We start from the raw sequence: 54,398 nt of genomic DNA on the forward strand, positions 1-54,398 counted from the left end.
GGCATTTATGAAGCGATGGAAGACTAACCGCCGAGTTAGCTCGCTGAAAGCGGACATTTAACCCCAGCGCAGCATCCGTCGATTTGGGCTCTGTCCGGCCATTCGCCGCGCGTTGCATCAACGACTGCTATGCGGACGTAGCCGCCATTCGCATTTTTACTACCGAGGAACGCATTCAGCCCAAACCATTCATTCATCGCTGATCATAAACACTCCAAGTTGCGGATATAGCGACCCTTGGCAGGAGCGGTGATTGACGGGTTAAACTCAAATTTTCATAACAATCCGGCCATCAATTGAGTTGGAACGCATTCGATCAAAAATGGAGTTAATATTCTCAAGGGGCTCGGTTGTGTATTCCACTGAGATTTTTCCTTCACCTGCAAATTGCAAGCATTCAGCGAGGTCTTGCCGCGTACCAACGATGGAGCCGCGTATGGTTTTTCGCGAAAGAACCGTATCGAAGATATCCAAGTCAAAAGTTCCCGGAGGCAGACCTACGAGAGACATCGTGCCCCGACGTCCCAGCATCCCGATACCTTGTGAAAATGCTTTCGGCGAAACGGCTGTGATCAAAGCACCCTCTGCACCACCGCAAAGTTTTTGAACTTCATCAGCGGGGTCTATCTCGACTGCATTGATTGTTGCGTCTGCCCCGAGCTTTTCCGCCAGTGCAAGTTTGTCAGGTGCGATGTCCACCGCAATAACATGCAATCCCATTGCCTTGGCATATTGAACGGCCAGATGTCCCAATCCACCAATGCCAGAGATAACGACCGTATCACCCGGTTTGGTGTCGGTTTCCTTTAGACCCTTGTACACGGTTACCCCGGCGCAAAGTATTGGAGCGGCTGGTTCGAACTCCAGGGTGTTTGGCAAACGGCCGACGTAATTTGGATCGGCCAAGACATATTCGGCGTAACCACCGTTTACACTGTAGCCAGTATTCTGTTGCTCTGTGCAAAGCGTTTCCCAGCTCGTCAGGCAGTGCTTGCAGTGACCGCACGCAGAGTGAAGCCAAGGAACACCAACGCGATCACCCTCTTTGACGGTTGTTACACCTGCTCCGACCTCGGCCACATGCCCCACACCTTCATGACCTGGGATAAATGGCGGCTGGGGTTTAACAGGCCAGTCCCCTTCTGCCGCATGGAGATCGGTATGGCATACGCCGCTCGCTTCAATTTTAACCAAGACCTGACCCGGACCAACATTCGGTACAGGAACTTCGTCTATCGTAAGAGGCGCACCTAAACTCCGCACAATTGCCGCTTTCATCGTCTTGGTCATAACCATCTCCATCTCAGCACATAGTTAGAAAACAAATTCGAAACAAAGCTACGCCTACTAAGAAGCGTTATCTGAACCCCGAACAAGGCGACTTGGGCCCCGGACGGTCTATGACGATTTGCAGAGCTTTTTCCCACATTCTTTGGCCGGAAACCTAGCTCTGTAAGTTCCCGCCCAATCAACTTTGAATGGTTTCCTGTTAACCGAATAAATACACGGTCTCAGCCCATACACTCAACAGTTAAGTGACCTCCCAGTGACGCCACTCACCTTCGTCACCGGGAGGCAGCCAGAAAGGTCTGGCAGATGCGAGAGCAATATAAGAAACACATATTCCTCACGCATTTGAATTCTTGAATCTAAAATGCAACATTTCAACATTTTTGCGCGTGTAAAGGGAAATATTATCGCGTGGTCGGAAGCTGTTGAAGTATTTGAGTCGGTAGGGTGCCTCGAAGGCCAGAGCAGTGTTGCTCAAATAGATCGTTGTGTTTCGAGGTCGGTGTTGTTGATCGTGCTCATACCAATCTCGCCAACAACGCGCACCTAAACGTACTTTGCAGTTAGTCTGGCCAGTCCCATGACCAGACTATGGCCCGCGTTGTCTGTCATCCCAGAAAAGATGGCGCGGGCATTTTATTACCCTTCGAGGTTAGCCTTGTTTTGCACGCGCATTACTTCGGGTTCGGTCCAATAGTTCGCCATATTTTGTGCGCTGTCCGCTCTGCGGGCAATCTGGACTCGCAAAGTTTTTGGAATTTGTAAAAGTAGTTTATGCTTTCAAAATGTTGGGACACTAGGCGCATTTGCCGTTGTTGATCGGTTCGTTCCCAATTTTTTGGGGGGGTACAATTGATGCAAAAACTATTGATGGCTGTTTTAGCTATTTCTTTTCCGCTTACCGCTGCAGCCGAGCCAGGTTTGGAACGTGGTGAATACCTTGTCCGAGGGCCTGCAGCTTGCGGGAACTGCCATACACCACAAGGGCCGAACGGACCAGATATGTCCAACGAATTGGGCGGTATGATGGTTGAAAAGAACGACATGATGGAGGCTTGGGCAGTCAACATAACGCCGGGTAGCCGGATTGCGGATTGGAGCGATGAGGAACTTGCCCGCGCAATACGTGAAGGTATCCGCCCAGATGGCACAGTCATTGGACCGCCAATGCCTATCGGCTTGTATCGGGGGCTAAGTGATGACGATCTCATGTCGATGGTTATGTTTCTTCGGACCGTACCGGCAAGTAGCAATGAGACGCCTGTTTCTACTTACAACTTTCCCCTTCCTCCTGCTTATGGTCCACCCGTTGAGACAGTTTCAGCTCCACCAGAAGGTGTGACGACAGAATATGGCGCATATCTCGCAGGGCCAGTTGCACATTGTACAGAGTGTCACACGACATTCGGCTCCAAAGGGCCGATGTTTGACACTCATCTTGGTGCAGGAGGGTTCGAGTTCCATGGACCGTGGGGGATATCAGTAGCACCCAACATCACTACCCATGACGATGGGTTGGCTGGGTATACCGACGACGAATTGAAAACTATGATCGTTTCGGGCAAGCGGCCTGGCGGAACACAAATGCTGCCGCCGATGGGATATTCGTACTATGCGACGATGTATCCGGAAGACCTTGAGGCCATTGTGATGTACCTACGCACCATTCCGCCTTTACCGGACCCTTAGTTTTCAAGTGATCCACCGATTGTCTGAAGCTGCGGAGTTCAGCTTTACAATGGGCGTGTAACGCCGCTGAGCCAGATTATTATTTGGCGTCAGCGATGGGCTCGAGGCGGTCGTTGGCGGCAGCGTGTCAGAATGGCGGTTTTGGACCGTACGTACAAGGAAGAGTGGTGCGGGGGAATGGATTTTAACCGCGGCTCTGGACTTAGTAGGAAACGCAAGGACCGTGCCAACGGATCGAAGGCAAATTTTCTAATCGCATGACATCCTTCACGCCTGTCCTAAGCGGCGCTAGTCTTCCGTCATAGCAACGCTGAAAGGAGCCGCCCAATGTCCCTCTTATCTAAACTTTTCGGTGGCGGTGAAAAGTCGGAGCCGGAGCCGGTCTCTTACAGAGGGTTCGAAATCTTTCCGGACCTGATGCCCGAAGGTGGCAAATACCGCCTTTTAGCCCGTATCGAAAAGACCATCGACGGAGATCGCAAGACCCATACAGTGATCCGGGCGGATGTATTTGAAACCCGGGATCAGGGCGAAAGCTTCAGCATCGCAAAGGCGAAACAGGTGATTGACGAGCAGGGCGAACGCATTTTCGATTAAGTAAACAGACAGCCTAATGTATTCGATGCAATCGACGGATGTCCCGCAAAGTAGACATCTCCTCGATTTGGCGAGCGAACGCTAAGCAGGCCAAGCAGTCATTGGAAGTCTCAGATATCCGATACATGCAGCTGCAATCTGGGTCCAAATTTCGTCTATTTTGCAGCCTGTGCTACCCTGTTGCATTTATAGTATGCAATTGGGGGCTGAAGATATGTGGAACATGGAACAGTTTGTAGCGGACTGCCGGACCGCAGTAGATCAGGACGAGTCTCACAAATCGGTGGCTGAGGTGGTGGACCGGGCGATGCGCGATCCCGCGGGCGTGACCCAAGCCTTGGGAGAGCCGACCGAAAGCGGTATTTTTCCCATTTACAAGTCAGGTGATCTGACAATCGTCAATGTCGTATGGAAGCCAGGAATGACCATAATGCCCCACAATCACGAAATGTGGGCCGTGATCGGTATTTATGGTGGCCGAGAAGATAACATTTTTTGGAGGCGCGTAGCAGATGACCCTAACGGACGCATTGAAGCGGCGGGGGCTCGGGCATTGTCGACGGGTGAATATGCTCCGCTTGGTAAGGACCTCATTCACTCGGTTACAAACCCTATCCCTAAGTTGACCGGAGCAATCCACGTATACGGCGGGGATTTTTTTGAAGCTGAGCGAAGCGAATGGGATCCTGAAAACCTGACGGAACATGCGTATGACATGTCGAAGGTTCGCGCATTATTCGAGGACTAGTTTGCAGTTTGACAATCTGCGCTGACAATGCCTGAGGCATTTTACGTACACGGCAGGCTTCGCTGATTGTTGGTTACTATCTCGTTGAATTGACACGAGGTAATGATCTCGGATTATGGACAGATGAGCAAATTACAACGCCCCCCGAAGCCTCGGCCGCGCCCATTTCTTCCCAATCCGGACCGCTACGAGCAAATGGTCTATCGCCGTTGTGGGCGGTCTGGCATAAAGCTACCCGCGATAAGCCTTGGGCTATGGCACAACTTTGGTGGGGATACCCCGCACCAGACAAAGCGCGATCTCTGCCGCACTGCTTTTGACTTGGGTATAACGCACTTTGATTTAGCAAATAACTATGGCCCGCCGCCGGGATCGGCGGAAGAAGCATTCGGCGAAATTCTAAAAACTGATTTCGCAGGCTATCGGGACGAACTCATCATATCTACCAAGGCCGGGTATGATATGTGGCCCGGCCCCTATGGGGAGTGGGGATCACGAAAGTATCTTGTGGCCTCTTGTGATCAGTCGCTCAAGCGGATGGGGTTAGAATACGCAGATATCTTTTATTCCCACCGTTACGATCCAGATACCCCTCTGGAAGAAACTATGGGAGCCTTAGACTATATCGTGCGCTCTGGGCGCGCACTTTACGTCGGAATTTCAAGCTACAACTCGCAACGAACGCGCGAAGCGCTGGCCATCTTGAAAGACCTTGGCACGCCGTGCCTGATTCATCAGCCGTCGTATAACCTACTAAACCGTTGGGTTGAGCGGGACGGGCTGTTGGATACGCTTGACGAATTGAACGTGGGATCGATTGCGTTCACGCCACTTGCTCAGGGTATTTTGACATCGAAGTATCTGAACGGCATTCCCGAAGACAGTCGTGCAACCCAAGGCAAGTCTCTATTGGACGGCATGATCAACGAACGTTCATTGACGAGTGTCAGGGCTCTAAACGACATAGCGGCGTCACGCGGTCAATCATTAGCTCAGATGGCGCTTGCTTGGGTGCTGCGAGGGGACCGGATTACGACAGCCCTTATTGGCGCTTCGCGACCTGAGCAGATCGTGGATTGCGTAGGTGCGGTCCGGAATTTGGAATTTACCGAAGCGGAACTCGCTAAGATTGACGAGGTCAGCTCGGAAGAGGAAGTCAATCTCTGGGCTCGATCCTCGGAAATTGAGTAAGATTGTTGACCACTGACTTTTGGTGCGAGCAGGTTTTTCTACGTAATCCCATGGCGTTTCTGCTTTGGGCTCAGAGCGGTCAACTGATCCTTTCCGTTAAATGTCCGCAAAGCCACGGTTTCCAATGATACGGTGAACCCAATTCAGCGGATTCAGCGAGGAGAGCCAATTCTTCTCGCGCTTGAGACAAATCGACATTGATTGGCTGAGGAGCGTCCTCTAGCTGTATCTTGCTGGCTCGCTCTCCAGTATCGAGTTCCTCTGCCAGGGTTTTCCTTCGTTTCATGGCATTCCACTCAGTTGGTGGCCAACAGTTCTTTGATCTGATTCCTGCGCATGCTCGACGGGCAATAATGAAAATGTGAGATCCGGGTCACTACGATGGCAACGGGCTTACACTCTGTCGGCAGGCGAATTTTCGATCAAAGAAGTTATATAAAACAGACGTCTAGAAGATTTCACTGATCACTGCGTCACAAAACCCGTCTGACAATCGTCACTAGGGCATAGGATAGACAAACAAAGGAATGTGACGATGAGTACCTCAACTTCGACTAAGTACGAACGGACGATCCCAGACGTACTCCAGACGATGGCCAGCGTTCACCAGGCACTCGACAACTATGGGCTTGATTTAAAAATCCGCCACCTTGTTCAACTCCGTGCATCTCAGATTAATCGCTGTGGTTTCTGCATCAAAATGCACACGAAAGAGGCTCGGCAAAATGGCGAGACCAGCGAACGATTGGACAGGGTGATTGCATGGGACCAGGTAAGCGATTTCACCGATGCTGAGAAAGCGGCGCTGGAATGGACCGAGGCACTCACAGGTCTACACTTGAAAGTAGATCTTGCAGCCATTCGCGCACGTTTGAGTCGGCAATTTTCCGATGCTGAAATCGGCGCGCTGACTGCCGAAATCGCCATGATCAACCTGTGGAACCGGATCAATGTATCAAAGCACTGAACTCACAATACAAGGCTGACCGAACCGAGCCCTTTTCAGACTTTGGGTCAGGCGCAGCATCCGTTTCGAAGGCGGGTATCAGCTATTCGCTTCATCTGAATAAGCAATACTCTTACCGGCTTTCACTTCGCTAAAATAAAGTAATCGGCTTCACTGATGCGACATAATACGCATGCTAAAATCCTACGCAGAGAATGTTGGTTCATGAGAGGTGCGCGGTTTTTTTGCGCACGGTGAAGGATTTGAAACATGGAGCTTCTGGCGTTGAAACCACTGGCCTTGGCCGTCTTGGCGGCAGTGGGGTATGGCGTTGCAACCATCGGAATGAAACTGGCCTCAGCCGAATGGACGGCGGTGGCGCTCGCTCTGATCATTCTGGGTTTTCTTGCCGCCACCCAGTCCGAGGTGGTGCTGATGCGCACAGTTCCACTTTCCGAGCTGTATCTAATAATAATTGCGCTCGAGACGCTGATCGTACTGACCTACGCCTACAGTATCGGCGAAGGGCTAGAGCCGCGCGATTGGACAGGCGGCGCGCTCATATTTGCGGGGCTCGCGATCGTCTCGCACTGACCGGACATGGGGTGGCCGGCGCGATACGCTACGCTCGGGCCAACGATGACTTGTTTGCCCAATGGGGCCGGGAGCAATTTCTAAGTGTTCTGACGGCAACGGCGGGTATGTCCGCAAAGTAGGCTTTAAAGTTAGTTGCAGCAAACGACCGCATTGTGCCCAACTTCAGCCTCCAGCTTCTCGGTACTCTTTGGCGTGCGCTAAACGCAGTTCTCTGTACCTGATCTTGCAGATCGCTTCGCTTAGCACGGGCAAAGGTACGTTGCCGTCGCCATAGCGCCCTGCCATACCGGGCAGCTTATGACCCAAGAGGATGTCATTTATGTCAGGTTGCACACCAGCATGACGGCACGCATCTTTGAAGTTATGGCGGAATGAGTGGAAGGAGGTCTTGGCAGTCTTCACACCAATTCTGTCGATGTAGCGGTTAAAGTCTTTGCTGGCCTGATCTGAGTAATAACCTGTCGCTCCCAGCTTTAGTTCTGGGAACATCCGCTTGTGCCCTGCCTGTCTCTGAGCCTGTACGAAGCGGAGGAAGCCAAGCCGAACTAACTCCGGGTGTATGGGAACAAGTCTGCTTTTGCCGAACTTGACGCGTTGGTCTTCGTCGCTCTCTTGGACCCGAATTAGGTGTATACCCTCTTCATGGTCAATGTCTTCAACGTTCAACTGGCATAACTCGTTCAGACGTGCGCCGGTCCATAGGCCGAGCAGTGGAAGCCAATACCAACTGGTATTGCTCAAGTCTGTATCTCCCGGCACTGTGCGGAACCGCCTTGATTTGCACCCTGTGTACAGGGGGCTGTTGAAGATGGCTTGCAGTTGCTCTTTGCTGAACGGGTCGTGTTGGTTTCTGGCGTTGTTGTTGTCAGCTATCTTCATCGGCCCAAAGATGTCTGCAACCTCTTCGTCCAACTGTTTGTCAGCCCACTTCCATATCCCCTGCAGCCTTCCCAAGGCCTTGTTGACTGTACTTACGGACAGCGTTGGCAGGCCGTGGTCTTTAGCTGCTTGCACGGCTTCTCTAGGTGTTAAGCCAATCGTTTGCGGTAGTTTATTCCTGTTGCTTGGAAGCTCAATCAGGACGTTCTTAAAGTCTCGTGCGTCCGTTTTTCTATATTCCAGAACCGGACGGTCGCCTTGCAATTCTATGAAGAGGTCTGTCCAAGCCTGATAGTCGTTCAGCAGCTTGGCTGACCATTGGCCTGTCTGTTCCGCCTCAGCTTTTCTTTCAGCGAACAGGGCGGACAGAACCGGGCTGGAGAGCCCCTCTGGAGGCTTCTTTTCAACTTTGGCGGCGTTACAGCCGGAAGTAGTCTCTGGGCCCTCGGGGACGCTCACGGGCGCGCTGGGCGGCGCGCTGAAATCGTATGTCTCGAAGGACTTGTTATGCTCCAGCATCGCTTCATGAAAGCCAATCCAAGCCTTCCGAATTCCATCAAGAATGGCCCATTTGGTTTGGATTGGTTGCTTCTGGGGAATGCCGGATGCGTTACAAAAGGACTGGTACTGCTGAGTGGCATAGTCCTTCTTCATTATGTCCCAGAAGTCTTCGTTGTCCGCCTCATGAAGTCGGATGGTGTCAGCGATGCGTTCTTTCTCTAGTTCGGTATAGGGACCGAGTTCATCTCTACGTGCCTTTGCCTTCTTAAGTACTTCCGTGAAGTGCTCATGTACCTTTGTGCGCAGTTCGCGGTGGTTCATGCCCGATACTTCTATGTGCTTTGTTATTGTGTCGCCGCACACTGCAAGACGCCGTGCCAGAGTACCAGCCTCTTTAGGGCATCTTGTACGCAAAGACACCCGAAGGGTCCTACGTGTGGTGCATGGTCTAGTCTGGGGTTTTGGTCTTGTGTCGGGCAGTGGCCAACGGAAGTAGTAGATGCCATGTCGGGACAGTGAGAGATACGCATGCAGCTTCATTTTGTGTCACACCTGTGTGTCACACCGCTCTAATGCTTGCTATCTAGTTGTATTGTTAGGTTTTGGTGGAGCCTAGGGGAGTCGAACCCCTGACCTCTTGCATGCCATGCAAGCGCTCTCCCAACTGAGCTAAGGCCCCATCTAGGGACTGCCGAAGCAGTGGACGGACGTTTATGAGACGGCGGCGGCGAGTGCAAGTCCAAAAATGGAAAACGCCAAAAACTTTCCGCCTTGCATCCGGGGTGGACATGAGGCGGCGGGGGCCGCCTCTGACCGGTCTTAGTTTTCGTCTTCCGAAGACATGTCGGTGATGTCGTCTAGCGAAACGTTATCATCGCTTTCGTCATCATCATCCAGCAGATCGTCATCCAGATCGACGTCGACATTGTCGTCATCATCCAGAACCAGATCTTCATCCGACGCGTTCTCACGCGCTTTGGCCGAGGCGGCATCTTCCGCATCCGCGGCGATCATCCGGCTTTTGCCGGTTTCAAGCTCCACAATCTCGCCAGTGTAGGGGCTAACGATCGGGTCCTTGTTCAGGTCATAAAACCGCTTACCAGTGGTCGGGCAAACGCGCTTTACGCCCCATTCTTCCTTGGGCATGTCAAATCCCCTTGATATCAGGTGAGTCGTAACAACGATTCAGGTCACGTGCCACATGCAGCAGGCACTGTCAAAGCCTTTGAGCAGGAGAAACAGGCATATGGGAGATCACGCGCTACCCGGCAAGCCTCCGGTGCCGCTGACGCTACGCAAATCGGCGCGTGCCCGGCGGATCAGCTTGCGAATTTCCCAGCTTGATGGGCGGGTTACGTTGACATACCCGCAGGGTGTTCCAGAAGCTGAAGCATTGAGTTTTGCCCACACGAAAGAGCATTGGATTCGGCAGCATCTACAAGATCGTCCGAACCCGGCCGTTGTTCAATTCGGTCAGATCATACCGATCGAGGGCGTTGAGCGGCGAATCGTTCCCGCATCTGGTCGCCGGGTCCAACTCATGCGTGATGAGATCGCGGTGCCGCAAGGCGCCGAGGCTAAACGGCTTGCGCGTTTCCTCAAGGAATTGGCGCGGGATCGCCTAACAGGGGCCTGCGATGACTACGCCGCGATGCTGGGCAGATCGTACTCCAGCCTCACAATCCGCGACACCCGGTCCCGATGGGGGTCATGCAGTTCCGCCGGCGGGTTGATGTTTTCCTGGCGATTGATCCTCGCCCCATCTGAAATCCTGCATTACGTTGCAGCTCATGAAGTGGCCCATCTGGTCGAGATGAACCACTCAGCCGCGTTTTGGTCCCAGGTCGAGCGGATTTTCGGGGATTTCCGCGATCAGCGACGCTGGCTGCGTGAAAACGGCGCGCATCTTCATCAGTATAGATTCGACCCAGCAGTGAGTTGACCCTGCTGCGATTTGTGATCACATGGGGGCATGTTGACCGTACGTCCCTCTGAATCGCAGACCGCTACACATGACAAAGTTTACCGCGCCCTACGCGCGCGCATCATGCATGGTGAGATGGCTCCGGGGCAGGCGCTGACCCTGCGGGGAATTGGTAAGGAATTCGGTGTCTCGATGACCCCAGCGCGCGAGGCCGTGCGGCGTTTAGCGGCTGAGGGGGCATTGTTTCTGTCTACGTCGGGGCGAGTGTCGACCCCAGAGTTAACCAATGACCGGATCGAAGAGCTGGCGGCCTTGCGAGCTTTGCTTGAAGTCGAATTGGCCAGCCGCGCCCTGCCACGGGCACATATGGCGCTGATCGATCGTTTGCAGAGCATCAACATGAACGTAGCCGAGATGGTCACCAAGCGCGATGCAGTCGGATATATCCGTACTAATCTTGAGTTTCACAGAACCTTGTATCTGCGGGCGCAAGCTCCTGCGATGCTGGCGATTGCCGAAACTGTTTGGCTGCAACTTGGGCCAACCATGCGAGCGCTATATGGTCGTTTACGGCGGACCGATCCACCGCATAACCACAAGTTGATCATTGCTGCGTTGCAGGCTGGGGACGAGCCTGGATTGCGATTGGCGGTGCGCTCAGACGTGACGCAAGGTCTGCGGTTATTGGTCAGCTAGGCGGCTTGTTGCCGAAGCATTGCAATTGTGCCTCTGAACCACCGTCGTTCTGGTTTGGAGATTGGGTCTGGGCTACTCTGGACCAAATCACAACAAGAGCAGATTTCAGCCATGATCAATCGACGTAATTTTTCATTGGGGCTCGGGGCGACCATTCTGGCCGCGTGTTCCACAGGTTCACCTTCCAACGCGCCTGCCTCGCGGATGCGAGCAGTTCCCAATGCAGGATGGGACGCTTGGGTTGCCGGATTCAAAGGCCGGGCCGCATCGCAGGGGATATCGCAAACCACCCTGAATCGCGCCTTTCAAGGGGCCGGGTATTTGCCAGACGTGATCGAACGGGATCGCAATCAGGTGGAATTCAAGCGCTCGCTTGAGGATTACCTGGCAATCGCCGCGTCGGATGAACGGATCGATACAGGTAAGCAGATGTTGGTGCGCCATGCGGGCACTCTTTCGCAGATTGAAGCCAAATATGGCGTCGACAAAGAAGTTATTGTTGCGGTCTGGGGCTTGGAAAGTCGGTACGGCGCACGGCGAGGAGACGTACCGGTTGTCTCAGCAACATCTACGCTGGCCTATGACGGAAGACGCGGTGCCTTTTTCGAAAAGCAATTGGTGGCGGCCCTGAAAATCATTCAGGAAGGCGACACAACCCCGGACAAAATGACCGGTAGTTGGGCTGGGGCAATGGGGCATACGCAGTTCATTCCAACATCGTATCTGGCCTATGCTGTGGATTTCACGGGTGACGGACGTCGTGACATTTGGTCCGAGGACCCCACAGATTCACTCGCTTCGACGGCGGCTTATCTGGCGCGCGCGGGCTGGGTTCGTGGTCAGCCTTGGGGTGGCGAGGCCGGTACGGTTTCCGGTGCCCCCGTTGCGGTGTTACAGCCGCAAAAACCGGGGCCACGCATTGCAGTGTTCAGAAACTTCCAAGTGATCAAGCGCTACAATAACTCGGACAGCTACGCGATTGGTGTGGGGCACCTGTCTGATCGAATTGCAGGCGGTGCGCCGTTTCAGGCTTCATTCGGGCCGGATTCAACCGGTCTGACACTGGAGGACCGCAAGGAACTTCAGCGCCGTCTCACTTCGGCGGGCTATGACACGCAGGGCGCGGACGGGGTTATTGGCAACAACACCAAGTCCGCCATCAGTGGCTATCAACGTGCCAATGGGCTTCCTGCGACCGGAGAGCCGTCGGTTGCTCTGTTGCAGAGACTGGGGGGCTGACGGTTACGCTGCCAACCCTTTTGATCCGATATCAAGGAATTTCTGCCGGCGATCCCTGATCAGGGCCGCCGCATCTTTGCCGTCCAGATCTTTTAGCATAGCGGCGATTGCCTTGCGGACCGACTCGATGGTTGCGTCAGGATCCCGATGTGCACCGCCTTTGGGTTCGGTGATGATCCGGTCACAAACGCCCAGGTTATGCAGGTCCTGCGCGGTCAAGCGCAGGGCCTCGGCTGCTTCGCGCATCTTTTCGGCGTCCTTCCAAAGGATTGAGGCGCAGCCTTCGGGCGAGATGACCGAATAGACCGAGTGTTCCAGCATTGCGACGCGGTTTGCGGTGGCGAACGCAACCGCCCCGCCGGACCCACCTTCACCGATGATGACCGAAACCAGCGGCACACCGATTTTCAGGCACATCTCGGTCGAGCGCGCGATAGCCTCGGATTGGCCGCGCTCTTCCGCGCCTTTGCCGGGGTAGGCACCGGCGGTGTCGATCAGGGTGATCACCGGCAGGCCAAAGCGTCCGGCCATTTCCATCAGGCGCACGGCTTTGCGGTATCCTTCAGGGCGGGCCATGCCGAAATTCCGTTCGATCCGCGATTTGGTGTCCGACCCCTTTTCGTGGCCGATTACCATAACCGGCTGGTCGTTAAATCGTGCAAGGCCACCAATCACGGCAAGATCGTCGGCAAAGTTCCGGTCGCCAGCCAGCGGGGTGAACTCGGTAAACAAAGCCCCAACATAGTCCTGACAATGGGGCCGTTCGGGGTGACGTGCCACCTGACATTTCCGCCAAGGGGTCAGATCGCCATAGAGCTCATCCAGCAGCTTGGCAGCCTTGGCATCCAGCGCGGCAGCTTCTTCGGCCACATCCATCTCTTCGTTAGCGCGGGCCAGTGCACGCAGTTCCTCTGCCTTGCCTTCAATCTCGGCCAGCGGTTTTTCGAAATCCAGATACTGGGTCATGACGCCTCTCAACGCGGAAGTTCTCTGCTATATGACCTGAGGTCGTCCGGGATGCAACTCAGCAAGATTTGTGGATGCGGAATATGCAACCTCAGAAGGGTGAAAAGGAAGGAAGGGATGCCGATGGCAACCAGCTACGAAGATCGCATTCTGCGTGTGTTGGCCTATATCCACGACCACCCCGCTGGGGATTTGTCTTTGGATGCGTTGGCAGACGTGGCGGCGATGTCTAGGTTTCATTGGCATCGGGTGTTTCGTGCGCTGACCGGTGAGACATGCGCGCAAGCTGTACGCCGGATTCGGCTGCACCTTGCCGCAGTTGGCCTGGTGCAATCCGATCGACCAGTAGCGCAGATCGCGTCCGATGTGGGCTATCCCAACCTGAACTCTTTCGCGCGGGCCTTTTCCGAGGCCTATGGCAGCAGTCCCGCTGCATTTCGCAATGCTGGACAGTTTCTGCCAGCCCATCCACAGTTCAAAACCGGAGAGTATCCAATGTATCCCGTAACCACCCGTACTGAACCCGTCCGCCGTGTTGTCGCCTTGCCGCACAAAGGTGCCTATGCCGAGATTGGCAAGAGCTTTGAGGCCTTCGGAGCCTTGTGCGAATCTCGCCAACTTTGGCCGCAGTTCGGCCCAGTGATCGGCGTTTATATGGACAGTCCTGACACGGTTCCTGAGGAAGAGCTGCGCAGCTATGCCGGGGCCGAGTTTCGCGGCGCAGAGACTCCGGATGGGATGGAAGCCGTGCAAATACCGGGTGGTAAAACAGCCATTCTGACGTTCAAGGGCCCATATTCGGGACTTGCGGCAGCTTACCATAGTCTGTTCGGCAATTGGCTGCCGGAATCTGGTGAAGAACCCGCAGACCAGCCGTGCTATGAAATCTACCTGAACGATCCACGCGAGACTGCACCCGAAGAGTTGCTGACCGAAATCTGCCTGCCTCTAAAGTAGCTCAGTTCGGCCACAGGACCGGGTAAAGCGAAGCAACCAGCAGCGCTGCCATAGTCCAGTTAAAAACCACCAACCGGCGCGGGTTCGTTAGGACTCGCGCCATTTGTTGCCCCAAGACGGTCCACGTGCTGACCGAGGGTAGGTTCACTGCCCCAAAAATCAGGGCCACGATCACGATCGCATGCAGCGTATGGTCAGGTGTGTAGGCTGTGGTTGCAGTTAATGCCATTGCCCAGGCTTTGGGGTTCACCCATTGAAAGGCTGCGGCTTGGAGGAAGGTCATGGGATCACCTTCGGCGGTGCCGCCCCTGGTTGGGGCCGCATGCGCGATTTTCCACGCCAGAAAAAGCAGATAGGCGACAGACACAAGTTTCAGCACAGTATAGCTGACTGGATATCGGTCAAAAATCTGCACCAACCCGGCGCCGACCAACAAAACCATGACAGTGAATCCCAGCCCGATTCCCAACATATGAGGGATGGTTCGACGAAATCCAAAATTGGCACCAGATGCCATCAACATCAGGTTGTTCGGTCCTGGTGTGATTGATGAAACAAAAGCAAAGGCGATCAGGGCAAGAAGGATATCATAGGTCATGCGCGGATAATCGGTGCCAAAACGGCAAATGAAATTGCGTTCTTTTGCGTTTTTAGGGTATTTTCGCAACAAATGACGAAAATAGATCACATAAACCAACATATATTGCGTGAGCTGACGCGCGACGGACGTGTCAGCAATCTGGAACTGGCAGATCGTGTCGGCCTTTCCCCTTCGGCTTGCCTGCGTCGAGTGCAGGAGCTTGAGCGTGCGGGCGTAATCTCGGGCTACCGTGCGGTTTTGAACCCTGCCGCGCTGGGCGTGGGCTTTGTGGCATATATCGGTGTGGGCCTTGGAGAGCATACCAAGGCCGCACAGGAGGGGTTTGAGCGCGCCTTGCAACTGGCGCCAGAAGTGGTGGAATGCCACAACATCACAGGCACAATTGAATATCTTTTGCGTGTGGAATGCGCCGATCTTCCTGCTTACAAGACGTTCCACACAGAGGTGCTGGGAACGCTGCCACACGTGACCTCAATCACGTCATATGTGGTGATGGGGTCTCCTAAAGATATGCGCGCTTGACGGTCGAGAAGGTGATTTTTTAACCGTCTTGCCCGCTGAATATTCAGGTCTTACTGTTACGCCAAAGGTCCAAAAAATGGAGATCAACTTCAGCGGGGCCAAATTCAGGGAGATGACCATGACATTCATCCGGACCGGTGCGCTTGCCGCAGCCTTGGCGCTGATCGCCGGGGCATCCATTTCTGCACCACTGAAACTTCAACCTGCCAATCCGCAACCCAGTCCGCAGGCCGGGCTGAATGTGAAATACTTTGGCACTGGCAATCAACACAAGAAGATCCGAGATCTGAACCAAGCCAAAAGCCTGTTGTCTCAGGCGCAGCCCGGAAAACCGTTGCGGGGGTTGGACTATCGAGACACCAGCAAGGGCGATGACGTTATGACGTTCGACGGTGCATACAATGTTGCTGCCGAGGTAACCGGGTATATGCGATTCGATTCACCAGGGATCTACGAGTTGGAAACGTGGTCGAATGACGGGATCGAGGCCTGGGTTGGCGGTCAACAGATTGGCCTCTCCCCATTCACCAGCCAAGGCTGCGAAGCCAATCAGCGCACCGAGGTCGAAGTGCCTGAGGCGGGCTGGTACCCGCTGAAAATCGCCTATTTCCAAAAACTCGGAACATCCTGTCTGATGATGAAGTCGGGCAAACAGGGTGAGCAGTTTACCTGGACGCCCAACGACGTCTTTGGTCGGTAAGACAAAGGCGCTCTGAAGAGCGCCTTTTCTTTTTAGTTAACCGTTGGCAGCGATCAGTTCTGCCTGTGCCACGATCACTTCGGCTTGCTTGATGGATGCGATATCGACCAGACGCCCTTTGTAGACTGTGGCCCCTTCGCCATTGGCCTTGGCCTGCTCCATTGCGGCTAGAATCTCGCGCGCCTCAGAGACCGCTTCGTCTGATGGGGTGAATACCTGATTAGCCAAAGCAATCTGCTTGGGGTGAATTGCCCATTTGCCAACCATGCCCAGCGTGGCCGAGCGTTTGGCCTGTGCGATATAGCCCTCATCATCCGAAAAATCGCCAAAAGGCCCGTCCACAGGCAGTACCCCATGGGTGCGGCAGGCGGCGACGATGGCAGCTTGTGCCCAGTGCCATGGGTCGGACCAGTGCTTTTCGCCTTCGCGCAGCATATAGTAATTTTCTTGAGTGCCGCCGATGCCAGTGGTCTGCATGCCCATCGAGGCTGCGAAATCAGCCGCGCCTAAACTCATCGCCTGCATCCGGGGGGACGAGGCGGCGATTTCTTCCACGTGCGCGATACCAGCGGCGGATTCGATGATGACTTCGAAGCTGATGGGCTTGGTGCGGCCCTTGGCGCGTTCGATAGCTGTGACTAGTGCATCCACCGCGTAGACGTCCGCTGCGCAGCCGACTTTGGGGATCATGATCTGATCCAACCGGTCCCCCGCCCGTTCCATCAGATCCACCACGTCGCGATACCAGTATGGCGTGTCCAGGCCGTTAATCCGCACTGACATGTACTTGCTGCCCCAGTCCAAGGTGTTCAGAGTTTCGATCACATTGGCGCGGGCAGCATCCTTGTCTGAAGGCGCTACCGAGTCCTCGAGGTCAAGGTTGATCACATCCGCTGCTGAAGCGGCCATTTTCGGGAATAGCTTGGTGTTCGATCCCGGCCCAAACAACTGACATCGGTTTGGGCGGGCAGGGGCGGCAGGTTGAAGGCGAAAGCTCATCTGGACCTCGTGTGGGTAATGAAATTACAATTTTTCTGCGTATTGAGGTATTAAATTGCGTGGCTGTGCGCAAGCATCTTTGTGCAGCTGCGGCAATGCATTCGCAGCATTTTCCGTGCGAAGTGCTTTAGGTAGTGATTAAAGAATAATCACTCTGAAAACTTGAAAGAAAGTTGCGAGTATTCGCGAAGTCACGCGAAATTTTCCTGTTGATCCATGAGATGTCAGACAAAAACGCGAAACACTCGTCAGTCTGGTCCCATAGGCTGCGCCAGAATCAAAGGAGTAAACCGCAATGATCGAGACACCGTACCTGCTGTTTTTGGGCGATGCGCCCGACCAATTGGCGGCCAAAGTAGCCATCGGCATTCGGGACTGGCGCCCTGAGAACGCCGTGGGTCAGTTTCGTATGGAAGGCTGCAAGGCCGATTTGGGCATGACCGATATGACCCTAGCCGAGGCCAAAGAGGCCGGTGCCAAGACGCTGGTCATTGGCGTGGCCAACCGTGGCGGTGTGATCAGCCAGGCTTGGAAAGAGGTTCTGATTGCCGCGCTCGAGATGGGTTTTGACCTGGCTTCGGGCTTGCATAATCTGCTGCGGGACGAGGGCGATCTGGTGGCTGCGGCGCAGACCCACGGTTGTACTTTGCATGACGTTCGCGTGCCGACCGTTGGCTACCCGATAGCAAATGGTAAAAAGCGCTCGGGTAAACGGTGTCTGGCCGTTGGCACCGATTGCTCAGCCGGTAAGATGTACACCGCGATGTCCATGGATGCCGAAATGCGTAACCGTGGTATGAAATCAACCTTCCGTGCAACAGGTCAGACCGGCATTTTGATCACTGGTCAAGGCGTTCCGCTGGACGCGGTTGTCGCAGATTTCATGGCCGGTTCGGTGGAATACCTGACGCCTGAAAACGACGAGGATCACTGGGATCACATCGAAGGGCAGGGGTCGCTTTTCCACGTCTCGTATTCCGGTGTCACCATGGCTTTGGTCCACGGCGGCCAGCCGGACGCGCTGATCCTGTGCCACGAACCCACCCGCACGCACATGCGCGGTTTGCCCGAATACTCGCTGCCAACTCTGGCACAACTGCGTGACACTGCACTGCCTATGGCGCGTGTTGCTAACCCCGATTGTCAGGTTGCTGGTATTTCAATTAACACCCAGCACCTGAGTGAAGATGATGCGCGTGCCTATATCGAACAAGTTGAAGCCGAGATGGGTCTGCCCGCCACTGACCCCTATCGCTTTGGCGCCGGTAAACTGGTCGACGCGCTGGCCGCGATGTGATCAAAAGAGCCCGCCGGGGATGCCTCCGGCGGGAATATTTTGAAAAAATGAAGGAGCGGGCGCGTGCAGATTGAAGTCTCTCGTGATGTATTCCGGCTGGCGCAGGTCTTTACAATTTCGCGTGGATCGCGAACTGAAGCCAAAGTCCTGACAGTGCGCGTATCGGATGGGGTGCATCAAGGCTGGGGCGAATGTGTTCCCTATGCGCGCTACGACGAAACGCTAGAGTCGGTCGAGGGTGAGATTGCCGGTTTGCCCGAGATGTTTGACCGCACCTCTCTGATGGACCTGTTGCCTGCAGGCGCTGCTCGCAACGCGGTGGATTGTGCACTGTGGGATCTTGAGTCCAAGCGCGCTGGAAAACGCGCTTGGGAATTGGCCGGACTACCGGTGCCTGGCCCCGAGATCACAGCTTATACCCTTTCGCTGGATACACCCGAGAAGATGCAAGCACAGGCGGCCGAAAATGCACATCGGCCGCTGTTGAAGATCAAGCTCGGTACGCCCGACGACATGCCTCGGCTGGAGGCCGTGCGCGCCGGTGCACCGACCTCAAAAATCATCATTGATGCCAACGAAGGTTGGTCGGCCGAGGTATACGCCGATCTTGCGCCGCATTTGGTTCGGCTGGGCGTAGAGCTGGTCGAACAACCGCTGCCTGCCGGGGAAGATGACGCTCTGATCGGGATGGAACGCCCGGTGCCCGTATGTGCTGATGAATCCTGCCACGATCGCGCCAGCTTGCCCGGCCTGAAGGGCAAGTATGACGTGGTCAATATCAAGCTCGATAAAACCGGTGGCCTGACCGAGGCCTTGGCCCTGCGCGACCAGGCGCTGGCCGAGGGGTATCGCGTGATGGTCGGTTGCATGGTCGGCAGCTCATTGGCTATGGCCCCTGCAACACTGCTGGCGCAGGGCGCGATGGTAACAGACCTTGACGGCCCGCTTCTGTTGGCCGAAGACCGCGATAACCCTTTGAAATTTGATGACGCCGGAGTGCACCCGCCTGTGGCGGCACTTTGGGGCTGAGGAGAGAAACATGACCCGAACCGTTTATGTGAATGGCGAATACCTGCCCGAGACCGAGGCCAAGGTATCCATCTTTGACCGCGGCTTTCTGTTCGCAGACGCGGTTTACGAAGTAACCAGTGTTCTGGATGGCAAGCTGATTGATTTCGAGGGCCACGCTGTGCGCTTGAAGCGGTCTCTGGACGAGTTGGAGATGGCAGAGCCCTGTACCAAGGAAGAATTGCTGGAAATTCACCGCAAGCTGGTCGAGCTGAACGGCATCGAAGAGGGATTGATCTATCTCCAGGTCTCGCGTGGCAGCGATGGAGACCGGGATTTCGTGTTTCCGCCGGCGGATACCAAGCCAAGCCTCGTGCTGTTCACCCAGAACAAGCCGGGTCTGGCCGACAGCCCTGCGTCGAAAAAAGGCGCCAAGATCATTTCGATTGAGGATATCCGCTGGGGCCGTCGCGACATCAAAACTGTCCAACTGTTGTACCCGTCGATGGGTAAGATGATGGCCAAGAAAGCGGGCTGCGATGATGCGTGGATGATCGAGGATGGCTTTGTTACCGAAGGTACCAGTAACAACGCCTATTTCGTCAAGAACGGCAAGATTGTCACGCGTCCGCTATCCAATGACATTCTTCACGGCATCACCCGTAAGGCGGTGCTGCGTATGGCAGCCGAGGCGCAGATGGAAGTCGAAGAACGCCTGTTCACCATTGATGAGGCGAAAGAGGCGGACGAAGCCTTTACCACATCGGCCAGTGCTTTTGTCATGCCGGTGGTTGAGATTGACGGCGTGACCTTGGGTGACGGAACTCCGGGTCCGATTGCCAAGCGACTACGCGAAATCTACCTGGACGAAAGCCGTAAGGCCGCAATCTAAGAACAAGGCCCGCTGATCTGGCGGGCCTTTCCATTTCAGGGCGTCAGTCCTGTTTGCCGACGTTTTCTTCAAACGCGACGTTAAAGGCGGCCTGTTTTTCAGGGCTGGCATCGGTCTGAAAATTGGCCTTCCACTCATCCATAGTCATGCCATAGAAAATCTGACGGGCTTCGTCCTTGCCCATCTCAATACCTTTTTCATTGGCGGCTTCTTGATACCAGCGCGACAAGCAGTTGCGACAGAACCCTGCCAGATTCATCATATCGATATTCTGGACGTCGGTGCGATCTTCCATCAGGTGCTTTTGCAACCGGCGAAACGCGGCAGCCTGTAGTTCGATCTCGGTTTGCTTGTCCATGGTCTGGCTCCGATTGATTTCCTGGTCTCTAGTGCCTGACCTAACAATCCAATTGCAGTCTTACAACAAACACGAAGGGCCATTAGGCCCTTCGCAGCTTTGGATGTTAGTTTTATGCCAGTTTGAGCGCCAACCAAGGCATTAGGCAGAACACAATGGTCAGGATCTTGTAGTTGGCAAGGTACCTGAAATAGGCCCTTTTTACGTCGGCCCGCTCCATTTGGAACATTCTGCCGTGGATGCCCGCAATCCAGTCCTGCAAGGCTAGCATCATCAACGTGGTAAAGCCCAAAAGGGCGATGTTTAGGACCGTCATCCAGCCGAAGACGGTCGTCAGGAATTCCTGAGTCATGGTCGTCTCCTTTCCCCTAATATATGGGGTTCAAGAGATTCCCTCACAATAACGTGAGACCCTGAATCGACCTTGGATGACCCAACGTCACAGGCCACTGTCACCCAATGCGTCCTGCAAGATCACAGCAAGGCGTTCGGCCCATGCGCGTTGTCCTGCGTGATCGGCGATCAGGTCGTTTCGCAATTCGATCAAGGCGTTGGGGCGCCCATGGGCGGTGCAGTGCTGATCGATTGCGTCTCCGGGGAGAACGCCGGTGTAGGGCTCGTTGACTCCGACGCACAGGTCACTTTCAGCCTCAAGCCGGTCGATGAGCGGGCGCGAAAACCGCTCATCCGGTGTGTGCAGAACACCGACATGCCACGGGCGCGGGTCGCGGCCTCGTAATTGGCGCGTAAATGAGTGCATGGACACGATCACCGCGTGGGGAAGGCCTGCCAAACGCTCCAATGCATCGTGGTAGGGGCGGTAACACATGTTTAGACGACGCTCACGCTCGGCAGCATCGGCGTGGCGGTTGCCGGGGATGATCGAGCCGTCATAAAGCTTCATCAGCAGGGTCGGGTCATCCTCACCCCGGTTGGGGTCAATAACCAGGCGCGAGAAATTGGCCGCTAGGACCGGTGCGTTCAGAATTTCCCCTAGATGTTTGGATACTTCATACGCGCCCACGTCATATGCAATGTGACGCTCCATATCCTCACGCGGGAGCCCGAGGTCGCCACCATTAATTTCTGGCGGTACAGTATTGGTGGCGTGGTCGCATGTGATCAGCCAGCGCGAGGGGCGATCAGCGCCATGGATAAAGAATGGGGAATACGTCATAAGCCTGTCATCTAGTTTGTCGCAGGTGTAGGGCAGTTGCTTTGGAAAGGGAATTGCGCAATAAGCGCCCCTAAGCAATGTTTGCGGTAACATTTCACGAAACCCAAGGAAGACATCAGGAGAACGGCACCAATGCGACGCCTGAGAAATGTAAAGATCGTGGCGACGCTGGGACCAGCGTCAAATGACTATGACACCATCCGCGCGCTGCACGAGGCCGGTGCAGATGTGTTTCGCTTGAATATGAGCCACGGCAGCCATGATGAGATTCGTGAGCGGCATAGGATCATTCGGCAGGTGGAAAAGGACTTGGACAGCCCGATCGCAATATTGGCTGACCTTCAAGGGCCAAAACTGCGTGTAGGCGTGTTCGCAAATGATGCCGAAGAATTAGAGGAAGGGGCGGTATTCCGGTTGGACCTGGATCCTGCGCCCGGTGACGCAGGGCGCGTTTGCTTGCCCCATCCCGAAATTTTCGCCGCGTTGGAGCCGGGTGCCCGGCTGTTGGTCAATGACGGAAAAATACGCCTGATCGTTCAGGATTGCGGACAGGATTTCGCAAGTTGCACGGTCGAGGTTGGCGGTACGATCTCAAACCGCAAAGGGGTAAATGTGCCTGATGTGGTGCTGCCGTTGGCGGCCCTATCGGCCAAGGATCGCGATGATCTGGAATTTGTCTGCCAACTGGGTGTCGATTGGCTGGCGTTGAGCTTTGTGCAGCGCGCCAAGGACGTATTCGAAGCCCGCGCTTTGGCTGATGGCCGGGCCTCGATCCTGTCCAAAATTGAAAAGCCTGCAGCAGTTGAGGCGTTTGACGATATTCTGGATGCATCAGACGGGATCATGGTTGCGCGAGGCGATCTGGGCGTGGAGCTTCCTGTCTCTGCTGTTCCTCCGATCCAAAAGCGGTTGGTCCGGAAATGCCGGGGTGCTGCAAAGCCAGTGATTGTTGCGACCCAAATGTTGGAAAGCATGATCGAAAGCCCGATGCCAACGCGGGCCGAGGTTTCCGATGTTGCCACGGCAATTTACGAAGGCACTGATGCCATCATGCTCAGCGCTGAATCGGCGGCGGGTTCGTATCCCATTGAAGCTGTGCAAACTATGAACAAGGTCGCCATCGAAGTGGAGGCTGACCCGACATATATGCAAATTATCTCGGCTTCTCGTACCGCAAAGGGCACGACGATTGCCGATGGTATCGTCGCAGCCGCCCGCGAGATTGCAGAGAAAACCGACATTAAAGCCATCTGCTGCTTTACTCAGAGCGGCACCACAGCGCTGCTGACGGCACGAGAACGTCCCGGTGTTCCGATCATAGCCATGACGCCGGCCACAGGAACAGCACGACGCTTGTGCCTCAGCTGGGGTTGCCACTGCGTAATGACGCCCGAGCTTGAGAGGTTCAAGGGTGCCGTTGTAAACGCGGCCCGCGCCGTGCGTGCAGCTGGTTTCGCATCCGAGACGGATCAGATCGTGGTAACCGCCGGAGTGCCCTTCAACGTACCGGGAACCACCAATATTCTACGTATTGCACCCTGCGATGAGCGTTTGATCTACAACACCGACCCGGGTTGATAAGGGCGCTTGGGTGCCCTCGCACAGCTCTGCTTCAAGAGTTCCGCCTAATTTTTAGGCGACTAAAATGCAATAAAATCAATAAAAAGCCGGACTCAAGGTTGAATCCGGCAAATACTTCTCTGTTTTTCGGTGTTTTTCCCGGATACTCGCCCTCATGGGCGGTCAAATAAATAAGTTCCAAGTTCCGGCTGCCCTGCCGGGGGCACGGGCCCCGGCTAAATCAACGATAACGGAGGAACGTCATGACAACGAAAATTGTCATTGGACTGGACGGGACAGAAACCGGGGAACGTGCGATCGCCTTTGCCAAGGATTTGGCTGGGCGCATCGGTTCATGCGAGTTGCTTGTGGTTTATGTAATCGAATGGTCCCCATTCACTTTCCAAACACCGGAAGAAAACGCCCTTCGGCATAAGCGGCGCGAGGAAGAGGTCGAATTGGCCACGACTCGGATCGTAACGCCGGCTGTGGATGCTTTGAACGCGGCCGGTTTTGCGGCGCATGGCATCGTTCGCCATGGCGACGTAGCCGAAACGCTTAACGCGATCACGGTTGAAAACGGCGGAACACAGATCATCGTCGGGCGCGCCTCGGCGGATGGGTTCAAGAAGCGGCTCTTTGGCAGCTCGACCCAAAATCTGGTTATGCACGCCGACGTGCCGGTCACTGTGGTGAACTGAGTGGAGGGACAAGAATGAATATTCGACAAAAAATAGGACTGGCCACCGCGGCTGCTCTGTTCGCCGGCCCCGCAATGGCGCAAGATGCCCCGGGTCTGGACGAAAAAATCAATCAGGCATTCGCCGATTTCACTGGGCCTTTTGTTAGCTTTATCTTCGCACCGTTCCCGGGAACAGGTTTCCCTTGGATCGTGGGTTGGCTGGTCGTCGCGGCGACGGTGTTTACGCTTTATTTTGCCTTTGTGCAGTTGCGGTTCTTTAGCCACGCAATAAGCCTTGTGAAAGGTGATTACTCCGACCCGAACGACGCGGGTGAGGTCAGCCATTTCCAGGCCCTGGCAACGGCGTTGTCGGGCACCGTAGGCTTGGGGAACATCGCCGGTGTTGCTGTGGCTGTCGGTATCGGTGGTCCCGGTGCGACCTTCTGGATGATTGTCGCGGGCCTGCTGGGCATGGCGTCAAAATTCACCGAATGTACGCTGGGCGTTAAGTATCGCAACGAATATGAGGATGGCACCGTTTCGGGTGGCCCGATGTACTATATGTCGAAGGGCTTCAGCGAGTTGGGCTTGCCAGGCGGTAAGATTCTGGCCGTACTGTTCTCGATCTTCTGTATCCTTGGTGCGCTGGGCGGGGGCAATATGTTCCAGGCCAACCAAGCACACCAGCAGATTGCGGGCATCACCGGAGACTACCCCGGCTGGATCACGGGCCTGGTCTTTGCAGGCATCGTTTTCGCGGTGATCGTGGGTGGTCTTAAATCCATCGCACGCGTGACCGAAAAGGTCGTGCCCTTTATGGGTATAATGTATGTGGCGGCTGCGCTGGTTATCATCCTGATGCATGCCGACCAGATCGGCTGGGCCTTCGGCCAGATTTTCGCAGGTGCCTTCACCGGCCTGGGCGTAGCTGGCGGCATGGTCGGAGCGTTAATTCAGGGCTTCCGTCGTGCGGCGTTTTCGAACGAAGCGGGCGTTGGTTCTGCTGCGATTGCGCACTCGGCTGTCAGGACCAAAGAGCCGATCACTGAAGGGTTCGTGTCGCTGCTTGAGCCGTTCATCGACACGGTCGTTATCTGTACAATGACCGCGCTGGTGATCATCATCACCCAACAGCTGATCGTTGATCCGGAAACCGGCAACTACATGCTGAACGAAGCTGGCAACGCAATTGCCACGGTCGACGGAAACTCGGGCGTCAGCTTGACCTCAGCGGCCTTTGCAAGCGCCTTCGGTTGGTTCCCCTACGTGCTGGCGATTGCGGTTGTGCTGTTTGCTTTCTCGACCATGATCAGCTGGTCCTACTATGGCCTGAAGGCCTGGACATATCTGTTTGGCGAGGGTCAAACCACAGAGCTGATCTTTAAGGTCATCTTCTGCATCTTCGTTGTGATCGGTGCGGCGGCCAACCTCGGCCCTGTTATCGACTTCTCGGATGCGGCGATCTTTGCGATGGCGGTTGTGAACGTCTTTGCGCTCTACTTCCTGATGAAAGTTGTGCGCGAAGAGCTGGCCAGCTACTCGGCCCGACTGAAAAGCGGTGAGATCCGCAAATTCGAACACTAAATCATTCCACCGGGGCGGCGTGTGTCGCCCCGGTGCCTGACCACCCTGCCAAAAGCGCAGATTCTGGTCGAAACCCCCTTGCCAGTATGACGGAACTTGCGTAAACGGCGCTTCTGATCGCGTGACCGGCCGAGATGGCATGCCGAGTCGCGTTTTGTACCGAACCCTGAAAGGAGACGGAAATGCCTAAGATGAAGACAAAGTCGAGCGCCAAGAAGCGCTTTAAGGTGACTGCGACCGGTAAGGTCCTTGCTGGTCAGGCCGGCAAACGGCACGGCATGATCAAGCGGACCAAGAAGTTCATCCGCGATGCGCGTGGCAACACCACCCTGTCCGCCCCCGACGCCAAGATCGTCAAGGGCTACATGCCCTACGACCGCTAAGAGGAGATTAAGAGATGTCCCGCGTTAAAGGTGGAACCGTAACTCACGCCCGTCACAAGAAGATCATCAAAGCCGCCAAAGGTTATTATGGTCGCCGCAAGAGCAACTTTAAAGTTGCCACGCAAGCCGTCGACAAGGCCAATCAGTACGCAACCCGCGACCGCAAGAACCGCAAGCGCAACTTCCGCGCGCTGTGGATCCAGCGCATCAACGCAGCTGTGCGTAGCCACGACGAGGCTCTGACATATTCCCGCTTCATCAACGGCCTGAACCTGGCCGGCATCGAAGTGGACCGCAAAGTTCTGGCCGACTTGGCCGTACACGAACCGGAAGCGTTCGGTGCGATCGTCGCCAAAGCACAGGCTGCCTTGGCTGCCTGATCCTCTTTCGAGAGACAGTGAAAGAAAGGCCGTCCCGCTTGGGGCGGCTTTTTTGTGTGCTTGTCGTTGCCTTCGTTCCCCTGCTAATTGCCCAAGTGTCCGAGCGACGATCACTGCATCGATGTGAAGGTTGGCTAAATGGTCAGAACATTAAGCAGAATTAATTGAAACGCAGTATTCGAAGCTAAAAACCGTCAACACATGAAGGTTTCATAACCGGAGTGAGTTAGATGAAACATAGTGTTGTGTTGAGCTTCGTTGCCTTGAGCCTGGCCTTTACAAGCGTCCCCGCGTCCGCGTCCTGCCACTTCGGCCTCGATGCGGTGACCGGTATGGAGACAATCATCTGTGATACGGATGGCAGCTTTTCCAGCTGGGGAACCATGATTGCAGAAGCCTGAAACCCTGTGAAAGTGTCTGGGTTTCGCCTGAGAAGGAAATAGCGATGTATATGAAAGTACTTGCAGCTGCCGCACTCGTGGCCTTTTCCGGGCCTGCGCTTTCAGCAGAGTTCTATCCCGCCGACAGCATCGATACAGTCGCACTGATTGGTCCCCCGGCTGAACCCGGGTCGGCAGAATTTGAAAAAGAAATGTTTACTGTAATGTGGTTGCAGGAAAGCCGAACGCCTGAACAAATTGAATTTGTCAAAAAATCAGTCGACCTCGAACGTTTTGCGCCCATCGTTGCGACAGGGCTTCTGGATATCGACACGCAGGTTTTGGCAGAGACGCTGGATCAGATTATCGATGAAGTCCGCGATGACTATAATATGGTTAAGGCGAACTATGATATTCCCCGCCCATTCGTGATTAATGACGCTGTCGAATCTGTGGCGACTGCGTTCCCTGTCACGTCATACCCAAGCGGTCACACCATCCGCGCCATAGTCTATACATCAGTCCTTTCGGATATCTTCCCCGAGCATTCCGACGAGCTTGAGGCGTTGGGGCGTGAAATCGGCTATGGTCGGGTAATAGGGGGCGTGCACTATCCTATGGACGTCGTTTCCGGGCAAGTGCTGGGCAATGCCTACATGGATGTGATCCGCGATCAGCCTGCTTATCAAGCTGCGCTAGATGCCATCCAGGGCGGTACAGACGAAGCAAACGAACCGGTTACGCAATAGGTATCCGTGGATTAGCGGTTATTGATTGCTTTCCTTCTTCACCAGCTGCGCGGCAAACGCGACGCCTGTGCCCGGACCGGCGTAGGTCACCATGATTACGTCATCCAGATAAACGCCGTTAAAAATACCTGCTGCGATGTCATCCCCTGATATCCCGGCCTCGGCCAGAACAAATCGGGTGGGGTCGTCCAGGCTGAAGGTGCCCATTGCCTCTTCCACGATCCACTCAGTGTCGCCGATCCGGCGCCAGCGGTTTGTCGCGGTGATCAGATTGCCGTCGAGCTTTGTGATCTCAAGCTCCATCTCGGTTTTCAGCAGACCTTTCTCGTGGTTCGGATTCGACTTTGCAAAACCGACCAGATACGTGCCATGCCATGTGCCAACGATTTGCGGGAAGCCGCTGCCGGTTTCAGCAATAGCTGGATTTGCGATAGCTAGTAAAATGGCTGCAGCCAAACTGCGGAAAAGGTTGAGTATCATAAAACAATCTCCTGCATAGGGTGAAATCAGGCTACCCGAGATCAGGAAATTGGCAAGTTATCACTCTGAAACAAAAAAACCGGCGCGTTCAGCGCCGGTTTTCACAGGTTAATTTAGGTGACTTAGCCGAACACACGACCCAGCGCGCCGTCAACGGCGTCGGTGATCTGGTCGATGTCATCCGCCGTCGCGATCAGCGCAGGCGAGAAGCACAGCGTGTTGTTGCGGCTGGGGATCGAGCGGTTGGTTGCGCCGATGATCACACCCTGCGCCATGCAGTCGGCCACGACCGCCTGAACGCGTTTCTCATCCATTGGCTCTTTGGTGTCTCGGTCTGCAACCAGTTCAGCACCCAGGAACAGACCTTTGCCGCGTACATCGCCGATGACTTTGTGCTTTTCCATCAGCGCATGCAGGTTGCCGGTCATTCGGTCGCCCATATCAACGCAGTTCTGCAGAAGGTTTTCGTCCTGAATGATGCGCATATTCTCGATGGCTGCGGCGGGACCTGCGGTACAACCGCCAAAGGTCGAGATATCGCGGAAATAGCTCATCGGATCAGCTGCGTCGTCTTTGAACATGTCAAAGACTTCCTCGGTGGTGACCATGCAGGCGATTGCCGCATAGCCCGAGGCCACGCCCTTGGCCATGGTCACGAAGTCGGGCTTGATGCCGTATTGCTGATAACCAAACCAGGTACCGGTACGACCAACGCCGCAGACAACCTCGTCGATGTGCAGCAGTACATCGTACTTCTTGCAGATTTCCTGTACGCGCTGCCAGTACCCTTCGGGCGCTTCAATCACACCGCCGCCTGCTGTCACCGGTTCAAGGCACAACGCGCCTACGGTGTCGGGGCCTTCGCGCAGGATGACCTCTTCGATCTGATCCGCAGCCCACTCGCCAAAGTTCTCTTCTGGCGCGCCGTCCAGCTCGTGCTTGCGGTACTCCATGCAGTGCGGCACGCGCACGAAATCCGGCGCGAAGGGGCCGTATTGCGCGGTGCGCTCGTCCTGACCGCCGGCCGACATGGTTGCAAGGGTCGAGCCGTGATAGTCGCGATCACGGTAAAGGATCTTCGTCTTCTTGCCACCGTATTTCTTATGGGCGATCTGACGGACCATCTTGAAGGCCTTCTCGTTGGCCTCAGAGCCCGAGTTGGTGTAGTAGACGCGGCTCATGCCAGGCATTTTGTCGATCAGCATCTCGGCAAAGATCGAACCGGGGATTGAGCCTGCAGTATTGGCAAAATAGCACAGTTTCATCAGCTGGTCGTAAACCGCCTTACAGATCGATTCGCGGCCATAGCCGACGTTGACGGTCCAAACGCCACCGGAAACAGCATCCAGATGTTCTTTGCCGTTCTGATCCCAGACGCGCATGCCTTTGCCCTCGACAATGATGCGGGGATCATTGGTTTCAAAGGGTTTATGCTGGATCAGGTGGTGCCAGATATGGGCGCGGTCGGCTTCGACTACGCGGGAAAGATCGTTTTCGTTGAACGTGCCGTCCATGACATGTCCTTTCAGTAAGGTGCGGTGCGCGGAGTGTGGGATCAAGCCCGATCCGGCAGGTGTTTGCGATGGCTCAGATCACCGCGAATGGCCTGTCGGAGATAGGGCCAGATTGCATCATCCCGTATCGCCAGTCCATCCCGTCGCCGTATTTTTACGGGTTTGTCACACGCCAATCTTTGTGTTCAATTTACGCTGAACGCGGATTGGGAGGATCAGCGGATGGGAGCCGCACAGATTTACGAGTGTAATTTGGGTAAATGCAGGGCGAATTACACGCCTCTATCTCCCTTGAGTTTCATTGAGCGCACTGCGCAAGTCTATCCCGACTACCCGTCGGTTGTGTATGGCGCGCGTCGGTACAGTTGGGCCGAGACCTATGCGCGATGTCGCCGTCTGGCCGGAGCGCTGGCAGGGCGCGGCATCGGGCAGGGCGACACAGTCTCGGTCATAGCCGCCAATATACCCGAGATGTATGAAGCGCATTTTGGCGTGCCCATGGCCGGAGCCGTTCTGAATGCAATAAACACGCGTTTGGACGCGCCGATTATTGCCTTCATCCTGAACCACGCGGAATCCAAGGTCTTGTTTGTCGATCCCGAGTTTTCGGGTGTGGTGAAAGAGGCACTGAACGAGGTGGATCATGATCTTCTGGTGATCGACATCGAAGACCCAAGCTTTGACCAAGGCGAAAAGCTGGGCAGTCTGACCTATGATGCGCTGCTGGCCGAAGGCGATCCGGAATATGATTGGTCCTTGCCGCCAGATGAGTGGGACGCGATCACGCTGAGTTATACTTCGGGCACCACTGGTAACCCAAAGGGCGTTGTTTACCATCACCGTGGTGCGGCGCTGAACGCGCAATCGGATCTATTGGATTGGGACATGCCCAAACATTCCACGTATTTGTGGACCCTGCCGATGTTCCACTGTAACGGCTGGTGTTTCCCTTGGGCAATGGCGGCAAATGCGGGTGTGTCGGTCTGCCTGCGTGCGGTGCGGGCTGAGCCGATCTATGCTGCGTTCCGCGAGGAAAAGGTCACTCATTTCTGCGGTGCGCCCATTGTGCTGAACATGCTGGCCCATGCCCCGGATGAGTTGAAAGACTTCGACCATCAGATCAAGGTAATGACCGCCGGCGCCCCACCTCCCGCCGCCGTAATCGAAGCGATGGAGGCTATGGGCGTTGAGGTGACTCATGTCTATGGGTTGACCGAGACTTATGGCCCTTCGGTGGTCTGCGCCTGGAAGGACGAATGGAACGTTAAGGATGCCCAGACACGCGCCGCGCTGAAGGTTCGGCAGGGCGTGCGCTATTCAGCGCTGTCTGGTCTGATGGTGGCGGACCCTGAGACGATGGAACCCGTGCCTGCCGATGGCGAAACCATGGGTGAGATTTTCATGCAGGGTAACGTTGTTATGAAAGGGTATCTCAAGAACTCGGACGCGACGGACAAGGCCTTTAATGGCGGCTGGTTTGCCTCAGGTGATTTGGGGGTGATGCACCCCGATGGCTATATCGCGCTTAAAGACCGCTCCAAGGACATTATTATCTCGGGAGGTGAGAATATCTCATCCGTCGAAGTCGAGGGCATTCTGTATAAACACCCGGCGGTGATGGAGGCGGCTGTTGTTGCTCGACCAGATGAAAAGTGGGGTGAAACCCCCTGCGCCTTTGTCGAGCTGAAGGCCGGCGCAACAGCGACCGAGTCCGAACTGATTGCCTTTTGTCGGGACAACATGGCCCATTTCAAGGCTCCGAAGACCGTGGTGTTCGGTTCGCTGCCCAAGACATCAACCGGCAAGGTCCAAAAATTCGTGTTGCGAGATCAGGCACGGGCGCTGGATTAGGTTTTCATCCCGTCGAAAATGGACAGGTTCAACTCCAGCAACTCGCCCATCCAGACGGCCCGGTCCCGGTGATCTTCGAGATGCTGACCGGTTTCAGGGTGGGTGAAGACAGTGAGGCCCTGCCGGTTCAGCATCAGCCAAGGGATCACCTGATCGAAGGCGTCCGGGGCAAAAGCCAATTGGCAACTCCAACGGGGATGGGGGCCGACGTTCTTAGCGTGCATCCGTCCCATTTCGACGGCAAACAGGCGCGCGGCCTCTTCGCAAACCTGCAGCGCAGTGTCCTGCGTATCTGCACCGAAATAGACATGGGCGTGATAACCGACGATCTCTGGCATGGGAACCTCATTGATTTCCTTCAGACAGCCTAAACGATTTGGTCGGCAATCCTAGCTTCGCGCGCACACAGACCCTGTGCGCGAGGTAAAGAACGCTGATCAGGCAGATTTCAAAGCCGCCGCTTCAAGGGCTTTTTTCAACACATTGGCGTCTCCGATATGGTTGGCCAGCACCAGAACCAGCCTGGCATTCAAAGCATCGCTGTCAGGTTTGCTTAGCCCTTCATGGGCGGCTAGCAGCCCGGCGTAAAAATCGTCGGCATTGTCGAGATTGGGGGTGAGTATCAGATCGGCCATCGTGCTTACTCCTTACCGGTGGCCCGGCGGATCGCCTGCCTGAATGCGTTCTCTTCGAAGTTGTCGCGCCGCGCAGCCACGTGTTGGTCAGGACGGATCAGATAAACTGCGCTGGTCGCATCACCCAGATAACGGCGTTTCAGCTCTAGCGTCGGGTCGTCCTTGACCGACAAAGCCAACCGTGTGGCTTCTGTCCCGCCCTCCTCGATCCGCTCAGGCGCGTCCGCGTCGATGGTCAGCAGGGTGAACTTACCACCCAGTTTCGGCAGCAGGAATTCGTCACCCAAGGGCGCGTCAGGACATGCCGAACCGGGTCGGGTAACTTCGGGCCCGTTCAACGCATCTGCCGAGTTGAGAGAAGACCCCTCATAAGTACACGGCGTGCTTAGTCGTCCGGAGTTGACTAGAGGACGCGCGAATTCATGCACTTCGCTAAGATCCAGCACCGCGTCCCGCAGAAGGCGCGACATTTCGGACTTTGGCGTAATGAAATCGGTCGAGCGGCTGGATTTAGTGATGTTCTCGTCCGCCGCCTGGGTCCGTTCACGGCTATAGCTGTCCAACAGCAATTCGGGCGCTTTGCCGTCAATCACCAGTTTCAACTTCCAGCACAGATTGTCTGCATCCTGTATCCCGGCATTGGCCCCAAGGGCCCCGAACGGGCTGACCTGATGGGCACTGTCACCAGCAAATAGGACGCGACCGTAGCGGAACCGATCCATCCGACGGCACTGGAAGGTGTAGATCGAGACCCACTCCAGTTCGAACTCTACGTTCTCGCCCAGCATGGCCTTTAGGCGAGGAATGACATTTTCGGGCCTTTTCTCGCGTTCTTTGTCGATGTCCCAACCGAGCTGCAGGTCAATACGCCAGACATTGTCGGGTTGCTTATGCAACAATGCCGATTGCTCACGATTGAATGGCGGGTCAAACCAGAACCAGCGTTCCGAGGGAAAATCGGCCTCCATGACAACATCGGCAATCAGGAAATTGTCCTCGAACACGCGGCCGTCAAAATCCAGCCCCAGCATTCGACGGGTCGGAGAGCTTGCCCCGTCACAGGCAATCAGCCAGTCGGCCTCTACATTGTAAGGGCCTTCGGGGGTTTCGACTTCAAGAGCGACGTGGGAGGCGTGGGTACCGATGGCTTCAACCTTGTTGCGTCCGCGAATTTCTATGGGCGCTCCTTCAGCTTGCAATTGACGTACGCGGTCGACCAGAGCGTTTTCAAAGTAGTATTGCTGCAGGTTGATGAAGGCAGGGTTTGCATCACCGGCATCTGGCTGCAGTTTGAACTCATAGACTTGACGGTTATCGAAAAAGACTTTGCCTGTATCCCACTGTACGCCTTTGTCGACCAATGCAGGCCCGGTGCCTAGCCGGTCTGCGATGTTCAGCGTCCTTTGTGAAAAACAAATCGCCCGACTGCCGAAACTGACCTTGTCATTGTCGTCCAGTACCACGACCTCGATATCTTGCTGTACAAGATCAATCGCGGTGGCCAGCCCGATGGGGCCTGCGCCGATCACGATCACCTTGTGCCGGATCGGGGTAGCCGCATCCTGATCCGGGCTGCGCTGATACGCGTAAAGTGGGACTTCGAAAATCTTGTTCATAGGCTCTCCCCCGATGTTTTGGTGCTGACGGCACGCAAAAGCCGGTTCTCCGGGAATGTCTGACCAGAGATTTAAGTCAATGGTTTCACTGAAAACGCCTTAGCAAAACGATCTGGATCAAATGCGACGGAATGTCCCTATCCGTGTAATTCCGCCCACATTTCCAGATCGCGCTGAGCGGTCCAAATGCGCGGCGTGTCAATGCCATTGGCTTCGTCATAGGCGCGGGAGACATTGAAAGGCAGGCAATGTTCGTAAATTGCGTAATCATGGAATTTCGGGTCACACGCGGTGCGCACGGCGTCCCATGCCTCTTTCAGAGTGCCACCACGCGCTGCAACCTGTGCTGCTGGGCGAAAAGTGCTGTCTACAAAGTCGCGGGTGTTTTCGATGGCTGCGTTCACCATCTCTTGTCCTATCAAAGCATCACCTCGACCTGGGGCAATGGCGTCTACGCCGAACGCCTTGATCGCGTCCAGCGTCTGGCCCCAGTCACCGAAATGACCATCGCCGCAATAGCAGGCCGAGCGGTATTCTACGATGTCGCCAGTGAACATCACGTTCTGATCTGGAACATGGACAACGATATCTCCGGCTGTGTGAGCGCGGCCCAGATGCATCAAGTCTATTTGGCGGTCGCCCAAATAGACGGTCATCTTGTCTTGGAACGTGGTCGTGGGCCAAGTTAGACCGGGGATGCTTTCATGCCCTTCGAACAGGCGAGGGAAGCGCTGGAACTCACTGTCCCAGTCTTCTTGCCCGCGTTCAGCGATCATGGCGCGAGCCGTGTCCGACATGATGATCTGACGCGCGCCATAAGCGCTAGCCCCCAGCACGCGAACGGCATGGTAGTGGGTCAGGACGAGATGAGTAATCGGCTTGTCGGTGACCGAACGCACGCAGTCGATCACCTTTTGGGCCAGCCGAGGTGTAGCCTGCGCCTCGACTATCATCACGCTATCATCGCCAACGATCACCCCGGAATTCGGGTCGCCTTGAGCCGTGAAAGCGTAAAGGCCGTCGCCAATTTCGGTGAACGAAATCGTCTTCTCTGACAAGTCTGACTGCGAGGCGAAGGCTTTGGTCATGCTAAAGTCCTTGTCGAGCGAACGGGTCTGCCAAGGCGGGCAGAACGGTTCCCACGCACTGCCCAAACCCAATGGTGTAGCCCTTACCTTTGGCAGCTCCAGTCAGGGTCAATGTGTCACCGTCTTCGATGAAACTCCGCGTCTCGCCACTGTCCAGTGTCAATGGTTCTTTTCCGCCCCAACTGAGCTCCAGTAGCGACCCGCGCTCTGGTCGGGTAGGGCCCGATATGGTGCCTGAGCCTAGCAAATCCCCTGTATTCATCGGACAGCCCGAAGTCGCGTGATGCGCCAATTGTTGCGCGGCAGAGAAGTACATTTGGTTGTAGTTCGTTCGGGCGATTGTAGTGCCCTGTTTCCCATTGGGAGCCATCGAGACTTCCAGATCAATATCATACAGCATCGGTCCGCAATCCTTCAGGTGGTCCAATAGTTCAACGTCCCGCGTGGGCGTATCACAGCGAAAGGGCTCTAGCGCCGCTTTGGTCACAATCCAAGGGCTGATCGAGGTGGCGGTTGCCTTGGATTGGAAGGGGCCAAGGGGCTGATACTCCCACGCTTGAATGTCACGGGCAGACCAGTCGTTCAGCAGGACAAAGCCAAAGATCATGGCGTCTGCCATCGGCACCGATATTGGCCCCTCTGAAGGGGTGCCGACGATTGCGCCAATCTCAAGCTCAATGTCAAATCGACGGCTGGGCAGAAAGGCAGGCAGGTCGTAATCGGGCGATTTCAGTTGTCCCCAAGGGCGGCGGATATCGGTGCCCGACACGACAACCGAGGAAGCCCGACCGTTATACCCAATCGGAAGGTGCAACCAGTTCGGTGGCAAAGCATTCTCCGGGCCCCGGAACATGGTGCCGACGTTTTCCGCATGGTGACGGCCCGAGTAGAAATCGGTGTATTCGCTGACCGCAAAGGGCATGTGCATTTCGGCGTCGCATTGCGCAACCAACAGGGGTTCGACAGGCTCCCTTTCTTGCGAGCCTTCGGCTAGCAGGGACGTCAGTCGGTTTCGCAAAGCTGCCCAGACGGCTGGTCCTTGTTCCATCAACGGGTTCCAGAATGGCAGGTCGAACAAAGGCTCGTCGGTCAGGTCGATAAAACCCTCGGCCTCTGCTGTAGTGACGTCCAAGATCATATCGCCAATCGCTACACCGCAGCGAGGGTTACTCGCTTCGGTCGAAAACACGCCATAGGGCAGATTGTTCAATGGAAACGGATGAGAGGCGTCATTGGCCGAAGCCACCCAGGATTTTAGCAACGGCATCTATGATCCTTGTGTGTGTGGACTATTGCGCGTCGCGCAGGGATTTAAGGCCCAACAGCAAAGCGGCCAAAATCATGAAGCCGCCACCGGCTCGATCAAGCCACAGCCGTGCTGATCCCTTGAGCCGATTGGCCAACCAGCTTGCACTGCCGCCATATGCTGTCAGGAATAGACCGTCTATGGTTAGGTATGTGGCTGAAAGGATTGCAAATTGAGGCCAGAACGGTAGCGCGCCGTCGATGAATAGCGGGAATAGTGCGGCGAAGAAAACCACTGCCTTAGGATTGGCAGCTGAGGTGATAAAACCCTGCATCCAAAGTGCCTTGCGGCTGGCGCGGGATGCCGCCTGCATGGTCTTGCGTTCCGCTTTTATGATCATCTTTACGCCAAGAAACACGAGATATGCCACGCCCAGCCACTTGATCACTGCCAATGCGGTACCGGAGGCAGCGATAATGGCCGCAAGACCAAGGCCAGCGGCCAGCATTTGCAGCAGGTTTGCAGTCAAATCCCCGGCTGCGGTGAACAGCCCTCGTTTCAGACCATTAGTTGCCGAGTTGGACAGCATCAGCAACTGGCTAGGGCCGGGCGTGCTCATCAGAAGCAAGACCGTGGCAACGTAAGTGATCCAGATTTCAAAGCTCATTTAGACCTCACTTTTTACCCGGGGTTCCGTCGAACTTTTTCTCAAGCGAGGTCCAGCAGTCAATGTAATCGTCCTGCAACGGGGCCTCGTTGGCGGCAAAAGGCGTCAGATGCTGCGGAAAGCGGGTCTCGAACATGAATGACATGGTGTTTTCCAGTTTGTCTGGCCCAAGGTTCGCATTCGAGGCTTTGTCAAATGCCTCACGGTCCGGCCCATGCGGCAGCATCATATTGTGAAGGCTCATGCCGCCTGGAACAAAGCCCTGAGGTTTGGCGTCGTACTGGCCGTAAATGTTGCCCATAAGTTCGGACATGATGTTCTTGTGATACCACGGTGGGCGGAACGTATCCTCGGCCACCATCCAGCGTTCGCGGAACAGAACAAAGTCGATATTGGCGGTGCCCGGCTGGCCTGAAGGTGCAGTCAGTACGGTAAAGATCGACGGATCTGGGTGATCGAACAGGATCGCGCCGACGGGGCAATAAGTGCGCAGATCATATTTGTAGGGCGCGTAGTTGCCGTGCCAAGCCACCACATCCAGCGGACTTTGACCGATTTTGGTGTTGTGGAACTGCCCGCACCATTTGACGGTCACGGTCGAGGGCACCTCGCGGTCTTCAAACGCCGCGACAGGTGCCTTGAAGTCACGCGGATTGGCCATGCAGTTCGCGCCGATCGGTCCTCGTCCGGGCAGCTCGAACTTCTGGCCGTAATTCTCGCAAACAAAACCGCGGGCGGGGCCGTCCAGCACTTCGACCCGATAGACCAGCCCACGCGGTAGGATCGCAATTTCTTTGGGCTCAACGTCGATAATCCCCAACTCGGTTGCAAACCGCAGGCGGCCTTCTTGCGGTACTACCAGCATCTCGGAATCGGCAGAGTAGAAATATTCATCCACCATGGACTCGGTAACCAGATATATGTGGCTCGCCATGCCGATCTGCGTGTTCACATCGCCTGCTGTTGTCATCGTGCGCATGCCGGTAAGCCAGGTCAGACCTTGATCTGAATGCGGCACGGCATCCCATCGGTATTGGCCAAGGCTGATCACGTCAGGGTCAACGTATGGCGCGGATTTCCAATAGGGCAGGTTGGCTTTTTCATAGCGGTGAGAGTGCTTTACTGAAGGGCGAATGCGATAACACCACGTACGCTCGGGCGGGTTTGCGGTGAAAGCCGTGCCACTGAGCTGTTCACCATACAGACCATAGTTGCAGCGTTGGGGGCTGTTCATCCCCTGCGGCAGCGCACCGGGCAACGCCTCGGTCTCGAAGTCATTGCCAAAGCCGGGCATATAACCCTCGTGTGTGCCAACGGGGCTGCTAGCTTGTGTCAAAGAGTGTGGATCCGTCGGACGGTTCATCCTGAGTTCCTCCGTTTGTTACTTGAGGAATAATAGTTGATTTTGTAACTAACAATAATGACTCAGCATGATCCTACGAAAAGTGATGATTTCAATCTGCAAGACTTCTTACCGTACCTGCTAAACCGCGCGGCCGAGGAAAGCTCGCTTGAGTTTCAGCAAGTTTACAAGGACCGCTACGGCATGTTGCGGACGGAGTGGCGAGTGCTGTTCCATCTGGGCAACTATGGGGAAATGACCGCGAAAGACATCGGAGAGCGGGCGCGACTTCATAAAACCAAGATCAGCCGCGCAGTGCACAAGCTTGAGGCGCGCCGCTTTTTGAAACGACACAGAAGTGAAGCGGATGGGCGAGTGGAAAATTTGACGCTCACATCGGCGGGCCTATCGGCTTATCGCGAACTCTGTGGTATCGCACGGCAATACGATGCGCGGCTGGCATCACAGTTCAACCCAGATCAAGTCACACTGTTGCGTAAAATGTTGCAGCAGCTGGCGCACATGGACTGAATACTGGTAATTTCTGCCTCTGGCCCCCAAATGACAACCAGAGCGGACACTGGAATAATAATAAAATGACGACCCCAAACGCCAATATGGCGAAATCAACTGATCTTATCGAATGGATTGTGACACGCGGCCTTGAAGGGGCTGCGAAAGAAGAGCTGTTGGACGGCTACTGCACCAAACTACTGGAGATGGGTGTTCCGCTCATGCGCTTTCATGCGGCCCAATCGGCGCTGCATCCGGTGTATGGCGGCACCGGGTTCAGTTGGTATCAAGGGCAGGGGGGCGAGTCTGAAACGTTTGCGTACTCCGAAGAGCCCAGTGAGCAGTGGCGGCAAAGCCCGCTGTTTTCGATCCTCAACGATGAGGTGGAAGAGATTCGCGAACGTCTGATCGACCAGAATGAGCCCAGCCGCTTTCCCTTGTTGAACGACCTGCGCCAGATCGGTGCCACGGATTACTACGCCACCGGGGTCAACTTTGATGTGCCAACCCACAACGCACCGAAGGACGCGAAAAAGGCGGTGGACGGTGTTTTGATGTCCTGGACTTCAAACGCGCCCGAAGGGTTTCAGGATAATGACCTTGATCTGATCAACACAGCGTTGCCGCATCTGGGGCTAGCATTGAAATCTGCGGCAAGCACTCGGGTGTCAAAAGACCTGATGCGAGTTTATCTGGGCCGCGATGCCGGGCGTCGGGTTCTGTCGGGGGAAATCCGTCGCGGTTCGCTGCAACAGATAGACGCGGTAATGTGGAACTTTGATTTGGAGGGGTTCACCAGCCTGTCAGAACAGCTACCTGGCAACGAGATCATCGAAATGCTGAACGATTACCTTGCCGTCGCCGTGGGCGTTGTGCATGACAATCACGGCAATATCCTGAAATTCATGGGTGATGGGCTGATGGCGATGTTCGACGTCGGAGAGATTGATGAAGACGCTCGGGCCGCCCTGAAGGCCGTACCGGTATTGCAGCAAAGGATGGAAGAGTTGAATGCCCACCGCAAGGCGGAGGGTCTGCCGGTTGCCAACTTTTCCCTCGCCCTGCACGCCGGAGAAATCTTGTATGGCAATATTGGGTCCGAGACCCGACTGGATTTCACCGTAATTGGTCCTGCCGTCAATCAAACGGCTCGGATCGCAGGCATGCATCGGTCGCTGGGGCAAAGGATATTAATTTCGGATGACGTTGCGCGCGCCGCACAACCGTGTGGTCAGGACCTGATCTCGGTCGGGCGATACATGCTGCGCGGTGTAACTGAACCGAAAGAGCTTTTTACGATTTACAACGCGGCGCACTAGGGTGCCGTTCGGATTCGATGTGACGTCGTGACAGCAGCCACGGCTCACCCTGGTTATTTGAGCTGGTCTTACCCTCGGCCAACCGATTGTTTCTGAGAGATTTTGACGGATCGTGCATCTGTTGTATGATCCGTGTCTGTGTTCGAACAACGTTCTGGGTATCTGGTTAAACATGTAAGGAGTCGAGCAGGCCGTGCAGTTCGAAACTCTATTCGACTCTTTTGTAGTAATGCTGGCTTTGGTCGGATCGGCTGTTTGGTTCCGACACAGAAACGTCATTCAGGATCGTGAACAAGGCGTTTTTGCCCGTCTGGTTACAGATTTTGCACTGCCAGCTTTGATATTTGCCAATCTGAGTAGCGAGCCCTTTCGCATACAGAATTTTGAATTGGCGCTGGTACTGTTTCTAGCCATTGCCGTGGTTATGATCGTCGCCTGGCTTGTTGGGCGTTGGATGCGACTGGATAGGCCTGTGCTGGGTTCAGTGATCCTTGTATCTGGCGTCGGTAGCACTTCGACGCTGGGCTATTCGCTTCTCCAGAATATCTATGGCGACAATTCCGAGGTTATGAGCCAACTCGTCGTGATGGGTGAAATCGGTGTGGTGCTGCCCCTGTTCACTGTCGGCGTTGCCATCGCCAGTTACTATGGAGAAAACGATGGTGAAGGGCCTTCGGTTAGTGATGCGTTCGTGTCGTTCCTGAAGTCCCCAATCTTTTTAGCCTTTGTATTAGGGGTTCTTGCTTCGGCCATCGGGTTGCCGCAAGGCAGCAGGGTCGTGGTGCTTTTGGGAGATTTTCTGGGAATTGCCAGTGCGTCCTTGACGTTCCTTGTTGCCTTTACCATCGGTCTGATGTTGCGGCCGATCGCTTTTGGTCAGTTGGCAGGACTGGTCGTGCTGGTCTGTGCGCTTAAGCTGATCCTTGAGCCCTTGGTTGCGGGCACTTTCGCACTTGTTCTCGGGTTGTCCGATTTTCAGCACGACATATTGGTGGTCGAGGCCGCGATGCCATCTGGTGCGCTGGCGGCTGTGATTGCGGCACGGTACGGGTGTGATGCAGCCATCGCGTCAGCCCTGCTTATCGCAACCTTTGTGCTCAGCCTCATTGCGCTGCCGTTTATCGGTTTTTTCGTGCTTTAATCAGTTCTCTGCCTATAGGTCGCTTAGAAGTCGATTTCGACGCCGGGCAGGTTCAGCTCTTTCATCATGTCGCGCAGCTCTTGCCGTGCGGCGATATTCGAGATGTTAAGCTGTTTGACCCCGATATCCTTAAGGTCCAGCAGCGTCAAACCGCGCGGGAACAGTTCACGGAATATAACACGCTCGGAAAAACCAGCTGCGACGCGGAAACCAATGCGTTGTGACAGCATTTCGATCGCGCGCTGCATCTTTTCCTTGTTAACCATGCGCTGGGTGCCGACACGGTTGCGCACGACAACCCAGTCGATTGGTTTTAATCCGGCTTGCGCCCGCAACTGCCGCGCGTTCCAAACCATCTCGGAATAAACCGACGGGCCAAGGATTTTCTCGCCTTTGGAATCGATCCGCGCCAACAGGTCAAAGTCGATGAAACTGTCGTTCAATGGCGTGACCAGCGTGTCTGCCAGAGAGTGGGCAACCTGGCTAAGGCGTGTGTGAGAGCCGGGGCAGTCAATCAGAATAAAGTCGCTGTCGCTTTCAAGCTCGGATACAGCGGCTGACAAGCGGTGGTCATAAATGTTTTCACCGGGTTTCAGCTTTGTTGCGTCAATTTCCGGTAGATCATGGTGGCGGGGGCTGGGTAGGTTCAGGTCCGCATTTTTCATGAAGTTGTTGCGGTTTTCGAAATAGCGACCAAGGCTGCGCTGCCGTAGGTCCAGATCCAACGTGCTGACTTTGTGCCCCAGCCGTGCCAGCGCAGTGGCCACATGCATAGATACGGTCGATTTACCTGCGCCGCCCTTCTCGTTCCCCACTACGATGATATGTGCCATGCCTGTATTCCCATGTCCCGCCGTGCTTACCCACACGTTGTTGTGACCCACTATATGTTGTGTAAAGCTCGAAGGGAAGAACCCCAAGCATGGTTGAGGCATGATATTAGGCTCTAAATTGGAAAACCGAGGATTGGGGGCGGGTTAGGCTACGTACTTGCCAAACCCAATGCCCTGATTCACTGTCCGGTGTAAAAAATTACGAGTAGGGGCGGCTGTTGGAACACCTGTTTCTGAACGTTTTGAACGTGGTCTTGCCCGTTCTGATATGCGCTGGATTCGGTTATTGTCTGGCCGTGATCAAAGCGCCTTTCGACAATAAGGTGATCGGTGGGATCGTCTCGCGGGTCGGTTACCCCACGCTTATTATCTCGCACTTGTCGACCACCAAGATTGCGGTTAGCGCATTTCTGGACGTGATGGCAGCAGCTGCACTGGCGATTGCTGGATTTGGTGCTTTGGGATTTGTCGCATTAAAGGGGATGCGTCTGCCAATTCGCGCGTTTCTAACACCGCTGATGCATGGCAATGTGGGCAATATCGGGTTGCCGATCACCTTGTTGGCGCTGGGTGATGCTGGGATGGCCTATACGATGGCGTTCGTCGTCGTTGTGTTGATCAGCATCTTTACTGTTGGCATGTGGATTCCAGCTGGTGAGTTTTCACCTAAGAAGCTTGCCACGTCACCGATCATATACGCTGTGATCCTATCCCTCATCCTGATGGTCACGGGATACAGCCTACCGCAGCCGGTGGCCAAATCCTTTGATATTCTCGGAGGCCTGTCGATCCCGCTGATGCTGCTAACGCTGGGGCATACTCTTGCGAGTTTGCAAGTTCGAAGTATCGGTCGTGCTGTGACGTTGACCGTACTTCACTTGGTTATGGCTGTTTTGATTGCCAGCGCTTTGGTCTGGGGCTTTGGTTTTACAGGTGCCGAAAGGGGTGCGGTGATCCTGTGCTGCCTGATGCCATCTTCGGTCGCTACATACCTATTCATAGACGAACACATGCCGGAATACGGACCGGATGTGGCGGGTTTCATTTTGGTGTCTACCCTGACGACGATCGTCGCGTTGCCAATTGCTTTGTCTTATTGGATCTGACACGGGCCTAGGCGCAGCGTAAAAAATCGCTTAACTTCTGATGAGTTAAGCTGAATAGTCATGGATGCGAGGCAGTAAAATGAGCGACCCAGGCACTGCGGAACTCACGCCAGAAGGACGTGCGCGTGTCGTGCTTGCGATGACCGCAATCTGCATGATGGTCGTTGGCTTCAACACTACCGCCGTGACGACAATCCTACCCCACTTGAAGGCCGAATTTGACCTGACCCGATCTGGGCTGCAATGGGTGATGGCCACCTATACCGTGGCCAGCGCCACTCTGGTTACCATCGTTAGCCGACTGGGCGATATCACCGGCAAGATGGGTGTATTCTTTTTTGGCATGATCGTTTTTGCCATTGGGTCTGCGTTGGTTCTGTTTGCGCAGGATGGGACGATGTTGCTGTTCGGTCGCGGCGCGCAAGGGGCTGGTGCGGCGGCGCTGTTCGGCACCTCTCTATCGTTGCTGACTGCAGCAACGCCCGAAGAACAGCGCGCCAGCGTAACCGGCGCCTGGGGCGCTGTCGTTGGGTTGGCGATCGGTGTCGGCCCTATCGTCGGAGGGGCGCTGGGCCACTACGTTAGTTGGCGAGCGGTATTCGCGGTCGACTTAGTGTTGCTGTTTGCGGCATTTTTAATTGGGTTACATGTCAGTAAACGGAAATATGTGCCGGACACGCGCCTTGCTGGGGCGAAATTCGACTATCCGGGCGCAGTTGCAATCCTGTTCTTTTTGGGGCCGCTGTCCTTTGCGCTTAGCAACGGGGAAAGTGGTGGGTGGACCACTCCGCTAACTTTGGTCCCACTGGCCGTCGCTGCGATGGCGACCGTGGTGCTGGTTATCGTCTCACGGCGCAGCGATGATCCCCTGATCGAGCTACGATACTTTCGCCATCCACGCTATTTCATGGCCGCAGCAGGAATGTTCTTCACCGGCTTTACGTTGTTCTGCTTCTTTGTCTATTTCAACACGTTCGTGCAGTCGCCAGATGCTTTCGGGTACACCTCAATCGGAGCGGGGCTGGCGATCATGCCACTAAGCCTTAGCATGTTCATTATTTCAGTGACCGCGCCCCGATTTCTTGCGCCGTACAGCTTTCAATGGCCGGTCGTGATTGGCTTGGGCGCAATGGCCTGCGGCTTCTTGCTTTTGATGACGACTACGAACACCACACAATTTGCTGAGATTTGGTGGAAACTGCTGATCGTCGGTATCGGGATGGGTATATGTTTCTCGCTGCTACCGCGCCTTGGCCTTCGTCTGCTACCCGAGGAGCATGTTGGGCAGGGATCTGGGGTCATCAATGCCTGTCTTTACTTCGGTGCCACCCTTGGCGCTGTTGTTGGGGGCCTTGCTGAATCCATCACCATCCGCCGCGGTCTGTCCGAGGTGATCGATGCGCTGCCCGCTGGTTCAACACAGCGCATTGATCTGGCCCATGCGCTTACGCATGGTACACCAAGTCAAATCCAGGAGTTGATCGTTAAGATGGACCCCACGGCCAGCACTGCAATGGCCAAAGCTTTGCGAGATTTGCAGGATAACGCCTTCGACAGCGCTATGGTGGTGGCCGCGATTGCCGCCTTGGTCGGGATGGCATTGGCCCTGACGCTGTTGCGCGGGCCAGTGCCGCCAGTTCACAGCGCGGCTGAGTTAACCCGCACGCCCCGGTAAACACACTGGAACGCAAGGTTGACGCCGGTCTTAGCCTCCGAGATACACCTTGTCTTTGGGGCGGTAGAAAACCTTCTGGTCGTGTAGCTTGCCGAGAAGATCATGAATGCGGCGCAGGGTTGCTTCGCGATCCGCCTTGCCGATTGCTTCCTCATCCAAAGCTGCGTGCGACAACGAGGCAACCGAGCCGCGCAGTGCGGTTTCGATCAGATCCATATCTTCTACCGAAAGCTCGATCATGTCATTGTACTGGGGCATTTTCGGTGTCTCCGTCGTTTCCGGGCTCCTGTCTCCGCGAAGTGTAGCATTTGCCACCCCCCGAAGTCATCGCCTTGGAGAGTGATAGGGGCTGAGGGTACACAGATCTGTGCAAAAAATGTGCGACTAATTAGGCTCAACTCAATTCGCGTTGAGGGTGGAACTCACAAAAACGAATTGTAGCTGACGGCACCTTCTGAAACAGAGCCTATATGATTGCAAAAAAACAATTTCTCGAAGGCATTGGCCTTCGTCTACTCGCCGCGTTTCTAATGACAGCCATGTCGGCCGCTGTTCATGGTGCTGCCGAAACATTGCCGATTGGCCAAATTATGTTTTGGCGATCTTCGTTGGCGATTTTCCCAATCTGCCTATACCTTTTGTGGTTGGGCCAGTTCCCAAGTGGACTAATGACAAAGCGTCCTGGGCTGCACGCAACGCGCAGCCTTTTTGGGGCCTTTTCTATGGCGATGTCATTTCTGTCCCTTGCCTACCTTCCAGTCGCGAACGCGCAAGCACTGGCTTATCTCGCGCCGGTTCTGGTTTTGCCAATGGCTGCGATTTTGCTGAAAGAGCAGCTAAGCTCGAAAGTATTTGTGGCGATTTTTATCGGCTTTTTAGGCGTATTGCTGCTGTTGTGGGAGGCATTCGAAATGCCCGGTGACGGCGCATTGATCGGCGTTGCGGCAGGTTTGGCTTATGCGTTGACCATGGCGTTCGTGCGTGTGCACACCAAGACGATGACGGTCACAGAAAGCTCGTCCGCGATTGCGTTCTACTTTGCAGTTGTTTCAGCTCTGATCGGGTTGGCAACGCTGCCGTTTGGTTGGGTTACACTAAGCTGGCAGACGTTCGGTTGGTTGGCTTTTGCCGGCTTCATAGGTGGCTTGGGGCACATAGCCTCGAACGAGGCTGTCGCGCGCGCACCTGTAAGCGCACTTGCACCTTTCGACTTCACTGGCCTGATCTGGGCTCTGGGATTCGACTTGGTTCTGTTTTCAACAGTTCCCGGTCCGTTGGGCTTTTTGGGTGTTTTTGCAATCACAGCCGCCGCTCTGCTCGTAACCTTCTTTGGTCGTACTCCCCAGAAAGCAGGCAGCTAGCCGCGTCTACTGTCCAACGAAAAAGGCCGCCCTGACGGGCGGCCTCTCGCATCTCAAGCGGTTTAGACTTAGAAGCCCAGACCTTCGTATTTCTTTTTGAACTTCGACACGCGGCCACCAGCGTCCATCAGGCGCGACGAGCCACCGGTCCACGCGGGGTGCGAGGAGGGGTCGATTTCCAGTGCCAGCTGGTCGCCTTCGGCGCCCCAGGTGGATTTCATCTGAACCACGGTGCCATCGGTCATTTTGACGTTGATGACGTGATAATCGGGATGGATGTCTTTTTTCATCTTTCCGCTCCTTACGCCTCGGCGCCAGCCTTGGGCTTGTAGTTGGTGACTTCGGCGATACGCGCGGATTTACCACGGCGCGAGCGCAGGTAGTACAGCTTGGCGCGACGGACGCGGCCACGGCGGACTACAGTGATGCTGTCGATGTTGGTCGAATGCAGTGGGAACACACGCTCCACGCCTTCGCCAAACGAAATTTTGCGGACGGTGAACGAACCGGCGATGCCGCTGCCACCTTTGCGCGCGATGCAGACGCCTTCGTAGTTCTGCACACGGGTACGCGACCCTTCGGTCACTTTAAAGCCGACACGGATAGTGTCACCGGCTTTGAAATCGGGGATGTCTTTCCCCAGGGCGGCAATCTGTTCCGCCTCAAGCTGTGCGATCAGGTCCATCGCAGTTACTCCTATCTGCTCGTGGTTGGTCCACGAAGTTTGGGCACGGCCTGAGAACTCTTGGTCTTCACCGGGTCCTGCGCACAGCCCGCCAGAGGTCAGATCGAATGTTCCTTTGGTCCGGTCTGACCTGACACGCGGTGGCTGAAGAAAGCCGAGCGTTGCGCCATGATGCAAACCAAAACACCGGAGTCGCGCAGTTGCGGCACCGGATTGCGGTGCTTTACGGGGTTTGTCGTTAGGGATCAAGACAAAAACGCCATGTTTTTCAGGCTTGGGCGGTGGGTTTTCGCCGTTTTAAAACTGCACCGTTGCCTTGTGGCACAGTTCAGGCATGCTGGGGGTAATTATAAGAGCAGAAATTTGAAACAGGAACCGATCATGCGCATTGCATTGATGCTGGCCATCCTGGCCTTTGCGACCCTGTCCTGCGGTCGCAACAGCCCTCCGCCCCAACAGGTCGAGGCCAAAGCTTTTCTGAGCACAACCTCTCCGTCGGTTATCTACCCAGCGTTTGGTGACGCCGACCCTCATGACTGGGATGGACGCCATCCCGGCCACTATCCGGTGCACGGGCTGGATGTATCGCGCTGGCAGGGGCCGATCGACTGGCGCAGGGCCAAGGCGTCTGGCGTCAGCTTCGTGTTCATCAAAGCGACCGAGGGCGGTGACGTGGCCGACCCTATGTTCGACAATCACCGGCGCGGCGCACAGGCGGCGGGTGTTCCGTGGGGGGCGTATCACTACTATTATTTCTGCCGCCCGGCGCATGAACAGGCGCGTTGGTTCATCAAAAACGTCCCCAAGGGGGCTGACCTGCCGCATGTGCTCGATATGGAATGGACCCCGCACTCACGAACCTGCAGGCTTCGCCCTGATGGTGCTACTGTTCGAGCCGAAGCAAATCGGTTCCTAGATATCCTTGAACGTCACTATGGCCGCCGCCCGATTGTCTATACGACCGTGGATTTCCATGGCGATACGAATATCGGTCGTTTGCGCGGAACCGAATTCTGGTTGCGGTCCGTTGCCGGACATCCGCACAAGGTCTACCCCAAGGCGTCTTGGCGGTTTTGGCAATATACCGGCACAGGGCTGGTGCCGGGCGTTCAGGGCAAAGTGGACATTAACACATTCAATGGGCACCCCGAGACTTGGGCGCGCTGGAAAGACAGCTAGTCTTGGGACTTTTTGTAAACGTCCCATAGATCGGGGCGCCGTTCTTGGGTGATTTGCTCGGACATCTCGTGCCGCCAGTTTGCGATGCGCCCATGGTGGCCGGACATGAGGATGTCGGGGATCGAGCGGCCCTTCCATTCGGCGGGGCGGGTGTATTGCGGATGTTCCAGCAGGCCAGATGAAAAGCTCTCTTCTTCCGCCGAGGCCTGATTGCCCAGCACGCCGGGGATCAGCCGCACCGTTGCGTCGATCAGCGCTTGCGCCGCGATCTCTCCTCCGGTCATCACGAAATCGCCCAAGCTGACCTCTTGCACGCCGTAGTGTTCCAATACTCGTTCGTCGACACCTTCAAAGCGACCACATAGCAAGGTCATGCCATCGCAGCGAGCGAGGTTCTGCATCATTCGCTGATCCATTCGGCGACCACGAGGGCTGAGGTAGATCAACGGCCAGTTGCCTTGAACGCCAGCCATCGTCTGTTCAATCGCCTCACCCAGCACGTCGGCGCGCAGGACCATGCCTGCTCCGCCACCTGCCGGTGTGTCGTCCACATTGCGGTGTTTGCCGACACCAAACTGGCGCAGATCCACGGTCTCTAGCTGCCATAGCCCTTCCTGCAGTGCTTTGCCCGTCAGGCTTTCGCCCAATACGCCCGGGAAGGCAGAAGGGAACAGCGTGATAATTTTGGCCTTCCACACACCATGCAGGTCTGGCGTGGGTGTCAACAATTCTCGCGGTTTCAGCGTTGGGCGGATCGCCTTGCGACCGTGGGATTTACTGGGCTTGTCTGTCATGTCGTGCCGATCAGCGCATCCTTTGCGCGTTCAATAATCACCGTCTTCTGCTCGATAAGGGCGGCTTCGTCCAGACGTGAGCGGTTGAGATCCAGCAATTCTGCCAAAACCTCCTCGGGCAAGCGGGGGTTGGCTTTTGAAGGTGGTACCAAAAGTTTGGCTTTGTCGCGCGGCAGGTCCAGAAACTCAGCAAAGGGCGTACCTGGGCCGTAACGACGCAATTGCAAATCTTCCAGCCAGTCAGAGGTGACGATGACCGAAGGCTGCCGGTCACGGATTTGGTGAACCGTATCCTCAAGCGCAGGCAGATGTTCCATTTTCGACCGAAAAGTTTCGAAATCCTGCACCTGACGCATTCGTTCCAGATCGTGCGCCCAAAGACTGCGCAGCCAACCTCCGCGTTGGCGGAGGGACAGGTAGATCGTTATTTCGACCTCTTGGCCCGAAAAACGGTGACGTATTGCATCTACCAGACAGGCGGCCAATTCCGGAGCGGCGGCATAACCCTGTTCAATGTTGCGGCTCGGGCGTAGTCCAGAGAAGTTTTCCTCGCTGATGATCAACCCGCGTTTGTCGCCGAATTCCAGAGTGTTCAGAAACTCTCTTACCTGGGTTCCGAAGTCTGCAAGCGTTCCAACAGTACCATAGACAGAATGGTTGGTAGCTGCCCTTGAAAGGCCGGAATTGCGGGTGCGGTAAGGCAGCACTAACGCGAAATGCGGCCAGATAAGCTCACGATTGTCATACAGAAAGGATTGTGCCGCAGTGGTGCCGGTTTTGTGCAGGCCCAGATGCAGCAGAACACGCCGCATCAAAGCAGCCCTTCGGGCGGGTCGGCAATAATGCGGCCTTTGTCCAGATCAACCGTTGGAACAACCTCTAGCGTGAAGGGCAGCAGGACAGTGGCTTTCAGGCCCGGCCCATGCAGTTCCAACAGGTCGGTCGCCCCATGGTTTTGCACTGATTTGACCTGGCCCAACAAGGTGCCGCCGGTGTCATAAACCTCAAGCCCGATCAGGTCGGTGTGATAGAATTCATCATCAGGAAGCGAGGGTAGTTGATCCCGACGCGCATACAGACGCAGGCCGTTGATCGCGTCAGCTTGTTCTTTAGTCTCAATACCGCCCAAACGCGCGGCAAATCCGTTTTTGATCGCACGCGTCAGAACAAGCGGATACCGTTCCGTGCCAGCTTCGTCGGTCAGCGGAGAGTAATTCTCGATATCTTCGGGCACGGCGCAAAAGCTTTTGAGGCGCACTTCGCCGCGCACTCCGTAAGACCCTGCAATGCTGCCCACGCAGATCAGATCATTCATTTGGTCCTACCACCGTCACGCATAGCCCGTCTTGCCAGTCACCCCGCGAGGCACAGGCCTCGCGCTGGTTCGAGCGTTCAAAGAACACACCGACAATAAAAGCGATCATTAGCAATATGGGAAGTCGAATAAGCCCGAACATCTTAGCGGACCTCAATAGGCAGGTCGCCCATTCGTTGCTCCCATCCTACCCGCTCCAGTTCCGGCGTGTCGGAAGACTCTTCTGGCCAACCAACGCAGAAATAACCGATCAGTTGCCAACTGTTGGGCACGTCCAAGTCGTGTGTCAGCTGATCGGGGTCCAGAATAGAGACCCAGCCCAATCCCAGGCCCTCGGTGCGCAGGGCCAGCCAGAACAGAGTAATTGCGGACACCACCGAATAGCGACGCATCTCAGGCATCGTTTTCGCGCCCAGCCCTTGACCCTTTTCCGTGATGTCGTCGCAAAACACGGCCAATTGTATCGGAGCTTCTTGCATCCCCGACAGCTTTAGTCGGCTGTAAAGCTGCGCCTTTTCACCGGAATAACCCTCCAACGCCTGCGCATTGGTGGCTTGGAAGTTCTTGAGCGCCGCCGCGCGTACGGCAGGGCTTTCGACGCGGATCACCCGCCAAGGTTCGCTTAACCCCACAGACGGGGCCAGCCGAAATGCGTCGAGGCAGCGCGTCAGCACTGCCTCGTCCACGGGTTCGATGCGGAACCGACGCACATCGCGCCGGAGCCGCATCAACAGATCGAACTGCGTGCGAAAATCGTCGGTGAAAGTCTGATCCTGCACGCGCCCGCCTGCTTATTCTTCTGCAGCCACTTCTTCAGCTGGTGCAGCAGCCGCTTCGGCAACCTCAGCAGCCTTTGCAGCTTTCTCTTCTGCGCGCTCCTGAGCTTTCTTGCCCGGTGTACCTTTGTTGGGGTTGTTGCGCTCGGCCTTTTCACGGGTGCCGGCAGCTTCTAGCATACGTGCGATACGATCGGTGGGTTGAGCACCTTGGTCCAGCCAGTACTGAACGCGCTCCATGTTCATTTTAACGCGCTCTTCGCTGTCTTTCGGCAGCAGCGGGTTGTAGGTGCCCAGCTTTTCGATGAAACGGCCGTCACGGGGCATGCGGCTGTCAGCAGCCACGATGCGGTAGAAAGGACGTTTTTTCGAGCCGCCGCGGGCGAGACGAATTTTCATTGCCATGGTGGTATCTCCTTTGAATGGCGTATCCGGTCGTAACCGGTTTAGTTCTGGTGTTTCTTATGGTGTCGGATGACTTCCTGAATGATGAAATTCAGAAAAGCCTTGGCGAAGTCTGGGTCCAGATCGGCCTCTTTCGCCAGGTCTTCTAGCCGCGCGATCTGCGCAGCTTCGCGCGAGGGATCGGACGGGGGAAGGTTGTGTTCGGCCTTGAGTTTGCCAACGGCCTGCGTGTGTTTGAACCGCTCGCCCAGTGTATAGACAAGGATCGCGTCCAGCCGGTCGATGCTTTCGCGATGCTCTTTCAACAGCGTGGCAGCCTGTGTCACGGGGTTGGTCATTGGCCGATCCTTTCGGTGGTCAAGGCGATGTGGGTCATGCGTAGGCCTCCATTCCGCCATTCACCAGATCGGCAGGGGCGGGGTGACGCCAGATTTCGGTAGTGCCGAACTTGGGGTGCTCATAAGTATAATCGAACCGCGCGCCCAACCGGTTGGCCACAGCCTTGCTGGCATGGTTATCAGGATCGATCAGCGAAATCGCCGTAGCCCATCCCAGCACGTCGTAGGCATGCGCGCGCGCGGCCAAAGCGGCCTCGGTCGCGTAACCCTTGCCTGTCGCTTGGTTCATCAACGTCCAGCCGATTTCCGGTTCGGGCCAGCCTTCAGGAAACCACAGGCCGACACGACCGACGTAGGTGCCGGTCTCCTTTTCCTCAACGCCCCAGAACCCGTAACCGCGAAGTGCCCAATGGCCTAAAAGCATGGCAATCGACCGCCATGTCTCTTCACGGCGCAGCGGTCCACCGACATACTTTGAGTTTTCGCTCGCAAAGAACTCAGCGTCAGCGTCAAGGTCAGCTTCGGACGGCGCGCGCAGGATCAGGCGTGCCGTTTCAAGCCGGGGGATATGAGGCGCAAGGGCGTTCATTACTTTTTCTTACCGAACCCGCTGAGGCCCGGAGGCAGAGCCATACCGCCGCCCAATCCGGGCATTCCGCCGGGCATCTTGCCACCCATTGCCTTGGCTGCCTGTTCCAGCGCCTTTGGGTCCATGCCTGCGGCCATTTCTTCGGGCGATGGGCCGCCTTTGCCGAACATGCCCTTCATGGCCTGTTTCAGCATCTTGCCTTTGCCCATCTTGCCCATCTTTTTCATCATGTCCGACATCTGCCGGTGCATCTTGATCAGCTTGTTGAGGTCGCTGACCTCCATCCCCGAACCGGCTGCAATCCGTTTCTTGCGGCTGGCCTGCAGCAGCTGCGGGTTGGCACGTTCGCGCTTGGTCATCGACTGGATCATGGCAATCTGCTGGCGCAGCACCTTGTCGTCCAGACCTGCCTGATCCATCTGCTTGGCCATCTTGCCCATGCCCGGCATCATGCCCATCATGCCCTGCATGCCGCCCATCTGGATCATCTGTTCCAGCTGCATTTTCAGGTCGTTCATGTTGAACTGACCTTTGACCATGCGCTTCATCATGCGCTCGGTCTGTTCGATCTCCATCGTTTCCTGGGCTTTTTCGACCAGGGCAACGATGTCGCCCATGCCCAGAATACGTCCTGCGATCCGGTCCGGCTCAAAGGTTTCGAGCGCGTCCATCTTCTCGCCCAAACCAACAAAGCGGATCGGCTTGCCGGTGACCGCGCGCATCGACAGCGCCGCACCGCCACGTCCGTCACCGTCCATCCGGGTCAGGACCACGCCCGAGATGCCGACCTTGGCGTCGAACTCCTCGGCCACTTCAACGGCGACCTGACCGGTCAGGCCGTCGACGACCAGAAGGGTTTCGCGCGGATCGACCGCATTGCGGACCTGCTCGACCTCGTCCATCAGGACTTCGTCGATATGCAGACGACCCGCTGTGTCGAGCATGTAGACGTCGTAGCCGCCCAGCGTTGCCTGTTGCTTGGCGCGCTTGGCGATATCGACGGGCTTCTGACCGGGAACGATCGGCAGGGTATCTACGCCGACCTGCGTGCCCAGAACAGCCAGCTGATCCATCGCCGCCGGGCGATAGACGTCCAGAGAGGCCATCAGGACCTTCTTGCCCTCCTTCTCTTTCAGGCGCTTTGCAAGCTTACCGGTCGTGGTCGTCTTACCCGAGCCCTGCAGACCGACCATCAGGATCGGGGCAGGCGGGTTGTCGATCTTCAGCGCGCCGGGGTCTTCCTCGCCGCGCAGCACATCAACCAGCGCGTCATGCACGATCTTGACGACCTGCTGACCGGGGGTGATCGACTTGGTAACCGCCTGACCGGTGGCCTGGCTTTGAACCTTCTTCACGAATTCACGGGCAACCGGCAGCGAGACGTCAGCCTCAAGCAGCGCAACCCGAACTTCGCGCAGGGCGGTTTTGACGTCTTCTTCGGACAGCGCACCTTGTTTGGTCAGCCGGTCAAAGACGCCAGAGAGGCGTTCGGATAGATTTTCAAACATGCCTTCGGCCTCCTTAGCCGGTTATCCTGTGGCATTTCCTAGGTAGGAAACGCCGGTTAAATACGCAATTGCCCCCACGGGCGAAACTCGCTGGTGGGGGGCGATCCCTGAACGACTCAAGGGACCGGAAGGATCGTCTCTTCCGGATGTTTGCGCGTTCGTTATTTGTATTTTGGTTGGGAGTCAACAACCGGCAAATCCAACACCTCTTGAACCTGACCATCTTTCGCGGCAAGAGCGGATCAAAGTATCAGGAGCCATCCATGGACGCATCATCCGCTTTTCAGGACACCTTACCGGTTAGTTCCGACGCTCTTTTGACTCGGTTGGATGATTGGGGGCTGCCGTATCGTCTACACAGCCATGTCCCTCTGCGCACGGTTGAAGATGCCAAAGGAGTTGAAGAACAATTCATGGTGCCCGGCGAAAACGCCCTTCGCCTAAAAAATCTTTACCTGCGGGATCGGAAAAAGCGGAACTATCTGGTGACGCTAGAGCAAAGCCGCGAGATTGACCTTAAGGTGTTAGGGGCCGAGCTGGGTGTGGGCAGCCTGTCCTTTGGGTCACCTGAACGTTTGTTCCAAAACCTTGGAATCCGGCCCGGAGCGGTTAGTCCACTGGCGATGATCAACGGTGTCGAAAATGACGTCCGGTTCTTCATGGACGCCGCTGCGCAAGACGCAGATGTGATCAACATGCACCCACTGGTCAATGACCGAACCGTGGTTATGGCCCGTAGTGATCTGATGAGCTTCTTTGAGCGGATTGGTTGTGGCGTGAGTTGGCTAGGCTGATTAGCCTTTCATCGCGCTCTGTTGCGCATGCGGAGTTTTCGAGGCGGCAATGACAAAGCCGCATCCCGCATGCTCCAACCTGAGCAGAGCCTTGAAGGGCAGGGCGTCTAACCCTGCCTTCAATATTCACTTTTCA

61 protein-coding genes and 1 tRNA gene are annotated in these 54,398 nt (G+C 55.6%); 31 read left to right on the forward strand and 31 right to left on the reverse strand.

All coding sequences use genetic code 11. The annotated features are described in order from the left end of the window. Window positions 1–267: 267 nt before the first annotated feature. Window positions 268–1,290 (reverse strand): alcohol dehydrogenase AdhP, encoded by a 1,023-nt coding sequence (gene adhP, locus ACR0L3_RS17965; RefSeq protein ID WP_480747142.1) that lies wholly within the window; start codon window positions 1,288–1,290, stop codon window positions 268–270. 855 nt (window positions 1,291–2,145) lie between these two features. On the opposite strand from adhP, the gene ACR0L3_RS17970 reads away from it, so the two are divergent. The 6 genes from ACR0L3_RS17970 to ACR0L3_RS17995 all read left to right on the forward strand — a co-directional run bounded on the left by ACR0L3_RS17970 (window position 2,146) and on the right by ACR0L3_RS17995 (window position 7,055). Beyond that, a complete protein-coding gene (locus ACR0L3_RS17970) occupies window positions 2,146–2,979 on the forward strand; it encodes a c-type cytochrome (RefSeq protein ID WP_480747143.1) in 834 nt (277 codons plus the stop codon). 327 nt (window positions 2,980–3,306) lie between these two features. After that, entirely contained in the window at window positions 3,307–3,576 is a 270-nt protein-coding gene (locus ACR0L3_RS17975) for an HlyU family transcriptional regulator (RefSeq protein ID WP_480747144.1), read from the forward strand. A 223-nt stretch (window positions 3,577–3,799) separates the two neighbouring features. Continuing rightward, window positions 3,800–4,324 carry a cysteine dioxygenase family protein gene (locus ACR0L3_RS17980; protein ID WP_480747145.1) on the forward strand — a complete coding sequence of 175 codons (525 nt, stop codon included), beginning with the start codon at window positions 3,800–3,802 and terminating at the stop codon, window positions 4,322–4,324. 123 nt (window positions 4,325–4,447) lie between these two features. Next, entirely contained in the window at window positions 4,448–5,515 is a 1,068-nt protein-coding gene (mgrA, locus tag ACR0L3_RS17985) for an L-glyceraldehyde 3-phosphate reductase (protein WP_480747146.1), read from the forward strand. A 535-nt stretch (window positions 5,516–6,050) separates the two neighbouring features. Next, window positions 6,051–6,482: a carboxymuconolactone decarboxylase family protein gene (locus ACR0L3_RS17990; protein WP_480747147.1), complete on the forward strand. Its 432-nt coding sequence runs from the start codon at window positions 6,051–6,053 to the stop codon at window positions 6,480–6,482. 249 nt (window positions 6,483–6,731) lie between these two features. Next, entirely contained in the window at window positions 6,732–7,055 is a 324-nt protein-coding gene (locus ACR0L3_RS17995; RefSeq protein ID WP_010443746.1) for a hypothetical protein, read from the forward strand. Between the two features lie 165 nt (window positions 7,056–7,220). Here ACR0L3_RS17995 and ACR0L3_RS18000 read toward each other — a convergent pair whose 3' ends face one another. The 3 genes from ACR0L3_RS18000 to ACR0L3_RS18010 all read right to left on the reverse strand — a co-directional run bounded on the left by ACR0L3_RS18000 (window position 7,221) and on the right by ACR0L3_RS18010 (window position 9,584). Next, window positions 7,221–8,759 carry a site-specific integrase gene (locus ACR0L3_RS18000; RefSeq protein WP_480747148.1) on the reverse strand — a complete coding sequence of 513 codons (1,539 nt, stop codon included), beginning with the start codon at window positions 8,757–8,759 and terminating at the stop codon, window positions 7,221–7,223. Window positions 8,760–9,041: 282 nt separating this feature from the next. Continuing rightward, window positions 9,042–9,117 (reverse strand) — tRNA-Ala (locus ACR0L3_RS18005). A gap of 140 nt (window positions 9,118–9,257) precedes the next feature. After that, window positions 9,258–9,584: a TIGR02300 family protein gene (locus tag ACR0L3_RS18010; protein ID WP_480747149.1), complete on the reverse strand. Its 327-nt coding sequence runs from the start codon at window positions 9,582–9,584 to the stop codon at window positions 9,258–9,260. A 100-nt stretch (window positions 9,585–9,684) separates the two neighbouring features. Here ACR0L3_RS18010 and ACR0L3_RS18015 point away from each other — a divergent pair, with 100 nt between their 5' ends. The 3 genes from ACR0L3_RS18015 to ACR0L3_RS18025 all read left to right on the forward strand — a co-directional run bounded on the left by ACR0L3_RS18015 (window position 9,685) and on the right by ACR0L3_RS18025 (window position 12,297). Continuing rightward, window positions 9,685–10,380 (forward strand): M48 family metallopeptidase, encoded by a 696-nt coding sequence (locus ACR0L3_RS18015; RefSeq protein ID WP_480747150.1) that lies wholly within the window; start codon window positions 9,685–9,687, stop codon window positions 10,378–10,380. A gap of 30 nt (window positions 10,381–10,410) precedes the next feature. Continuing rightward, a complete protein-coding gene (locus tag ACR0L3_RS18020; protein ID WP_480747151.1) occupies window positions 10,411–11,058 on the forward strand; it encodes a GntR family transcriptional regulator in 648 nt (215 codons plus the stop codon). 111 nt (window positions 11,059–11,169) lie between these two features. Continuing rightward, window positions 11,170–12,297, forward strand: a complete 1,128-nt coding sequence (locus ACR0L3_RS18025) for a lytic murein transglycosylase (protein WP_480747152.1) — start codon at window positions 11,170–11,172, stop codon at window positions 12,295–12,297. 3 nt (window positions 12,298–12,300) lie between these two features. Here the strand turns inward: ACR0L3_RS18025 and ACR0L3_RS18030 are convergent, their stop codons facing one another. Beyond that, a complete protein-coding gene (locus ACR0L3_RS18030) occupies window positions 12,301–13,263 on the reverse strand; it encodes an acetyl-CoA carboxylase carboxyltransferase subunit alpha (protein ID WP_480747153.1) in 963 nt (320 codons plus the stop codon). Between the two features lie 123 nt (window positions 13,264–13,386). Here ACR0L3_RS18030 and ACR0L3_RS18035 point away from each other — a divergent pair, with 123 nt between their 5' ends. Next, a complete protein-coding gene (locus ACR0L3_RS18035) occupies window positions 13,387–14,220 on the forward strand; it encodes an AraC family transcriptional regulator (RefSeq protein WP_480747154.1) in 834 nt (277 codons plus the stop codon). A gap of 1 nt (window position 14,221) precedes the next feature. Here ACR0L3_RS18035 and ACR0L3_RS18040 read toward each other — a convergent pair whose 3' ends face one another. Further along, the gene (locus ACR0L3_RS18040; protein ID WP_480747155.1) at window positions 14,222–14,818 is read right to left on the reverse strand and encodes a LysE family translocator; all 597 of its coding nucleotides are present in this window, start codon (window positions 14,816–14,818) and stop codon (window positions 14,222–14,224) included. Between the two features lie 72 nt (window positions 14,819–14,890). Between ACR0L3_RS18040 and ACR0L3_RS18045 the strand changes: the two genes are divergently transcribed. Further along, the gene (locus ACR0L3_RS18045; protein WP_480747156.1) at window positions 14,891–15,343 is read left to right on the forward strand and encodes an Lrp/AsnC family transcriptional regulator; all 453 of its coding nucleotides are present in this window, start codon (window positions 14,891–14,893) and stop codon (window positions 15,341–15,343) included. Window positions 15,344–15,461: 118 nt separating this feature from the next. Next, the gene (locus ACR0L3_RS18050) at window positions 15,462–16,043 is read left to right on the forward strand and encodes a PA14 domain-containing protein (RefSeq protein ID WP_480747157.1); all 582 of its coding nucleotides are present in this window, start codon (window positions 15,462–15,464) and stop codon (window positions 16,041–16,043) included. A gap of 36 nt (window positions 16,044–16,079) precedes the next feature. Here the strand turns inward: ACR0L3_RS18050 and ACR0L3_RS18055 are convergent, their stop codons facing one another. After that, window positions 16,080–17,042, reverse strand: a complete 963-nt coding sequence (locus ACR0L3_RS18055) for an L-malyl-CoA/beta-methylmalyl-CoA lyase (RefSeq protein ID WP_480747159.1) — start codon at window positions 17,040–17,042, stop codon at window positions 16,080–16,082. Between the two features lie 295 nt (window positions 17,043–17,337). Here ACR0L3_RS18055 and dgcN point away from each other — a divergent pair, with 295 nt between their 5' ends. The 3 genes from dgcN to ACR0L3_RS18070 all read left to right on the forward strand — a co-directional run bounded on the left by dgcN (window position 17,338) and on the right by ACR0L3_RS18070 (window position 20,239). Further along, entirely contained in the window at window positions 17,338–18,339 is a 1,002-nt protein-coding gene (dgcN, locus tag ACR0L3_RS18060) for an N-acetyltransferase DgcN (protein ID WP_480747160.1), read from the forward strand. Between the two features lie 63 nt (window positions 18,340–18,402). After that, window positions 18,403–19,368: an N-acetyl-D-Glu racemase DgcA gene (dgcA, locus tag ACR0L3_RS18065; RefSeq protein ID WP_480747162.1), complete on the forward strand. Its 966-nt coding sequence runs from the start codon at window positions 18,403–18,405 to the stop codon at window positions 19,366–19,368. Between the two features lie 10 nt (window positions 19,369–19,378). Further along, window positions 19,379–20,239: a D-amino-acid transaminase gene (locus ACR0L3_RS18070; protein WP_480747164.1), complete on the forward strand. Its 861-nt coding sequence runs from the start codon at window positions 19,379–19,381 to the stop codon at window positions 20,237–20,239. A gap of 43 nt (window positions 20,240–20,282) precedes the next feature. Here ACR0L3_RS18070 and ACR0L3_RS18075 read toward each other — a convergent pair whose 3' ends face one another. From ACR0L3_RS18075 to ACR0L3_RS18085, 3 genes are all read right to left on the reverse strand, one after another. Next, window positions 20,283–20,597, reverse strand: a complete 315-nt coding sequence (locus ACR0L3_RS18075) for a DUF1244 domain-containing protein (RefSeq protein ID WP_480747165.1) — start codon at window positions 20,595–20,597, stop codon at window positions 20,283–20,285. A 112-nt stretch (window positions 20,598–20,709) separates the two neighbouring features. Continuing rightward, window positions 20,710–20,949 carry a DUF6868 family protein gene (locus ACR0L3_RS18080; protein WP_480747167.1) on the reverse strand — a complete coding sequence of 80 codons (240 nt, stop codon included), beginning with the start codon at window positions 20,947–20,949 and terminating at the stop codon, window positions 20,710–20,712. Between the two features lie 87 nt (window positions 20,950–21,036). Continuing rightward, a complete protein-coding gene (locus ACR0L3_RS18085; protein WP_480747168.1) occupies window positions 21,037–21,774 on the reverse strand; it encodes an N-formylglutamate amidohydrolase in 738 nt (245 codons plus the stop codon). 132 nt (window positions 21,775–21,906) lie between these two features. Here ACR0L3_RS18085 and pyk point away from each other — a divergent pair, with 132 nt between their 5' ends. The 7 genes from pyk to ACR0L3_RS18120 all read left to right on the forward strand — a co-directional run bounded on the left by pyk (window position 21,907) and on the right by ACR0L3_RS18120 (window position 27,492). Further along, the gene (pyk, locus tag ACR0L3_RS18090; RefSeq protein ID WP_480747169.1) at window positions 21,907–23,352 is read left to right on the forward strand and encodes a pyruvate kinase; all 1,446 of its coding nucleotides are present in this window, start codon (window positions 21,907–21,909) and stop codon (window positions 23,350–23,352) included. 245 nt (window positions 23,353–23,597) lie between these two features. Further along, window positions 23,598–24,035 carry a universal stress protein gene (locus ACR0L3_RS18095; protein ID WP_480747170.1) on the forward strand — a complete coding sequence of 146 codons (438 nt, stop codon included), beginning with the start codon at window positions 23,598–23,600 and terminating at the stop codon, window positions 24,033–24,035. Window positions 24,036–24,049: 14 nt separating this feature from the next. Then, window positions 24,050–25,600: an alanine/glycine:cation symporter family protein gene (locus ACR0L3_RS18100; protein ID WP_480747171.1), complete on the forward strand. Its 1,551-nt coding sequence runs from the start codon at window positions 24,050–24,052 to the stop codon at window positions 25,598–25,600. Window positions 25,601–25,782: 182 nt separating this feature from the next. Then, entirely contained in the window at window positions 25,783–25,983 is a 201-nt protein-coding gene (gene rpmI, locus ACR0L3_RS18105; RefSeq protein ID WP_010443552.1) for a 50S ribosomal protein L35, read from the forward strand. Between the two features lie 14 nt (window positions 25,984–25,997). Further along, window positions 25,998–26,363, forward strand: a complete 366-nt coding sequence (rplT, locus tag ACR0L3_RS18110; protein WP_039523695.1) for a 50S ribosomal protein L20 — start codon at window positions 25,998–26,000, stop codon at window positions 26,361–26,363. A gap of 230 nt (window positions 26,364–26,593) precedes the next feature. Beyond that, complete coding sequence (locus tag ACR0L3_RS18115; protein ID WP_480747172.1) at window positions 26,594–26,764, forward strand: hypothetical protein; 171 nt, start codon at window positions 26,594–26,596, stop codon at window positions 26,762–26,764. Window positions 26,765–26,808: 44 nt separating this feature from the next. Further along, entirely contained in the window at window positions 26,809–27,492 is a 684-nt protein-coding gene (locus tag ACR0L3_RS18120) for a phosphatase PAP2 family protein (protein ID WP_480747173.1), read from the forward strand. A gap of 18 nt (window positions 27,493–27,510) precedes the next feature. On the opposite strand, the gene ACR0L3_RS18125 is transcribed toward ACR0L3_RS18120, so the two are convergent. Further along, complete coding sequence (locus ACR0L3_RS18125; RefSeq protein ID WP_480747174.1) at window positions 27,511–27,972, reverse strand: hypothetical protein; 462 nt, start codon at window positions 27,970–27,972, stop codon at window positions 27,511–27,513. A 122-nt stretch (window positions 27,973–28,094) separates the two neighbouring features. Further along, window positions 28,095–29,486: an aminotransferase family protein gene (locus ACR0L3_RS18130; protein WP_480747175.1), complete on the reverse strand. Its 1,392-nt coding sequence runs from the start codon at window positions 29,484–29,486 to the stop codon at window positions 28,095–28,097. A gap of 222 nt (window positions 29,487–29,708) precedes the next feature. Between ACR0L3_RS18130 and ACR0L3_RS18135 the strand changes: the two genes are divergently transcribed. Continuing rightward, the gene (locus ACR0L3_RS18135) at window positions 29,709–31,337 is read left to right on the forward strand and encodes an acyl-CoA synthetase (RefSeq protein ID WP_480747176.1); all 1,629 of its coding nucleotides are present in this window, start codon (window positions 29,709–29,711) and stop codon (window positions 31,335–31,337) included. On the opposite strand, the gene ACR0L3_RS18140 is transcribed toward ACR0L3_RS18135, so the two are convergent. The 7 genes from ACR0L3_RS18140 to hmgA form a co-directional block, all read right to left on the reverse strand. Beyond that, a complete protein-coding gene (locus ACR0L3_RS18140; protein WP_480747177.1) occupies window positions 31,334–31,675 on the reverse strand; it encodes a DOPA 4,5-dioxygenase family protein in 342 nt (113 codons plus the stop codon). The two genes, ACR0L3_RS18135 and ACR0L3_RS18140, sit on opposite strands and share 4 nt — an antisense overlap. 99 nt (window positions 31,676–31,774) lie before the next feature. Further along, complete coding sequence (locus ACR0L3_RS18145; RefSeq protein WP_480747178.1) at window positions 31,775–31,972, reverse strand: DUF2783 domain-containing protein; 198 nt, start codon at window positions 31,970–31,972, stop codon at window positions 31,775–31,777. Window positions 31,973–31,977: 5 nt separating this feature from the next. After that, the gene (locus tag ACR0L3_RS18150) at window positions 31,978–33,588 is read right to left on the reverse strand and encodes an FAD-dependent oxidoreductase (protein ID WP_480747179.1); all 1,611 of its coding nucleotides are present in this window, start codon (window positions 33,586–33,588) and stop codon (window positions 31,978–31,980) included. Between the two features lie 137 nt (window positions 33,589–33,725). After that, window positions 33,726–34,676, reverse strand: coding sequence for an MBL fold metallo-hydrolase (locus ACR0L3_RS18155; RefSeq protein ID WP_480747180.1), 951 nt, complete (start codon window positions 34,674–34,676; stop codon window positions 33,726–33,728). Window position 34,677: 1 nt separating this feature from the next. After that, complete coding sequence (gene fahA, locus ACR0L3_RS18160; protein WP_480747181.1) at window positions 34,678–35,943, reverse strand: fumarylacetoacetase; 1,266 nt, start codon at window positions 35,941–35,943, stop codon at window positions 34,678–34,680. A gap of 22 nt (window positions 35,944–35,965) precedes the next feature. Beyond that, a complete protein-coding gene (locus ACR0L3_RS18165; RefSeq protein WP_480747182.1) occupies window positions 35,966–36,589 on the reverse strand; it encodes a LysE family translocator in 624 nt (207 codons plus the stop codon). A 7-nt stretch (window positions 36,590–36,596) separates the two neighbouring features. After that, complete coding sequence (hmgA, locus tag ACR0L3_RS18170) at window positions 36,597–37,952, reverse strand: homogentisate 1,2-dioxygenase (protein WP_480747183.1); 1,356 nt, start codon at window positions 37,950–37,952, stop codon at window positions 36,597–36,599. 57 nt (window positions 37,953–38,009) lie between these two features. Here hmgA and ACR0L3_RS18175 point away from each other — a divergent pair, with 57 nt between their 5' ends. The 3 genes from ACR0L3_RS18175 (at window position 38,010) to ACR0L3_RS18185 (ending at window position 40,904) form a co-directional block, all read left to right on the forward strand. Then, a complete protein-coding gene (locus tag ACR0L3_RS18175) occupies window positions 38,010–38,462 on the forward strand; it encodes a MarR family winged helix-turn-helix transcriptional regulator (protein ID WP_480747185.1) in 453 nt (150 codons plus the stop codon). A 65-nt stretch (window positions 38,463–38,527) separates the two neighbouring features. After that, window positions 38,528–39,763 (forward strand): adenylate/guanylate cyclase domain-containing protein, encoded by a 1,236-nt coding sequence (locus ACR0L3_RS18180; protein WP_480747186.1) that lies wholly within the window; start codon window positions 38,528–38,530, stop codon window positions 39,761–39,763. 193 nt (window positions 39,764–39,956) lie between these two features. Beyond that, window positions 39,957–40,904: an AEC family transporter gene (locus tag ACR0L3_RS18185; protein ID WP_480747187.1), complete on the forward strand. Its 948-nt coding sequence runs from the start codon at window positions 39,957–39,959 to the stop codon at window positions 40,902–40,904. Window positions 40,905–40,927: 23 nt separating this feature from the next. Here the strand turns inward: ACR0L3_RS18185 and ACR0L3_RS18190 are convergent, their stop codons facing one another. Beyond that, complete coding sequence (locus ACR0L3_RS18190) at window positions 40,928–41,737, reverse strand: division plane positioning ATPase MipZ (protein ID WP_480747188.1); 810 nt, start codon at window positions 41,735–41,737, stop codon at window positions 40,928–40,930. 218 nt (window positions 41,738–41,955) lie between these two features. On the opposite strand from ACR0L3_RS18190, the gene ACR0L3_RS18195 reads away from it, so the two are divergent. Both ACR0L3_RS18195 and ACR0L3_RS18200 read left to right on the forward strand, forming a co-directional pair. Next, window positions 41,956–42,843 carry an AEC family transporter gene (locus tag ACR0L3_RS18195; RefSeq protein WP_480747189.1) on the forward strand — a complete coding sequence of 296 codons (888 nt, stop codon included), beginning with the start codon at window positions 41,956–41,958 and terminating at the stop codon, window positions 42,841–42,843. Between the two features lie 79 nt (window positions 42,844–42,922). Continuing rightward, a complete protein-coding gene (locus ACR0L3_RS18200) occupies window positions 42,923–44,518 on the forward strand; it encodes an MFS transporter (RefSeq protein WP_480747190.1) in 1,596 nt (531 codons plus the stop codon). 30 nt (window positions 44,519–44,548) lie between these two features. Here ACR0L3_RS18200 and ACR0L3_RS18205 read toward each other — a convergent pair whose 3' ends face one another. Continuing rightward, window positions 44,549–44,776 (reverse strand): hypothetical protein, encoded by a 228-nt coding sequence (locus tag ACR0L3_RS18205; protein ID WP_480747191.1) that lies wholly within the window; start codon window positions 44,774–44,776, stop codon window positions 44,549–44,551. Between the two features lie 212 nt (window positions 44,777–44,988). Between ACR0L3_RS18205 and ACR0L3_RS18210 the strand changes: the two genes are divergently transcribed. After that, complete coding sequence (locus ACR0L3_RS18210; protein WP_480747192.1) at window positions 44,989–45,879, forward strand: DMT family transporter; 891 nt, start codon at window positions 44,989–44,991, stop codon at window positions 45,877–45,879. Window positions 45,880–45,947: 68 nt separating this feature from the next. On the opposite strand, the gene rpmE is transcribed toward ACR0L3_RS18210, so the two are convergent. Together rpmE and rplS are read right to left on the reverse strand one after the other, a co-directional pair. Then, window positions 45,948–46,169, reverse strand: a complete 222-nt coding sequence (gene rpmE, locus ACR0L3_RS18215; RefSeq protein WP_170428949.1) for a 50S ribosomal protein L31 — start codon at window positions 46,167–46,169, stop codon at window positions 45,948–45,950. A gap of 11 nt (window positions 46,170–46,180) precedes the next feature. After that, window positions 46,181–46,564, reverse strand: a complete 384-nt coding sequence (gene rplS / locus ACR0L3_RS18220) for a 50S ribosomal protein L19 (RefSeq protein WP_170328369.1) — start codon at window positions 46,562–46,564, stop codon at window positions 46,181–46,183. Between the two features lie 381 nt (window positions 46,565–46,945). Here rplS and ACR0L3_RS18225 point away from each other — a divergent pair, with 381 nt between their 5' ends. After that, on the forward strand, window positions 46,946–47,743 hold the full coding sequence (locus ACR0L3_RS18225) for a glycoside hydrolase family 25 protein (protein WP_480747193.1): 798 nt from the start codon (window positions 46,946–46,948) through the stop codon (window positions 47,741–47,743). Here ACR0L3_RS18225 and trmD read toward each other — a convergent pair. From trmD to ffh, 8 genes are all read right to left on the reverse strand, one after another. Then, complete coding sequence (gene trmD / locus ACR0L3_RS18230; RefSeq protein ID WP_480747194.1) at window positions 47,740–48,537, reverse strand: tRNA (guanosine(37)-N1)-methyltransferase TrmD; 798 nt, start codon at window positions 48,535–48,537, stop codon at window positions 47,740–47,742. The genes ACR0L3_RS18225 and trmD overlap by 4 nt on opposite strands. Beyond that, window positions 48,534–49,349 carry a hypothetical protein gene (locus ACR0L3_RS18235; RefSeq protein WP_480747195.1) on the reverse strand — a complete coding sequence of 272 codons (816 nt, stop codon included), beginning with the start codon at window positions 49,347–49,349 and terminating at the stop codon, window positions 48,534–48,536. Before ACR0L3_RS18235 ends, trmD begins: the two co-directional genes overlap by 4 nt. Then, window positions 49,349–49,852, reverse strand: a complete 504-nt coding sequence (gene rimM / locus ACR0L3_RS18240; RefSeq protein WP_480747196.1) for a ribosome maturation factor RimM — start codon at window positions 49,850–49,852, stop codon at window positions 49,349–49,351. The genes ACR0L3_RS18235 and rimM overlap by 1 nt, the downstream gene beginning before the upstream one ends. A 143-nt stretch (window positions 49,853–49,995) precedes the next feature. Continuing rightward, entirely contained in the window at window positions 49,996–50,631 is a 636-nt protein-coding gene (bluB, locus tag ACR0L3_RS18245) for a 5,6-dimethylbenzimidazole synthase (RefSeq protein ID WP_480747197.1), read from the reverse strand. A gap of 12 nt (window positions 50,632–50,643) precedes the next feature. Then, the gene (rpsP, locus tag ACR0L3_RS18250) at window positions 50,644–51,033 is read right to left on the reverse strand and encodes a 30S ribosomal protein S16 (protein WP_480747198.1); all 390 of its coding nucleotides are present in this window, start codon (window positions 51,031–51,033) and stop codon (window positions 50,644–50,646) included. A gap of 41 nt (window positions 51,034–51,074) precedes the next feature. Then, window positions 51,075–51,371 carry a chorismate mutase gene (locus ACR0L3_RS18255; RefSeq protein WP_480747200.1) on the reverse strand — a complete coding sequence of 99 codons (297 nt, stop codon included), beginning with the start codon at window positions 51,369–51,371 and terminating at the stop codon, window positions 51,075–51,077. Between the two features lie 34 nt (window positions 51,372–51,405). Continuing rightward, window positions 51,406–51,960, reverse strand: a complete 555-nt coding sequence (locus ACR0L3_RS18260) for a GNAT family N-acetyltransferase (protein WP_480747201.1) — start codon at window positions 51,958–51,960, stop codon at window positions 51,406–51,408. Continuing rightward, window positions 51,960–53,468 (reverse strand): signal recognition particle protein, encoded by a 1,509-nt coding sequence (gene ffh, locus ACR0L3_RS18265; protein ID WP_480747202.1) that lies wholly within the window; start codon window positions 53,466–53,468, stop codon window positions 51,960–51,962. The genes ACR0L3_RS18260 and ffh overlap by 1 nt, the downstream gene beginning before the upstream one ends. A 263-nt stretch (window positions 53,469–53,731) precedes the next feature. Here ffh and ACR0L3_RS18270 point away from each other — a divergent pair, with 263 nt between their 5' ends. After that, a complete protein-coding gene (locus ACR0L3_RS18270; protein WP_480747203.1) occupies window positions 53,732–54,262 on the forward strand; it encodes a prolyl-tRNA synthetase associated domain-containing protein in 531 nt (176 codons plus the stop codon). The last annotated feature ends 136 nt before the right edge of the window (window positions 54,263–54,398 follow it).

It is taken from the genome of Ruegeria sp. CK1, from assembly GCF_056536545.1.

Excerpts from the sequence above, each read along its gene's own strand:
- adhP (WP_480747142.1), bottom strand. The coding sequence starts at position 1,290 with ATGACCAAGACGATGAAAGCGGCAATTGTGCGGAGTTTAGGTGCGCCT.
- ACR0L3_RS17970 (WP_480747143.1), top strand. The coding sequence starts at position 2,146 with ATGCAAAAACTATTGATGGCTGTTTTAGCTATTTCTTTTCCGCTTACC.
- ACR0L3_RS17975 (WP_480747144.1), top strand. The coding sequence starts at position 3,307 with ATGTCCCTCTTATCTAAACTTTTCGGTGGCGGTGAAAAGTCGGAGCCG.
- ACR0L3_RS17980 (WP_480747145.1), top strand. The coding sequence starts at position 3,800 with ATGGAACAGTTTGTAGCGGACTGCCGGACCGCAGTAGATCAGGACGAG.
- mgrA (WP_480747146.1), top strand. The coding sequence starts at position 4,448 with ATGAGCAAATTACAACGCCCCCCGAAGCCTCGGCCGCGCCCATTTCTT.
- ACR0L3_RS17990 (WP_480747147.1), top strand. The coding sequence starts at position 6,051 with ATGAGTACCTCAACTTCGACTAAGTACGAACGGACGATCCCAGACGTA.
- ACR0L3_RS17995 (WP_010443746.1), top strand. The coding sequence starts at position 6,732 with ATGGAGCTTCTGGCGTTGAAACCACTGGCCTTGGCCGTCTTGGCGGCA.
- ACR0L3_RS18000 (WP_480747148.1), bottom strand. The coding sequence starts at position 8,759 with ATGAACCACCGCGAACTGCGCACAAAGGTACATGAGCACTTCACGGAA.
- ACR0L3_RS18010 (WP_480747149.1), bottom strand. The coding sequence starts at position 9,584 with ATGCCCAAGGAAGAATGGGGCGTAAAGCGCGTTTGCCCGACCACTGGT.
- ACR0L3_RS18015 (WP_480747150.1), top strand. The coding sequence starts at position 9,685 with ATGGGAGATCACGCGCTACCCGGCAAGCCTCCGGTGCCGCTGACGCTA.
- ACR0L3_RS18020 (WP_480747151.1), top strand. The coding sequence starts at position 10,411 with ATGTTGACCGTACGTCCCTCTGAATCGCAGACCGCTACACATGACAAA.
- ACR0L3_RS18025 (WP_480747152.1), top strand. The coding sequence starts at position 11,170 with ATGATCAATCGACGTAATTTTTCATTGGGGCTCGGGGCGACCATTCTG.
- ACR0L3_RS18030 (WP_480747153.1), bottom strand. The coding sequence starts at position 13,263 with ATGACCCAGTATCTGGATTTCGAAAAACCGCTGGCCGAGATTGAAGGC.
- ACR0L3_RS18035 (WP_480747154.1), top strand. The coding sequence starts at position 13,387 with ATGGCAACCAGCTACGAAGATCGCATTCTGCGTGTGTTGGCCTATATC.
- ACR0L3_RS18040 (WP_480747155.1), bottom strand. The coding sequence starts at position 14,818 with ATGACCTATGATATCCTTCTTGCCCTGATCGCCTTTGCTTTTGTTTCA.
- ACR0L3_RS18045 (WP_480747156.1), top strand. The coding sequence starts at position 14,891 with ATGACGAAAATAGATCACATAAACCAACATATATTGCGTGAGCTGACG.
- ACR0L3_RS18050 (WP_480747157.1), top strand. The coding sequence starts at position 15,462 with ATGACATTCATCCGGACCGGTGCGCTTGCCGCAGCCTTGGCGCTGATC.
- ACR0L3_RS18055 (WP_480747159.1), bottom strand. The coding sequence starts at position 17,042 with ATGAGCTTTCGCCTTCAACCTGCCGCCCCTGCCCGCCCAAACCGATGT.
- dgcN (WP_480747160.1), top strand. The coding sequence starts at position 17,338 with ATGATCGAGACACCGTACCTGCTGTTTTTGGGCGATGCGCCCGACCAA.
- ACR0L3_RS18070 (WP_480747164.1), top strand. The coding sequence starts at position 19,379 with ATGACCCGAACCGTTTATGTGAATGGCGAATACCTGCCCGAGACCGAG.
- ACR0L3_RS18075 (WP_480747165.1), bottom strand. The coding sequence starts at position 20,597 with ATGGACAAGCAAACCGAGATCGAACTACAGGCTGCCGCGTTTCGCCGG.
- ACR0L3_RS18080 (WP_480747167.1), bottom strand. The coding sequence starts at position 20,949 with ATGACTCAGGAATTCCTGACGACCGTCTTCGGCTGGATGACGGTCCTA.
- ACR0L3_RS18085 (WP_480747168.1), bottom strand. The coding sequence starts at position 21,774 with ATGACGTATTCCCCATTCTTTATCCATGGCGCTGATCGCCCCTCGCGC.
- pyk (WP_480747169.1), top strand. The coding sequence starts at position 21,907 with ATGCGACGCCTGAGAAATGTAAAGATCGTGGCGACGCTGGGACCAGCG.
- ACR0L3_RS18095 (WP_480747170.1), top strand. The coding sequence starts at position 23,598 with ATGACAACGAAAATTGTCATTGGACTGGACGGGACAGAAACCGGGGAA.
- ACR0L3_RS18100 (WP_480747171.1), top strand. The coding sequence starts at position 24,050 with ATGAATATTCGACAAAAAATAGGACTGGCCACCGCGGCTGCTCTGTTC.
- rpmI (WP_010443552.1), top strand. The coding sequence starts at position 25,783 with ATGCCTAAGATGAAGACAAAGTCGAGCGCCAAGAAGCGCTTTAAGGTG.
- rplT (WP_039523695.1), top strand. The coding sequence starts at position 25,998 with ATGTCCCGCGTTAAAGGTGGAACCGTAACTCACGCCCGTCACAAGAAG.
- ACR0L3_RS18115 (WP_480747172.1), top strand. The coding sequence starts at position 26,594 with ATGAAACATAGTGTTGTGTTGAGCTTCGTTGCCTTGAGCCTGGCCTTT.
- ACR0L3_RS18120 (WP_480747173.1), top strand. The coding sequence starts at position 26,809 with ATGTATATGAAAGTACTTGCAGCTGCCGCACTCGTGGCCTTTTCCGGG.
- ACR0L3_RS18125 (WP_480747174.1), bottom strand. The coding sequence starts at position 27,972 with ATGATACTCAACCTTTTCCGCAGTTTGGCTGCAGCCATTTTACTAGCT.
- ACR0L3_RS18130 (WP_480747175.1), bottom strand. The coding sequence starts at position 29,486 with ATGGACGGCACGTTCAACGAAAACGATCTTTCCCGCGTAGTCGAAGCC.
- ACR0L3_RS18135 (WP_480747176.1), top strand. The coding sequence starts at position 29,709 with ATGGGAGCCGCACAGATTTACGAGTGTAATTTGGGTAAATGCAGGGCG.
- ACR0L3_RS18140 (WP_480747177.1), bottom strand. The coding sequence starts at position 31,675 with ATGCCAGAGATCGTCGGTTATCACGCCCATGTCTATTTCGGTGCAGAT.
- ACR0L3_RS18145 (WP_480747178.1), bottom strand. The coding sequence starts at position 31,972 with ATGGCCGATCTGATACTCACCCCCAATCTCGACAATGCCGACGATTTT.
- ACR0L3_RS18150 (WP_480747179.1), bottom strand. The coding sequence starts at position 33,588 with ATGAACAAGATTTTCGAAGTCCCACTTTACGCGTATCAGCGCAGCCCG.
- ACR0L3_RS18155 (WP_480747180.1), bottom strand. The coding sequence starts at position 34,676 with ATGACCAAAGCCTTCGCCTCGCAGTCAGACTTGTCAGAGAAGACGATT.
- fahA (WP_480747181.1), bottom strand. The coding sequence starts at position 35,943 with ATGCCGTTGCTAAAATCCTGGGTGGCTTCGGCCAATGACGCCTCTCAT.
- ACR0L3_RS18165 (WP_480747182.1), bottom strand. The coding sequence starts at position 36,589 with ATGAGCTTTGAAATCTGGATCACTTACGTTGCCACGGTCTTGCTTCTG.
- hmgA (WP_480747183.1), bottom strand. The coding sequence starts at position 37,952 with ATGAACCGTCCGACGGATCCACACTCTTTGACACAAGCTAGCAGCCCC.
- ACR0L3_RS18175 (WP_480747185.1), top strand. The coding sequence starts at position 38,010 with ATGACTCAGCATGATCCTACGAAAAGTGATGATTTCAATCTGCAAGAC.
- ACR0L3_RS18180 (WP_480747186.1), top strand. The coding sequence starts at position 38,528 with ATGACGACCCCAAACGCCAATATGGCGAAATCAACTGATCTTATCGAA.
- ACR0L3_RS18190 (WP_480747188.1), bottom strand. The coding sequence starts at position 41,737 with ATGGCACATATCATCGTAGTGGGGAACGAGAAGGGCGGCGCAGGTAAA.
- ACR0L3_RS18200 (WP_480747190.1), top strand. The coding sequence starts at position 42,923 with ATGAGCGACCCAGGCACTGCGGAACTCACGCCAGAAGGACGTGCGCGT.
- ACR0L3_RS18205 (WP_480747191.1), bottom strand. The coding sequence starts at position 44,776 with ATGCCCCAGTACAATGACATGATCGAGCTTTCGGTAGAAGATATGGAT.
- ACR0L3_RS18210 (WP_480747192.1), top strand. The coding sequence starts at position 44,989 with ATGATTGCAAAAAAACAATTTCTCGAAGGCATTGGCCTTCGTCTACTC.
- rpmE (WP_170428949.1), bottom strand. The coding sequence starts at position 46,169 with ATGAAAAAAGACATCCATCCCGATTATCACGTCATCAACGTCAAAATG.
- rplS (WP_170328369.1), bottom strand. The coding sequence starts at position 46,564 with ATGGACCTGATCGCACAGCTTGAGGCGGAACAGATTGCCGCCCTGGGG.
- ACR0L3_RS18225 (WP_480747193.1), top strand. The coding sequence starts at position 46,946 with ATGCGCATTGCATTGATGCTGGCCATCCTGGCCTTTGCGACCCTGTCC.
- trmD (WP_480747194.1), bottom strand. The coding sequence starts at position 48,537 with ATGACAGACAAGCCCAGTAAATCCCACGGTCGCAAGGCGATCCGCCCA.
- ACR0L3_RS18235 (WP_480747195.1), bottom strand. The coding sequence starts at position 49,349 with ATGCGGCGTGTTCTGCTGCATCTGGGCCTGCACAAAACCGGCACCACT.
- rimM (WP_480747196.1), bottom strand. The coding sequence starts at position 49,852 with ATGAATGATCTGATCTGCGTGGGCAGCATTGCAGGGTCTTACGGAGTG.
- rpsP (WP_480747198.1), bottom strand. The coding sequence starts at position 51,033 with ATGGCAATGAAAATTCGTCTCGCCCGCGGCGGCTCGAAAAAACGTCCT.
- ACR0L3_RS18255 (WP_480747200.1), bottom strand. The coding sequence starts at position 51,371 with ATGACCAACCCCGTGACACAGGCTGCCACGCTGTTGAAAGAGCATCGC.
- ACR0L3_RS18260 (WP_480747201.1), bottom strand. The coding sequence starts at position 51,960 with ATGAACGCCCTTGCGCCTCATATCCCCCGGCTTGAAACGGCACGCCTG.
- ffh (WP_480747202.1), bottom strand. The coding sequence starts at position 53,468 with ATGTTTGAAAATCTATCCGAACGCCTCTCTGGCGTCTTTGACCGGCTG.
- ACR0L3_RS18270 (WP_480747203.1), top strand. The coding sequence starts at position 53,732 with ATGGACGCATCATCCGCTTTTCAGGACACCTTACCGGTTAGTTCCGAC.